Here is a 56431-nt window from a genome sequence, read left to right on the forward strand (position 1 = left end):
GGCCTCCGCGCGTCACGGCCGGGCAAAGACTCCGCCGCGCCGGCCCCATGATCGGCCGCTCCGGGCGCGCGGCCGCCCGCAGCCGGGTAGGCCATGATCACTACCGGCTCGGGGAGGACCCATGGAAACGGCGCGCCTTCTGGCCGCGGCGGACGGCCCTTTGAAGATCAACTGGGCGGAGATGCCGACCTACAACACCATCATGGCGGTCGCGGCGGGCGCCGGGCTGCTCCTGGTGGTCGGCCTCGGCCGCCGCCTGGCCGGACGGGGCACCGTGCTGCACCCGGAGGGCTGGGCGCTGGCCTTCGGCGTGCTCGGCCTGATCCTCACGCTGACCGGCCTGCACATGACGCTGACCTGGCCGCTGGCGGCGGGCGGCTTCCCGTTCGACAACATCATCTTCGGTGAGCCCTCGCTGGCGTTCGGCGTGCTGATGCTCGCCGCGGCGCTGTTCCTGTGGCGGCGCGGCACGATCCTGGAGGAGCACCCCGACCGTCCCGGCTACGTCGCCGGGATCGCCGGGCCGATGTCGATCTTCATCGTCGGGATGGGCCTGGCCTGCTTCGGCATCGCCGCCGCGGGCATCTGGTACGAGCTGTTCGCCGCGCCCGAACAGGAGCCCATCTCGGGCCTGCTGGCCGACCATCCGATGATCGAGGCGACCTTCATCTCGGTGCTCTACGCCCTGGTCGGCGTGGGCGCCGTGCTGTTCCCGGCCGCCCTCGGCGCCCCGCGCGGGCCGCTCGGGCGGGTGGTCGGGTTCTGCTGGGCGCTGGCCGGGCTGCTCTTCCTGATCTTCGGCGCGCTCAACTACTTCACCCACATCGGGCTCATCGTCAACACGATGTGAGCGCCCCGGGCGCCGGCCGGCGCAGGCACCGGCCCGGCCGCACCCGGGGACGCAACGGCGGCAGCGCCGGATCAGGCTCTCTCCGCGGTCAGGCGGCCTTCCGGTCGGACACCGCGTAGGCGGCGCCGGCCGACAGCGCGGACACTCCGAGCACCGCCGGCCAGGGGCCGATCTTCTTGGCCAGCGGATGCGAGCCGCCGAAACCGCCGACGTAGACGGCCAGCAGGCCCGCCGCGCCCTTGGGGCCGGAGGTGCGCGCCCATTCCCGGGCGCAGTAGGCCCCGGCCGCGGCCAGGACCGCGCCGCCGAGCTCGCGGCGGCGGGTGAAGCGGGCCGTGGCGTAGCCGCCGACGAGCCCTGCGGCGGCGACCGCCGCACTCGGGATCTTTACCATGATCGTGAGGCTATCGAACCGTAAGGTGAACCCATGAAGGTGACGCTCACCGGCTCGTCCGGGCTCATCGGAACGGCTCTGGTCCGCGCCCTGCGCGCGGACGGGCACGAGGTCGTGCGGCTGGTCCGGCGCGACCCCGCCGGGCCGGACGAGGCGCGCTGGGACCCGTCCGGCGACGTCGACCCCGCCGCCCTCGACGGCGCCGACGCGGTGGTGCACCTCGCCGGGGCGGGCATCGGCGACAAGCGGTGGACGCCCGAGTACAAGCGGCGCATCCGCGACAGCCGGGTGCGGGGCACCCGGACCCTGGCCGCGGCGATCGCCGCGGCCGGCCGCCCGCCCGGCGTGCTGGTGTCGGGGTCGGCGGTCGGGTTCTACGGCGACACCGGCGACCGGGAGACCGACGAGGGCGCCCCGATGGGCGGCGGCTTCCTCGCCGGGCTGACCCGCGACTGGGAGGCCGCCGCCGCGCCCGCGGCCGAGGCGGGCGTCCGGGTCGTCCACCCGCGCACGGGCATCGTGCTCGCCGCGGGCGGCGGGATGCTCGGCAAGGTACTGCCGCTGTTCCGGCTGGGCCTCGGCGGCAGGCTCGGCGACGGGCGGCAGTGGATGAGCTGGATCTCCCTCGCCGACCATGTCGCCGCGCTGCGCCACCTCATCGCGCACGATGTCGCGGGCCCGGTGAACCTGACCGCTCCCGAGCCGGTGACCAACCGGGACTTCACCCGCGCGATCGGACGGGCCGTGCACCGTCCCGCCGCGCTCGCCGTCCCGGGCTTCGCGCTCCGGGCCGCCCTGGGCGGCTTCGCCGATGAGGGCGCGCTGGTCAGCCAGCGGATCGTCCCGCGGCGGCTGGTCGAGGCCGGATTCACCTTCGCCCACCCCACGCTCGGCGCAGCGCTGGCGGCCGAGCTCGGCACGCCGCGGCAGGGCTGAGCCAAGAATCACCAAAACGGCGCCCGTCCGCGAACGGTGCCCGTACGGTGACGTTGCGACATCGGACCAAAGCCGGGAACCGCGCAGGAGGAGGACGAAGTGAGCACCGACGGACAGCCGCACATCCTCGCCATCGGCGGGGGGGCCTTCCTTCCGGACGACCGGTATGGCTTCTCGCCGAGCCCCCTGGTCCGGTACGCGCTCGACCTGACCGGCCAGGACCGGCCCCGGATCTGCTTCCTGACCACGGCGGTGGGCGACGGCACCGAGCACATCGCCCGCGGCTACTCGGTGTTCTCGCAGCTCGACGCCGAGGTCAGCCACCTCGCGCTGTTCCCGATGCCGAACCACGCCGACATGCGGGCGCACCTGCTCTCCCAGGACCTGATCTATGTGGCCGGCGGCAGCGTCGCCAACCTGCTCGCGCTGTGGCGGCTGCACGGCCTCGACGTGATCCTGCGCGAGGCGTGGCAGGAGGGCGTGGTGCTGTCGGGGCAGAGCGCCGGCGCGCTGTGCTGGCACGTGGGCGGCACCACCGACTCCTACGGCCCGGAGCTGCGCCCGCTGGGCGACGGCCTCGGCTTCCTGCCGTACTCGTGCGGGGTGCACTACGACAGCGACCCGCAGCGCCGCCCGCTGCTCCAGCGGCTGGTCGGCGAGGGCGCGCTGCCCGGCGGGTATGCCGCCGACGAGTCGGCCGCCCTGCACTACGTGGGCACCGAGTTCGTGCAGGCCGTCGCCTACCGCAGGGAGGCCGGCGCCTACCGGGTCGAGCCGGACGGCCCCGGCACCGCCAAGGAGAACCGGATCGACCCCAGGCTGCTCGCCGCGCTGTGAGGCATAGGCTGGCGGCGTGAGCGAACTGGACGTACGCGAAGCCGACGCGACCACCGAGCGCCCCCCCGGCCAGAGCATCGAGCAACTCGTCGTCGTGCACGCCGGCTTCGGCGCCGCGGCCGTGCCCTACGAGGCCGGCTGGGAGCTCCAGCGGCGCACCCACGCGCGCCGGGCGGACGACGAGATCCCCGACACCGTGCTGCTGATGGAGCACGAGGCGGTCTACAGCGCGGGCAAGCGCACCGGGGCCCAGGACCGGCCGTTCGGCGACCCGGGCGCGCCGGTGATCGACGTGGACCGCGGCGGGAAGATCACCTGGCACGGTCCCGGGCAGCTGACCGGCTACCCCATCGTGCGGCTGCCGGACCCGGTGGACGTGGTCGCCTACGTCCGGCTGCTGGAGCGCATGATGATGGAGGTCTGCGCCGGGTTCGGGCTGGAGACCACCCTGGTCGAGGGGCACAGCGGCCTCTGGGTGGCCGGGTCCCCCGACCGCAAGATCGGCTCGATCGGGATCCGGGTCTCGCGCGGCGTGACGATGCACGGCTTCCAGCTCAACTGCGACTGCGACCTGGGATGGTTCGACCGGATCGTGCCCTGCGGGATCCCGGACGTCGGCTCGACCAGCCTGTCCGCCGAGCTGGGCCGTCCGGTCACCGTCGCCGAGGTCACGCCCCTGGTCGAGCAGGGTCTGGCCACGGTGCTGGGCGGACGCGAGATGTTCCACCGCACCATCGCGCAGCTCGGCGTCTGACCGGACGGCCGCGACGCGGAACATTCCGGGCGTACGCCCCGTACAGGACTGTTCGGGGCGTACGGGCTGCACGGGACGTCGGGGCCGCACGGGACTGTACGGGGCGCCAGGGGACGCTCAGCGCACCTCGGCCATCACCTTGTAGATGGCCTGCCCCTCGGTGGCGGCGTCGGCGAACAGCCTCGTCAGGGCCGCGTAGGCGGGCGCCAGGACCCGGTCGAGCGCCCCGCCGCCGAGGCCGCCGACGCCCTCGACTCCGGCGGCGTCCATCGCCGCCGGGTCGAACCTCCCGGCGATCCCCCCGAACGGGGTGCCGGCCAGATGGTCGGCCGCGGGCTTGACCCGGTCGGGCGCCAGGTAGATCACGTCCATGCCGAGCTCGTCGGCGCCGTCCTCGGTGAGCAGCCGCCCGCCGCAGACCACGTCGGCCTCGGGCTGCCGCCCGTCCCACGGGTCGCCGGTGATCAGGAAGTGCAGCGGCTGCCACGCGCCGCCGAGGTCCAGGACCTCGCCGGCGGGCCGCCGCCGCCAGCCGCCGTCGCCGAAGACCCGGCGGGCGATCCGGCCCGGATCCGCCTCCCCCTCCAGCACGGACGGCACCCTGAGGTACGACATTGCCAGACCCACGGTGGTCCTCCTGCACAAAAAAACGGGTGATGCGCGACGACAGGGAGTCACCTTAAGAGATCTCCTGCGTCAGAAGGTGGAAATGCGGGAAACGGCACGCCGGACGCCGTTCCGTCCCCGGCCGTGCCCGGCCGTACCCGGCCGTCCCGGGCCGTCCTGGGCGCGGTTCCGACACCGATGATCGGGACGTACCCTGGACTCGTGACTACGGTGACACCTGAGGGGCGCAAGCTCCTGCGCGTTGAGGCCCGCAACAGCCAGACCCCGATCGAGCGCAAGCCCGAATGGATCAAGACCCGGCTGAAGATGGGCCCGCAGTACCGCGAGCTCGTCCAGCTGGTCAAGACCGAGGGCCTGCACACGGTGTGCCAGGAGGCCGGCTGTCCCAACATCTACGAATGTTGGGAGGACCGCGAGGCGACCTTCCTCATCGGCGGCGACCAGTGCACCCGGCGCTGCGACTTCTGCCAGATCGACACCGGCAAGCCCGCGGCGCTCGACCGCGACGAGCCGCGCCGGGTGGCCGAGTCGGTCACCACGATGGGGCTGAAGTACGCCACGATCACCGGCGTCGCGCGCGACGACCTCGAGGACGGCGGCGCGTGGCTGTACGCCGAGACCGTCCGGCAGATCCACGCGGCGGTGCCCGGCTGCGGCGTCGAGCTGCTGATCCCCGACTTCAACGCGGTGCCCGCGCAGCTCGCCGAGGTGTTCGGGTCGCGTCCCGAGGTGCTGGCGCACAACGTGGAGACGGTGCCGCGGATCTTCAAGCGGATCCGCCCCGGGTTCCGGTACGAGCGGTCGCTGGAGGTCATCACCCGGGCCCGCGAGGACGGCCTGGTGACCAAGTCCAACCTGATCCTCGGCATGGGCGAGACCCGCGAGGAGGTCTCCCAGGCGCTGCGCGACCTGCACGGGGCCGGCTGCGAGCTGATCACCATCACCCAGTACCTGCGGCCGAGCCCGCGGCACCACCCGGTGGAGCGGTGGGTCAAGCCCGAGGAGTTCGTCGAGCTGTCGGCCGAGGCCGAGGAGATCGGGTTCACCGGCGTCATGTCCGGTCCGCTGGTGCGTTCCAGCTACCGCGCGGGCCGGCTCTACCGGCAGGCGATCGAGGCCCGGCAGGGGTGACCGTTCGAGGGGTGCGGCACGACTATCCTTGAGGGCATGTCGAAAAAGCCCACGGACGGTGCCCAGGAGCGTCCGGGCCGCCTCAAGCAGATCCGCATGGTCGCCCAGGTGCTCCGCCAGGCCGACCCGAAGGCCCTACCGATCGTCTTCGCCTCGGCGCTCGGCACCCTGGTCGTCGTCGTCCTCATCGGGTTCCTCATCGGCCAGCCGTGGTTCTTCATCCCGCTGGGCGTGCTGGCCGCCGCCGCGGTAGGCATGATCATATTCGGTCAGCTGGCGCAGCGCGCGCAGTACAAGGCGATCGCCGGCCAGCCCGGCGCCGCCGCGGCCATCCTGAAGAACATGCGCGGCGGCTGGACGGTCACCGAGGCCGTGAGCGGCAACCGCAACCTCGACATGGTGCACCGCGCCGTGGGCCGCGCCGGGGTGGTGCTGGTCTCGGAGGGTCCGCGCAACCGCGTCGGCCCGCTGCTCGGCGCCGAGAAGAAGCGCATCTCCCGCGCCGCCCAGCAGGTCCCGATCTACGACGTGCAGGTCGGCGAGGACGAGGGCCAGGTCCCGGTCGGCAAGCTTCAGCGGCACCTGATGAAGCTGCCGCGCAACCTCTCCAAGGGGCAGGTCTCCGAGCTGAACGACCGGCTCCAGGCGCTCCCCCGGTCGATGCAGATGCCCAAGGGCCCGATGCCCAAGGGCGCCCGGATGCCCAAGGGCCCCAAGCCCAAGACGCGCTGACCCCGTCCGGCCGAGCGACACGAACGGCCCGGCACGAAAGCACGAAGAGCGCCCCCTCGGGGGCGCTCTCGCGTTTCCGGCGCGGCCGGTCCGGCTAGATGCTCACCACGACCGTGTTGGCGGCCCGGTCGTGCATGCCCCGGTAGTCGCGGTCCCAGATCAGCGCGGGGACGATCACGAGCAGCAGGAGCGTCCGGGCCAGGCTCCAGCCGAGCCCGACCGGGCGGCCGTCCAGCCGGGCCACCCGGATGCCGCTCAGCCGTTTGCCGATGGTGGTGCCGAGAAGCCCGATCAGCAGCCACGCCTGGATCCCGAAGATGATCAGCGTCCACATGCTGCGCTGCGGTGCCGACCAGTCGAAGGAGCGCGCCAGCAGGCTGGCCACCAGCATCGACAGCCCCCAGTCGAGGAACAGCGCGACCAGGCGGCGGCCGTATCCGGCCACCGCGCCGCTGCCCGCGTCGGGAAGGCCGAGACGGCCGCCCGGCTTGCCGAGATCGACTCCCGAGGCGGAGCGGGCCCCGCTCAGCCACGTCTGAGTCCACCGCGTACCGCCGGCCTGCCGCTCTCCGCCACCGCTCATGCCCTCTACGCTATCTCCTCGCCTCAGGGGTTCCGACTCGGCATACCGGGGCAGAAGGGGAGGTGGCACGGGAGCACGCCTCACCCCCGGTCCCAGTCCACTGTGCGTCGCCGATAGTGATGCGTAACACAGGCGAAACACATGGGACATGGCCGGGAAATGGCCGCCCCGTAGCGTTTTTTGCTAAATGCGCCCGAAGGAGGCTGGATGTTCAGCAGCGCCGAAGAGGTCCTGAGCTACATCAGGAACGAAGGTGTGCGATTCGTCGACTGCCGGTTCGTGGACCTGCCCGGGAAGATGCAGCACTTCACGTTCCCCGTCGAGAGCTTCGGCGAGAGCGTCTTCACCGAGGGGCTGATGTTCGACGGTTCGTCGGTCCGCGGGTTCCAGGAGATCCACGAATCGGACATGCTCCTGCTGCCCGACCCGTCGACGGCCGTGCTCGACCCGTTCCGGCAGCACAAGACGCTCAACATGAACTTCTTCGTGCACGACCCGCTGACGGGCGAGCCCTACAGCCGCGATCCCCGCAACGTGGCCAAGAAGGCCCAGGACTACCTGCGCGGCACCGGCATCGCCGACACCGTCTACGTGGGGCCCGAGGCCGAGTTCTACATCTTCGACGACGTGCGCTTCGAGACCAGGCAGAACGCCGGCTACTACTACCTCGACTCGATCGAGGGCGCGTGGAACACCGGGCGCGAGGAGGAGGGCGGCAACCTCGGCGCCAAGCCCCCCTACAAGGGCGGCTACTTCCCCGTCCCCCCGATGGACCACTACACCGACCTGCGCTCGGAGATGGTGTCCCAGCTCCTGGAGTCGGGCATCCACGTCGAGATGCAGCACCACGAGGTCGGCACCGCCGGCCAGGCCGAGATCGACTTCCGCTTCGACACGCTGCTGAAGACGGCCGACCAGCTCCAGCTCTACAAGTACATCGTCAAGAACGTGGCGCGCGCCAACGGCAAGACCGTGACGTTCATGCCCAAGCCGATCTTCGGTGACAACGGCTCGGGCATGCACGTGCACCAGTCCCTGTGGAAGGACGGCTCGCCGCTGTTCTACGACGAGGTCGGCTACGCCGGCCTGTCCGACGACGCCCGCTACTACATCGGCGGCCTGCTCCGGCACGCGCCGTCCCTGCTGGCCTTCACCAACCCGACGGTGAACTCCTACCACCGCCTGGTCCCGGGATACGAGGCGCCGGTCAACCTGGTCTACTCCCAGCGCAACCGGTCGGCCTGCATCCGCATCCCGATCACCGGCTCCAATCCGAAGGCCAAGCGGGTCGAGTTCCGCGTCCCGGACCCGTCCTGCAACCCCTACCTGGCCTTCTCCGCGATGCTGATGGCCGGCCTGGACGGCATCAAGAACAAGATCGAGCCCGCCGAGCCGGTCGACAAGGACCTCTACGAGCTGCCGCCCGAGGAGGCCCGCGCCATCCCGCAGGTGCCCGGCTCCCTGGAGGACGTCCTGGCCGCCCTGGAGGCCGACCACGACTACCTCCTCGAGGGCGGCGTCTTCACGCCCGACCTGATCGAGACGTGGATCGCGATGAAGCGCGAGTTCGAGATCGACCCGATCCGCCTCCGCCCGCACCCCCACGAGTTCGAGCTCTACTACGACATCTGATGTCCGCGATTTCGCGGCCTGGGCGCAGATCACGATCCGCGCTCTGACCAGCAAAAATGCCTCACGCACCATCACGCGGGATCACGCACGTTCACGGGTCGATGTGCCCTCGATGTGCCCCGCGTGATGCTGCGTGAAGGTGGCAAGCGAATTCGGGATGTGGCCGAGCGGCTGCTGCCGCTGATGCGCGCGTCGGGGCTGTTCGGCGTCGGCGACGAGACCGAGTTGCCCAACCTGCGGACGGCGGCCTGCGGATCGTGGTGGAGGTGACTGCGGCGGGGCCGACCACCCGCGTGACCGCCGAGCCGCAGGTCCCGGGAGCGGCTCGCCCGGTGCCGCATGGCAGGAGACGCCCCCGCCTGACCCCGTAGGTGACACCGACGCCCCACCCTTCACGTGCAATGAGGAGGCGTGTTTGCTGCCAGTTGTGATTCCCCGCTGGCGGCCAGTTGGTGGGGAGGCATTCTGGCCGTAGCTCATCACTCTGTGTCATTGTCTTGGAGTCCGCGAGGGGCTCCTGCTTGCTGGAGTAGTAGCTGCTCGGCCGAGGCCCCGGCCGAGGTGTCAGCGTGCGACGGGGCGGTGACCATAGAGGAGACCCGATGGCCGAGTTGGACGTAGGCGCGGAGACTCGTCAGGTGCCCCGGCGGTCCCTGGCCTGGATCTCAGTGGCGGATGGGGCAGCAGCTGGCCGCCTCCGGTGACCTGGCAGAACGTCGCCCTGGGCGTGGTGGCCAGAGGCCGGGCGGGGCGGGTCGGACAGGAACGCGTGTGCGATCAGTAGGTGACCTTGAACTCGCGCTGGACCTGGATGTCGATGGTCCCGGAAGTGGAGGTATCGTAGGCCGCTGACTTCAGCGTCAGCGATACCGACAGGGTCCATTCGCCATAGCGGCACAGCCCCGAGGTCGTGCTCCAGGAACGCGCCCCGCCCTCACCTTTCCCCGAGGCCTCGGGGAAGGAGCCCTCGGTCACCCTGCCTTCGGGGTCGGTCATGACGAAGGTGCCCACCACGACCGCGCGGCGGGTGTAGGGCCACTCCCCCAGCATGGTCTTGCCCTTGGTCCACTTCAGCACCACGCCGGGCCAGGTCTTGTCGCTGGGATCCTCACCGCGCAGCGTGACCGCCCACAGGTACTCGTGCTGGCGGTATCCGCTGCCAATCAGGTCACCGCTGTAGCTCCACTGATCCGCACTGCTGACGTCCATGCGCATGCCCTCCCCGTCGGCGCCGGAACGCGATCCGGTGCTCGGCCTCCCGCTCGACTCTGTGCCAAGAACTCCCGTTTGTCACCGTCCGGATCCGGCCGACCGCCCTCCCCTCACGCCGTCCAGGGCGGGCACGACCGCCGATACATCAGCGATCACCCAACACCTCACAGTTCATCCAACTGCAACCATGTCCCAGCTCCGCGCCGAGCAAGGGGTGACCGCGTTCCGGTTCGTCGACGATCTCTTCCTGGGCGCCCGCCGCATCATCTTCCAGATGATGAGCGCGTTCACCGCAGCCGGCATCGGGGACTGGGCGCACTGGGACGCCACCGGCCGTATCAACGTCCTGGACCGCCTCACCGACCAGGCCCTGGACGTCCTAGCGGGCAACGGGCTGCGCGAGGTCGCGCTCGGGATCGAATCGGGCTCCGAGCGGATGCTGGCCCACATCGACAAGCGCATCACGCCCGCCATGATCCGCAGCGTGGTGCGACGCCTCACCGCGCACGGCATAGCGGTGAAGGGCTACTTCATTCTCGGGCTGCCCACCGAGACGCGCGCCGAGCTCGCCGAGACCGTCGCGCTGGTGCGCGAACTCTGGGACCTCACCGAACCGGCGCCAGGCCGGTTCCGCGCCAGCGTGTTCGAATTCCGCCCCTACCCGGGCACCCCCGAATGGGACCGGCTCATCGCCACCGGCCGATACACCCCCGCCCAGCTCATGGACTACACGGCCGTCGACCTCACCACCGCCGGCGTCGACGAAGCCATGCGCGCACGCGACGAGTTCAACTTCTCCGTGGGCCTCCAGTTCGGAGAACCCACCGTCGCCGAGATCCGAGCCGCGCTGGTCGAGCTGACCCACCAGCAGCACGCCCGTTCCCAGGAGGCGGCGTGACCCGCGGACTGCTGGTCACCCTGGACGGACCCGGCGGCGCGGGCAAGACCACCCTGGCCCGCCGAGCCGCCGCCCTGCTCGACAGAGCGGGCGTCCCGGCCGACCTCACCACCCAACCCTCACCAGGCCCGATCGGCGCGCTGGCCCGTGCCGGCACCCACCAGTTCCACGGCCACGCACTGGCGTGCCTGGTCGCCGCCGACCGGTACCACCACCTCGACACCCACATCCGCCCCGCCCTGGCCGCCGGCACCACGGTGATCTGCGACCGGTACATCGCCTCATCGCTGGTCTTCCAGGCGCTCGACGGCGTGGACCAGCAGTTCGTGACGCAGTTGAACCGCCATGCCGACAGCCCGGACCTGGCCGTGTTCCTGACCTGCGGGCAGGCCGAGCTCCTTCGCCGCCTGTCCGTCCGCGGCTCCCACGGCCGCTTCGAAGATGACCCCGGCAACTCGGCCAAGGAGATCGTCCGCTACCGGGCCGTGGCCGCGGCGTTCGCCTCACAGGGGATCAGCGTCCTCGAACTCGACTCCACCACCAGTGATATCGACTCACTCGCATCACGCATCGTCACCGCAGTCCGCGCGCTACCCTCGGCCCCGACCTGACCACCACACACCCGCGAGGGGAAGCATGACCGTCGAGCGCTACCGGTCCATCATCGACGTCCACGTCATCCTGGAGCGCGACGAGGAGATCCTGCTCCTGGAACGGCAGGGCACCGGGTACTGCGACGGAATGCTCCACCTCCCCTCCGGACACCTGGACGAAGGCGAACCGGTCACCCACGGCGCAGCCCGCGAAGCCCGCGAGGAGGTCGGCGTCCACATCGACCCCGCCGACCTGACCCTCGCCACAGTCGTCCATCACCACCAACGACCCGGCCTCGCCCGCATCGGCATGTTCTTCACCACCACCCGATGGGACGGCGAACCCCACAACGCCGAACCCCACAAATGCGGCAAGCTCCAATGGTGCGACCCGCGGATCCTGCCCTCCACCACGATCCCCTACCCCGCCGCCGGCATCCGCGCCTACCTCACCGGCACCCCGCTGATCACGCACGGCTGGCGCGAGGAGGAAGCGACGGTCTGACCCCGGGGACGGAGACGGGAGGACCTCCAGGCATCAGAGAGGTAGCACCTCCAGATATGACGAAGACGCCCCGCCCTCCCGCCGAAGCGGAGAGGACGGGGCGTCCGTGCCGGCTGGGCTTCCCCACCCGCCGACGACGATCAGGCTACCGGGGCAGCTCCGACGCCTTGACCGCAGACCGGCGCCCGACGCGCCCCGCCATCCCAGCGACAGCAGCACTCGCCGGGATGGCGGGGCGAGTCCCAAGGTCCGGCGGTCCGCAGGGCGAGGCCGCGGTGACCCTGCAAACGAGCTGCGCAAGGACGGGATCCTCGTCAACGCCGCCGACCCTGGCTACGTCGACACCGACATCTACGGCTCCGGTGGGCACTTCACCCCCGCGTGCGGCGCCGCGGTCGTGGTGTGCCTGGCGACGCTCGGCGCGGAAGGGTCGACCGGCGGGTTCTTCTGCGAGACCGGCACGGTCCCCTGATAGCGGTTCGGGTCAGGGCAGGAGGAGCACGCGGCCGAGGTTGGTGCGCTCTTCCAGCAGACGGTGCGCCGTGGCCGCCTCGGTGAGGGGGAGGCGGGCGTGGACGGCGGTGCACAGCCGTCCGGCCACCGCGTGCTCGGTGGCCTCGGCGACGTCCCGGCGGGCCTGCTCTGGGGCGGACTTCCGCCAGCCCATGATGGTGAACCCGGTCAGCGTCCGCAGTCCGAAGACGCTGGTGAGGGGGACGCCGGTGAGGTCGCCGCTCGCGGCGCCGTAGGTCACGGCGCGGCCGAGGGGGGCCAGCAGGTCGACACTGTGGCGCAGGACGTCGCCGCCGACGGCGTCCAGGACGACGTCCACACCGTGCGGGGCGGCGTCGCGGACCCGGTCGGGCCAGTCGCCGCGGGTGTGGTCGACGGCGGCGTCGGCGCCGTGCTCGCGGGTGAAGGCGAGTTTGTCCGGTGCGCTGGCGGTGGCGATGACCGTCCCGGCGCCGAGGAGTTTGGCCAGCTGTACGGCCAGGTGGCCGATGCCGCCGGCGGCGGAGTGGACGAGGACGGTCTCGCCGGGCGCGGTCCGGGCGATGCGCAGCGCGCCCAGGGCGACGGGGGCGGCCATGGGCAGCACGGTGGCGGTGGCGGTGTCGAGGCCGTCGGGGACGAGGACGAGCCAGGAGGTGTCGGCGGTGACGTAGTCGGCGTACGCGTCTTCGCCCACCAGTGCTGCGACGCGTGCTCCGATCAGGGCGGGGTCGGCGCCGTCGCCGACGGCCTCGACGGTGCCGACGACGTCGCCGCCGGGCTTGCCGGGCAGCGGGCGCTGGAAGAGCGCGCCGCTGGTCGGGCCCTGCCGCGACTTGGTGTCGACGAAGTGCGCGCCGATCGCCTCGACGCGGACGAGCACCTGGCCGGGGCCCGGTTCGGGGACGTCCGCCTCTTCGATCTTCAGGACCTCGGGGTCCCCGTATTCGTGGTAGCGGATCCGTCGCATGATGATGTCCTCCACAAAGGCGACATGGATAAACTTGACCGATAGTCCAGTTAGCCGGAACTGTACTGGACCGACGGTCAAGTTGTCGACGCGGAACGAGAGAAGGGCACCCGATGGCCGAGGGCCGACGCGAACGCGCCGACGCGGTACGCAACCGCCAGGCGATCCTGCGGGCGACCGAGGAGCTCCTGACCCGGCACGGCCCCGAGGAGATCTCTATGGAGCGGATCGCCGCCGCCGCCGGCGTCGGCAAGGGCACCCTGTTCCACCGCTTCGGCAGCCGCATGGGCCTCATGCGGGCGCTGATGGAGGAACGGGCGCTCACCCTTGGCGAGGCCGTCGCGGCAGGACCCCCGCCCCTGGGCCCCGGCGCCCCGCCGAGCGAACGCCTCCTGGCCTTCCTCGACGGTCTCGTCGACCTGGTCGCCCGCAACAAGGGCCTCTTGGCCGCGCTCGGCCACGCCGCCACCACCGCGCACAAGGACGACAAACCGCACCCCCTCCACGCGCGCTGGCACGACCACATCCGCGCGCTGATCGCCGAAGCGCGCCCCGACCTGGACGCCGACCTGCTGGCCCACATCCTCATCGGCAGCGTGCAGGGCAACGCCGTCCGGCGCCTGTTGGAGCAGGGCGGCGAGGCGCGCGTCGCCCGCTCCCTGCACACCCTGGTCACCGCCCTGCTGGCCGCCGCACCGCAAGCCCCCGCGCCGGGCGGCGCCGACTCAGGAGCCGGGGCCCGACCAGCGCGGGCCTGAGCGGCGCGGACCTGAGCGGCGCGCACCTGAGCGGCGCGCACCTGAGCGGCGCGCACCGCGAGCGCCTCACCGTACTGCGCCAGCCTCTGCGAGCGGTTCCCCTGCCGGTGGATGTTCCAGGCCGATACGACGCCACGCACACGCGTGAACTGGCCCTGTACCTCTTGGCTGGTCATGGCTCTGGCTCGATTACCCCATTCCCGGTGATCCGGGCGGATACCGCAATGGCATCATGTGCGCGGACGGGGAGGCGGCATGACGACGCGGGAATCCGTGCGCGATCGCACGGGTCTCGGGCCCAAGGGCCTGGTGCGGGAGGCGCGCGCCCTCCTGGACTCCGCCGCCACCTTGCTGGACGACCACCGCCGCGCGCTGGACGAGGTGCTCGGCGCGCTCGCCCCGCTGCGCGCGCAGGCGGTCAAGGACGCGCTCGTCGAGGTGCCGGTGGCGCGGCTCAGGGACGTCAGCGGCGGGCGGCTGCGGCTCGGCCCGCTCGAAGACGCCGGGATCGGCACGGTGCTCCACGTCCTGGACACCACCCCGTACAGACTCCAGCTACTGCCCGGCGTGGGTCCGCAGACCGCCGCGCAGCTGCACGCCGCCGCGCGGCGGATCGCCGACGCGGCGGAACGGTCCGCGAGCATCCGGCTCGATGTCGACGCGCGTGATCCCGCCACCACCGCGCTGGTCGTCGCGCTGCACCGGCTGGTGAACGCCGGGCCCGAGCTGTCCCGCGCGGAGGCCGCCGCGAGGGAGCTCGGCGGGCGGCTCGGCCCGCCGGTCGCGGACGCGCGTCCGGCACTGTCCTGGTGGCGGCGGTCGTTCGCGGGACGGCGGCGGCGCGGCCGGGCCCGCGAGGCGCTCGGCGAGATCGCCGCGCTGCTCGCCGCGGAGGACGCCCGCGGCACCGCGCTGCTGCTCCCTCAGGCGTCGGTGGACCTGCTGCGCCCGGCGGCGTCCGGCGCCGAGGCGTGGCTCGACTTCGGGGTCCGCGCCGCCGACTACCACACGCTGCTCGCCGAGCTGGCCGCGCTCGAACCCGAGCGCGAGGCGGCCGAGGGGTTCCTGCCCGCCGGCGTCGCCGAGCGGGTGAAGGCGCAGCCGCTCGACGACGCCCACCGCACCGTCTCGCTGCGCGGCTACCAGGCGTTCGGCGCCCGCTTCGCGCTCGCCCAGGAACGGGTGATCCTCGGCGACGAGATGGGCCTGGGCAAGACCGTGCAGGCCATCGCGGCGATCGCGCACCTGCGGGCCGGGGGCGGGACGCACTTCCTGGTGGCCTGCCCGGCCAGCGTCCTGGTCAACTGGCTGCGCGAGATCGAGGCGCGCTGCACGCTCGCCGCGCACCCGGTGCACGGCCCCGGGCGGGCGGCGGCGCTCGCCGCGTGGATCGGCTCGGGGGGCATCGCGGTCACGACCCTGGACAGCCTGTACGCGCTGGACGTCCCGTCCGGCGTGCCGGTCGCGATGTTCGTCGTGGACGAGGCGCACTACGCCAAGAACCCCGAGGCGCGCAGGTCCAGAACCGTCGCGGCCTGGTGCGGGCGGACCGCGCGGGTGCTGCTCCTCACCGGTACCCCGATGGAGAACCGGGTGGCCGAGTTCCGCGTCCTCGTCGGGTACCTGCGGCCGGAGCTGCTGACCGAGATCGGGCCGGACGAGGCGGCCGTGGGGCCCCGGGCGTTCCGGTCCGCCATCGCCCGCGTCTACCTGCGCCGCAACCAGCGGGACGTGCTCGCTGAGCTGCCCGAGGTCGTGCACGTGGACGAGTGGGAGGAGTTCAGCCCGTCCGACGAGGCGGCCTACCGGCGGGCGGTGGCCGAGGGGAACTTCATGGCCATGCGCCGTGCCGCCTACGCCGTACCGGCCGGGTCGGCCAAGCTGCGGCGGGTGGCGGAGCTGGCCGGCGAGGCCGCCGAGAACGGGCTGAAGGTGGTGGTGTTCTCCTACTTCCGCGACGTGCTCGCCGCCGTGCACGGCGTCCTCGGCCCGGACGCGCACGGGCCGGTCACCGGCGCGGTGCCGGCCGCCCGGCGGCAGGCGCTGGTCGACGCGTTCACCGCCGCGCCGGGGCACGCGGTGCTGCTCGCGCAGATCCAGGCGGGCGCCAGCGGCCTCAACCTCCAGGCCGCGTCCGTGGTGATCCTCTGCGAGCCGCAGGTCAAGCCGGCCCTGGAGGCGCAGGCGGTGGGCCGGACGCACCGGATGGGCCAGGTCCGCCGCGTCCAGGTGCACCGGCTCCTCACCCCGGCGGGCGTCGACCGGCGGATGCTGGAGATCCTCGGCGTCAAGGCGCGGCTGTTCGACGACTACGCGCGGCGCAGCGACCTGGCCGAGGCGGCGCCGGAGGCGGTGGACGTCGCCGAGCAGTCGCTGGCTCGCCGGATCGTCGAGGAGGAGCGGGTGCGCCTGGAGACCGGCCCCGGCGCGGTGGCGGACCCTGAGGACACCGGTGGCGGACCCTGAGGAAGCGGACGGCGGACCCTGAGGAAGTACGCGCGGGGTCCCCGTGTTTCGATGGTGCAAGTTCCACGACGATCAAGGGGATGTCATGCCAGAGGTGAGGGTGGAGCGCACCGGCGACGGCTTCGAGGCCACCAACGACCGCGGCGCGCGCGTGGCGATCGGCGATTCCGCCACCGACGGCGTGTTCACGCCGGTCGAGCTGCTCCTGGCCGCGCTCGGCGGCTGCGAGCTGGTGACCGTCGAGCCGCTGACCGCGCAGCGCGGGCACCGGATGGTCCGGCTCGCCGCGACGGTGGCGGCCGACAAGATCGCCACCAGCAGGCTGGGCACCATCACGCTCACCTACGACGTGGAGCTCCCGGAGGGGGACGACGAGGCCGCCGGCGTGCTGGCCGCGGTCGCCGGACGGGTGCACGACAAGTACTGCACCGTCGGCAACGCGCTCCGGGACCCCATGCAGGTCGACCAGGTCGTCCCCGAGACCACGGCCTGACCGTCAGGTGCAGGTGGTGCCGTTGGCGGGGACCTTCCCGTCCAGCAGGTAGCCGTCGACGGCGGCGCGCACGCACGCGTTGCCGGTGTCGTAGGCGCCGTGCCCCTGGCCCCGGAGGGTGACCAGCGTGGCGGCGCCGCCGAGCTCCTTGGTCAGCGCGGGCGCCCAGGCGTACGGGGTGGCCGGGTCGCCGGTATTGCCGACCACGACGACGGGTGCGGCGTGCGGCGCGGAGACGTTCTGGGCCGCGTCGTCGCCCTTGACCGGCCAGCCCGTGCACTGGAGCAGTCCCCATGCCATCGACGGCCCGAACACCGGCGAGGCGTTGCTGAACCGCGGCAGCAGCCGCCGGACGTCCTGGACGGTGTACCGGTCGGTGGTGTCGGCGCAGGTGATCGCGGTGTTGGCGGCGATGAGGTTGCTGTAGTGCCCGTCCTCCTGCCGGCCGAGCTGGAGGTCGGCGAGCGAGAGCAGAGTGGTGCCGTCCTGGCGCTCGACGGCCTCGGTGACGCCCTGCGCGAGCATCGGCCACGCCTGCTCGGAGTAGAGCGCGGCGGTGACGCCGGTGACGCCGAGGCTCTGGGTCAGCGTCCGGCCGCTCGCGGTCTTCAGCGGCGCGGCGTCCAGGCCGTTCAGCAGCCGGCCGATCGACGCGACGACCTGGGTGGAGTCGCGGCCGAGGGGGCAGGCGGCCGGGCCGAGGCGGGCGCAGGCCGTGCCGAAGCTGCCGAGCGCCCGCTGGAACGCCGCCGCCTGCTGGAGGCCGAGGTCGGCGGTGCTGATCTTGGTGTCGACGGCGCCGTCGAACACCGCCCGGTCCACGTTCTTCGGGAGCTGGTGGGCGTAGCTGCCGCCGAGCCAGGTGCCGTAGGAGATGCCGAAGTAGTGCAGCCGGGCGTCGCCGAGCGCGGTGCGGATCACGTCCATGTCGCGGGCCGCGCTGATCGTCCCGACGAACGGGAGGAGCTTTCCGGAGCGCGCCCTGCACCCCTGGTTGTAGGACAGCTCGGACGCGGCGTAGGCGCGCTCCTCCGCCGGGTCGTCGGGCGAGTCGTCCTCGGCGGTGATCTGGTCCATCCGCTTGTCGTCGACGCAGGAGACCGGGTCGCTCTCGCCCACCCCGCGGGGGTCGAAGCCGACCAGGTCGTACCGGGTACCGAGCGAGGCGTAGTCGCCGGCCGCCTGCGCGAGGGTGCGGACCCCGTCCCCGCCCGGCCCGCCGAAGTTGAACAGCAGCGACCCGATCCGACGCTGCGGCTGGGTCGCCCGGGTCCGGATGACGGCGAGCTCGATCGTCTCCCCCGTGGGCTTGGCGTAGTCGAGGGGCACCCTGACCTTGGCGCATCGGAACACCGGCGAGGTCGGCCCGGCCTCGGACGGGCCGCCGGACGGCGCCTCGGACCGGCTCTGCGTCGCCTCGGGCGGCAGTCCCTCGCACTTCTTCCACTCGGGTCTCTGGCCGGTGAGCGCGGACGGGAGCGCGGCCAGGCCGCCGGTGGCGGCCGCACCGTCGGCGGTCTCGGCACCGCCACCGCACGCGGCGAGCCCGGTGAGGCCGATTGCGGCCACGGCACCCGCCGCCACAATGACCGACTTCGACGCCTTGTGCGCCATTTGTCCCCTCCGTTCCGATCATGAGGGGGCGGTCAGGACCTACCCACGGTCTCCCGCGCTGATTCCTGATCGCGTCCGGCAGCCTCCCGACCGGCGGTTCCCCCGCCGAACCCCGGGCGCCCTCCCCCGGAAGACCGGATGTCGGGTCAGGGTCGTACTACTCAGGTCTGAGATGAAGACCATTCGCCGCGGTGATCTCAACGAAGGGCCCCGGAGCAAAGATAGGTAACATGGCCCAAACCGCCCCCCCTACAACTCGCCGAGGCCACGCCGAAGCGGCCGGCGGCCAGGTCCCGCGCCACCACCCCCGGTCCCTGACGGCACGGATCAGCGCCCCTCCGGTGTGGCGCGAACTCCTGCTGATCGCACTCTTCTACAGCGGGTACATGCTCACCCGCATCGTGCTGGTCCAGGACGGGACGACCCCCGCCTTCAACCACGCCGACCAGATCCTGCGCGCCGAGCGGTTCCTCGGGCTGGACGTGGAACTGGGGCTCAACCAGATGCTGCTCCAAGTGCCCTGGCTGGCGCGGGCGGCCAACATCTTCTACGCCACCGCGCACTTCACCGTGACGCTCGGAGTGGTCGTCTGGATCTACCGGTACCGCGCCCGGGAGTACCGCTGGCTGCGCACGTCGATCATGGTGGCGACCGGCGTCGCGCTGCTCGGCTTCTGGCTCTACCCGCTCGCCCCGCCGCGGTTCCTGCACAGCGAGGGGTTCGTCGACCCGGTGACCGTGCTGCACTCGTTCGGCCTGTACGCCAGCGACGCCTCCGGCAGCCTCACCAACCAGTACGCCGCGATGCCGTCGATGCACGCGGGATGGGCGCTGTGGTGCGGGTACGTGCTGTTCCGGCTGGCCTCGCAGCGGTGGGCCAAGGTGCTCGGGGTGCTCTACCCCGCCACCACGGTGTTCGTCATCCTGTCCACCGCCAACCACTACGTGCTGGACGCGGTGGTCGGGGTCGCGGTGATCGCCGGGTCGCTCGGGCTGGCCTGGGCGCTGTACCACCGCTGCCCGGCATGGCTGCTACTGCTGCGGGGGCGCACGGCGCACCTGGTCCTGCGGGCCGCAGGGCGGCCGGACCGTCCGCGTGGCGACTCGGTGACGGTCGGTGGCGGGGGCCGGGCCGGCGTTTGAGACCCTGGAGTGCATGGCCAGACCGGCGGGCGCCCCGGAGACCGGCCCGGACCCGGCCGGCGGCGCGGCCGGGCCCGACGGGCGGCACGCGTCCGGCCGGCCGCGGCTGTGGTCCGAGCTGCTGCTCGTGCTGGTGTGCTACGGCGTGTACGAGGCGGTCCGCAACCTGGTGCCGCCCGACCCGGCGCTGGCGGTGCACCACGCGTACGAACTGCTCCACCTCGAATACCTGACGCACCTCGACGTCGAGTACCGCCTCAACCGCCTGTTCATGGCGCATCAGCCGCTCGCCGTGGCGGGCGACTACTTCTACGCCACGATGCACTTCGCCATGACGATCGGGGTGCTGGTCTGGCTCTACATCCAGCGGCCCGAGCTCTATCGCTCCCGCCGGACGCTCCTGTTCGCCACCACGGTGCTCGGGCTGGCCGGGTTCTGGCTCTACCCGCTCGCCCCGCCGCGGATGCTGCCCGGGTTCACCGACACGGTGGCCAGCTTCGGCACCTGGGGCGTCTACGCCTCGGCGCCCGCCGCCTCCTCGGTGTCCAACCAGTACGCGGCGATGCCCTCGATGCACGTCTCCTGGGCACTGTGGTGCGCGGTGGTGATCATCGGCGTCGCCCGGCGGCCGGCGGTGAAGGCGCTCGCCGCGCTGTACCCGGCGCTGACCACCGTGGCGATCATGGGGACGGGCAACCACTACCTGCTCGACGCCGTCGCGGGTGCCGGCGCCCTGGCCTGCGGGTACGCGCTCGGCCTGGGGCTAGGCGCCGCGCGCGCCGTCCTCCCCGGACGGTCGGCGGCGGGCCGGGCCGCGGCGCGGCGTCAGTCGGCCGCGCCGTAGAAGACGCGGTCGACGACCGCGCGGGCGTGCCGCGCGTGCCGCCGGTAGTCCTCCAGCAGGTCGCCCGTGCCGGGGTAGCCGAGGATGCGGGTGGTCGAGCTGCGCTCCCTGTGGTGGTCGGTCGGCAGCAGGTCGGACGCGCGGCCCCGGACCAGCATGATCGAGCCGCGGATCCGGGTGGCCAGCCGCCACGCGTCCGCCAGCACCTCGGCGTCGCCGGCGGCCAGCAGCCGGGCGCCCACCGCCGCGTCGAGCGCGGCCAGCGTGCGGGTGGTGCGCAGCGCGGGCACCTCGTGGGCGTGCCTGAGCTGGAAGAGCTGCGCGACCCACTCCACGTCGGCCAGCCCGCCGGGTCCGAGCTTGATGTGCAGCCGCCGCTCGACGCCGCGCGGCAGCCGCTCGGACTCCATCCGCGCCTTGAGCCGCCTGATCTGCCGGACGGCGTCGTCGCCGATGCCGTCCTCGGGCCAGCGCAGCGGGTCGATCAGCGCGCGGAACCGCTCGCACAGCCCGGGGTCGCCGATCATCGGGTCGGCGCGCAGCAGTGCCTGCGCCTCCCACGGCTCGGACCAGCGCGCGTAGTAGGCCGCGTACGAGGCGAGCGTGCGCACCAGTGGGCCCTGCCGGCCCTCGGGCCGCAGGTTGGGGTCGATCTCCAGGGGCGGGTCCGGGGCGGGCAGCGACAGCAGCCGGCGCAGCTCCTCGGCGACCGCGTGCGCGGCGCGGCTCGCCTCGCGCTCGTCGGCGCCGGGCAGCGGGTCGTGCACGAACATCACATCGGCGTCGCTGCCGTAGCCGAGCTCGTGGCCGCCGAAGCGGCCCATCGCCACCACCGCCATCCGGGTCGGCAGCGGCGCGCCGCCGGCCCGCTCGACCTTGCCGGCCGCCGCCCGCAGCGCGGCCTCCAGGGTGACGGTGGCGATGTCGGTGAGCGCCTCCCCCACCGTCGCGACGTCGACCATGCCGAGCAGGTCGGCGACCGACACCCGGAACAGCTCGCGGCGGCGCAGCGCGCGGACCACCGCGACCGCGTCCTCGGCCGGGACGGCCCCGTCGCCCGCGCCCGAGTCGTCGCGGCGGCGGACGGCGGCCAGCGCCTCGGTCCGCAGCGCCTCGAACGGGCGCGGCGCGAGCGCCCCGTCCGGCCCGCGGATGGACGAGGTCGGCGCGGGCGACACCGGCACCACCGTCAGGCCCGGCACGGGCGCCGGCGGCGCGGGCGGGCCCGGCGGCGGCTCCGGCGCCGGGAAGACCGGCTCGGCCGGCGGGACGGGCGGGAACAGCGGCGCGGGCGGCATACCCGCGCTGTCGCCGCCCGCGCCGGACGGGGGCGTGCCGGGGCCGCCGCGCGGGCGCGGGGCCGAGCCGGGGTTCAGCGCGCCGCCGAGCATCGCGACCGCCTCGGGCGCGCGCAGCAGCAGGTCGGTGGCGTAGCGGCTGGACCCGAGGATCCACGCCATCCGCTCGGCCACCGTCACCTCGTCGCGCAGCAGCCGCAGGTACCACGGTGTCGCGCCGAGCGCCTCGCTGACCCGGCGGAAGCCGAGCAGGCCCGCGTCGGGGTCGGGGGCGTCGGCGAACCAGCCGAGCATGACCGGCAGCAGCGTCCGCTGGATCGCCGCGCGCCGGGAGACGCCCGCCGTAAGCGCCTCGATGTGCCGCAGCGCGCCCGCCGGGTCGTCGTAGCCGAGCGCCTCCAGCCGGGCGCGGGCCGCCTCCGGGGTGAGCCGGGCCTCGTCGCCGGGCAGCCGCGCCACCGCGCGCAGCAGGGGCCGGTAGAACAGCTTCTCGTGGATCCGGCGGACCTCGCGGGCGTGCCGCCGCCACAGCGCGGTGAACTCCCCGACCGGGTCGGTGCGCAGCCCGAGGGCGCGGCCGAGGCGGCGCAGGTCGGCGGGGTCGTCCGGCACCACGTGGGTGCGGCGCAGCCGGTGCAGCTGGATCAGGTGCTCGACCCGGCGCAGGAACCGGTAGGCCGAGGCGAGCGCCGCCGCGTCGTCGCGGCCGACGTAGCCGCCCTGGGATAGGGCGGCCAGCGCGTCGAGCGTGGTCGGGCTGCGCAGCTTCTCGTCACCGCGTCCGTGCACGAGCTGGAGGAGCTGGACGGCGAACTCCACGTCGCGCAGCCCGCCCGGCCCGAGCTTGAGCTGGCGCTCGGCCTCGGCGGTGCGCTGGTTGAGGTCGGCCTCGACCCGCCGCCGCATGGCCTGGACGTCCTCGACGAACCGCTCGCCCTCGGCGGCGTCCCACACGATCTCGGTGACGGCGTCCAGGTAGCGGCGGCCGAGCTCGGCGTCGCCGGCGACCGGCCGCGCCTTCAGCAGGGCCTGGAACTCCCACGTCTTGGCCCAGCGCTCGTAGTAGGCGCGGTGGCTGGCCAGGGTGCGCACGAGCGGCCCGGACCTGCCCTCAGGCCGCAGCGCCGCGTCCACCTCCCACAGCGGGCCCTCGACGGTGCTGTCGGAGCAGGCCCGCATCATCGCCGAGGCCAGCCGGGTGGCGGTGCGCAGCGCCCCGTCCTCGGGGCACCCCGCGCGCACCTCGGCCACGAAGATCACATCGACGTCGCTGACGTAGTTGAGCTCCCGGCCGCCGCACTTGCCCATGCCGATCACCGCGAGCCGGCAGGAGCCGTGCCCCGGGACCTCGGCGCGGGCGATGGCCAGGCCCGCCTCCAGCGCGGCGGCGGCCAGGTCGGCCAGCTCGCCCGCCACTTCCTCCACCTCGGCGGCGCCGGTCAGGTCGCGGCCCGCCAGTGCGAGCAGACGCCGCCGGTAGGCGACGCGGAGCGCCACCAGGGTCACCGGCAGCGCGTCGCGCGCCACCGGCTCGTCCCGCGCCGGATCGGCCCCCACCGCGCGGAGCAGGTCGACCCGCAGCTCGGCGGCGGAGGGCCGTCCGCGCGACTCGTACGCGTCCACCACGTGATCGTCCGGGGCCGGAGGGGTCGGAGCCGGGCTGTCCCGGGCGGAGGCGTCCCGGGCAGGGGCGTCCGGGCCGGGGGCGTCCGGGCCGGCGGGGTGGATCGGGTCGGCGGGTCTCAGCACCTGCCAGTGCGCGGGATGGCGGGCCAGGTGATCACCCAGGGCGGCGCTGACGCCGAGCACCGCCAGCAGCCGCTCGCGGGTGCCGGGATCGTCGGCGAGCATGGCGCGCAGGCCCGCGCCGACGTCGCGTTCGCGGGCGTCGCCGGGACCGCCCGCGCCCGCCGGCCGTTCGCCCGCATCCTGCTCGTCGGCGGCGGCCAGCAGGCGCAGCAGCCCGTCGAGCGCGAGGTCGGGGTCGGGCGCGGCACCGAGCGCCTCCAGCACCTCGTCGCCGAGGGCGGCGCCCGACCCGTCCAGCAGCCGGCCCGCCCGCCCGGCGTCGGTGAAACCCAGCCGGGCCAGGCGTCCGGCCAGGGTACGACGGCGATCAGGAGTCCGCGGCTCGCTCACGACCTCTACCGTAATCGGCCCGCCCGCCGCCGGTGCCGCGAGCACGCCACCGGCATGATCTCGATTCCATCACCGCGCGGGTGAACCTGCGGTGACCCCCCGGCGTCATCTTCACATTGAAGACCGAATGGCGCCCCGCCGAGCCTCGGTCACGTCGCAGTCCCTCCACAACGGGAGCTCCCTTGAAAAGACGGACCCTCACCGCCGCGTGCGCGGCACTCACGGCGACGCTCGGCACGGTGACAGCAGTCGCCCTGACCCAGGACGGCGGGCAGGTGGAGGCGGCCCCCGTCGCCGCCGCCGGCAAGACGACCGCCGTGTCCGGCGACTTCAACGGCGACGGCCTGCGCGACAGCGCCAACGCCAGCCAGCAGGGCAAGATCGACGGCCAGGACCTCGCCGGGTTCGTCACCGTCGTGTACAGCAAGCCCGGCGGCCCGGACGCCGCGTCGCGCCAGATCATCAGCGCCAAGAGCCTCGGGCTCCCCGCCGGAACCCACTTCGGCACCATGGAGCTGGTGTCGGCGGACTTCGACGGGGACGGCTACGCCGACCTGGTCGCCACGTCCGGGATCGCCGCCAAGACCAAGGTCGTCATCGTCTACGGCGGCGCGAAGGGGCTCACCACCCGCAAGGCCGTCCTCACGGTGCCGGACGCCCGCGAGGCCCGGACCGGCGACTTCAACGGCAACGGCAGGCCCGACCTGCTCGTCCGGTCCGGGCCCCGGGCCTACCTGACCTATCTGGACGTCGGCGCCAAGCCGGGCGCCGGCGTCCGGACCGCGGTCGAGGGCCCGGCGGTCACCGGGCTGCTCCAGCCGGTCGTCGGCGACTTCAACGGCGACCGCCGCGACGACTTCGCGGTCGTGGTGGCCAAGGACGACGGCGACAGCGACGACGTCCCGTACTGGGCCGAGCTGCGCCTCGGCACGGCCAAGGGCCTCGGGGCGCGCAAGGTGTACGCCCCCAAGGGCGGCAAGGGGATGGGCTACGAGGCCGCCTCCGGCGACGTCAACGGCGACGGCAAGGCCGACCTGGTGACCGTCGACGTCCGCGCGCCGAAGCGGGTCGCCGTGCGGCTCGGCACCGCCACGGGCCTCGCCGCCCCGGCGTACGTGGGCTTCGGCGGGCACTCGTTCAACAGGGGCATCTCCGTCGGCGACATCAACGGCGACGGCAAGGCGGACGTGTCGGTGAGCGTCCCCACCATGGGGGACGGGAACGGGCCGCTCGACTCGGCGGCGGTGCTGTACGGCAGCGCCTCCGGCCTCACCAACAAGGGCGCCCAGCTCTTCGACCAGAACACCCCCGGAGTGCCGAGCGAGCCCGGCGACCACGACGGGTTCGGCTGGCAGACCCGGCTGGCCGATCTCGACGGCGACGGGCTGGCCGAGTTCACCACCGGCGCGCAGAACAACGAGGACGAGGGCCGGATCTTCTTCTTCAAGGGCACCCGGTCGGGCGTCGCGACCAAGGGCGTCATCTCGTTCAGCACCCGTGACCTGCGCATCTTCGGCCGGACCGCCGAGCTGGGCGGCAGCCTGCTGCACTGATCCGCTCGCCGGGAAGCCGGGCGCCGTCTCGTTCGACACCCGTGACCTGAACCTCCACGGGCAGGGCGCGGAACTCGGCAGCGGCGGCCTGCTGGACTGACCGGCGCGCCAGGAGGAACGTGAGAGGGGGCACTCCCGCATGGGCGTGCCCCCTCGTCCGCTCGTGCCGTGCCCTCGTCAGAGGACGGCGAGCAGGCGCTTGCGCTCGAACTCGGTGACCTGGCGGCGGTACTCCTCCCACTCCTGGCGCTTGTTGCGCAGGAAGAAGTCGTAGACGTGCTCGCCGAGCACGTCGGCCATCAGCTCGCTGCGCTCCATGTAGTGGATCGCCTCGTCGAGGCTCTGCGGCAGCGGCTCGATGCCGAGTGCGCGCCGCTCGGCCGAGGTCAGCGCCCAGACGTCGTCCTCGGCGCCCTGCGGCAGCTCGTACCCCTCCTCGATCCCCTTCAGGCCCGCGCCGAGGATGGCTGCGAAGGCCAGGTAGGGGTTGGCGGCAGTGTCGAGCGAGCGGAACTCGATGCGGGTCGCGTGCCCCTTGTGCGGCTTGTACATCGGGACGCGGACCAGCGCGGACCGGTTGTTGTGCCCCCAGCAGATGTAGGAGGGGGCCTCGCCGCCGGCGCCGGCGGCGGAGCCGACGCCGCCCCACAGCCGCTTGTAGGAGTTGACGAACTGGTTGCAGACCGCGGTGATCTCGGCGGAGTGCCGCAGCACGCCCGCGATGAACGCGCGGCCGACCTTGGAGAGCTGGAACTCCGAGCCGGGCTCGTAGAAGGCGTTGCGGTCGCCCTCGAACAGCGACATGTGGGTGTGCATGCCCGAGCCGGGGTGCTCGGTGAACGGCTTGGGCATGAACGAGGCGAACACCCCCTGTTCGAGCGCGACCTCCTTCATCACCAGCCGGAACGTCATGATGTTGTCGGCGGTGGTGAGCGCGTCGGCGTAGCGCAGGTCGATCTCCTGCTGGCCGGGGGCGCCCTCGTGGTGGCTGAACTCCACCGAGATGCCCATCGACTCCAGCATCATGATCGCGTTGCGCCGGAAGTCGTGCGCGGCGCTGTGCGGGGTGTGGTCGAAGTAGCCGCCGGCGTCGGCCGGCACCGGCTCGCGGCCGTCCTCCGGCTTGTCGTTGAACAGGAAGAACTCGATCTCGGGATGGGTGTAGAAGGTGAATCCGAGATCGGCGGCGCGGGCCAGCGACCGCTTGAGCACGTACCGGGGGTCGGCGAAGCTGGGCGTGCCGTCGGGCATCAGGATGTCGCAGAACATCCGGGCGACGCCCGGGGCCTCGCTGCGCCAGGGCAGCACCTGGAAGGTGGCCGGGTCGGGTTTGGCGATCATGTCGGCCTCGTACACGCGGGCGAAGCCCTCGATCGCGGAGCCGTCGAAGCCGATGCCCTCACCGAAGGCGCCTTCGAGCTCGGCGGGCGCGACCGCCACGGACTTCAGGAACCCGAGCACGTCGGTGAACCACAGCCGGATGAAGCGGATGTCGCGCTCCTCCAGCGTGCGGAGCACGAACTCCTGCTGACGGTCCAAAGCCTTCTCCCTCATGGTGCGGTGCCGATACCTCGACGGGTGCCCGTGGCGGGCCCCGTCAAACGGTGTTTCCGCAGGTACCGGCTGGCCTGGCTGTTCGAAGTATGCCTCGTCGCTGTTACCGCGACGTTACGGTTCGGGGTACGCCTCCCGGCGGACCCCGCCGCACCCCCACGGACCAGGGCGAAACACACATACCAGCACCTCAACTGTGCCATACGGGCCCCGTCCCGGCACAGTCGCGACCCCTTCGGTGACGCCTTACCCGGGAACGTCCCCCGCGGGCCCGTGAGCCGGGGCCGCGGCGGGGTCGAGCACCCGGGACAGGAACGAGCGGGTGCGCTCGTGCCGGGGGTCGCTGACGACCCGGGCCGCCGGGCCCTCCTCGACCACCACGCCGCCGTCCATGAACACCACCCGGTCGGCGACCTCGCGGGCGAAGCTCATCTCGTGCGTGACCACCAGCATGGTCATGCCCTCCTCGGCCAGGCCGCGCATGACCCCGAGCACGTCGCCGACCAGCTCCGGGTCCAGGGCCGAGGTCGGCTCGTCGAAGAGCATCACCTCGGGCCCCATCGCCAGCGCGCGGGCGATCGCCACCCGCTGCTGCTGGCCGCCCGACAGCTTGCCCGGATAGGCGTCGATCTTGTCGGCCAGGCCCACCCGCTCCAGGTTCGCGCGGCCGATCCGCTCGGCCTCGTCCCGGGCCCGCTTGAGCACCTTGCGCTGCGCGATGGTCACGTTGCCGAGCGCGGTCAGGTGCGGGAACAGGTTGAACGACTGGAAGACCATGCCGATCCGGCGGCGCACCGCGTCGAGGTCGACCTCCGGATCGGTGATCTCGGCGCCCGCGACGCGCACCGTCCCGGCGCTCGGCAGCTCCAGCAGGTTGACGCAGCGCAGCAGCGTCGACTTCCCCGACCCGGACGGGCCGATGACGCACACCACCTCGCCCGGGTCGACGTGGAAGTCGATGCCGCGCAGCACCTCGTTCGTCCCGAACGACTTGTACAGGTCGCGGATCTCGATGGCGCTCGCGCCGTCCTTCATCGCTGCCCCCTCCGCTGCCGTGCCTCCAGCCACCGGGCCAGCAGGCTCAGCGGGATGGTGATGATCAGATAGCACAGGCCGGCCACCACGATCGGCGTGGTGTTGCCGAGCTGGCCGGCCAGGTCCCGGCCGAACTTGGTCAGGTCGCGCTGCTCCAGCGAGATGCCGAGGAACAGCACCAGTGAGGAGTCCTTGCACAGCAGCACCAGCTCGTTGGTGAGCGGCGGGATGATGATCCGGAACGCCTGCGGGATGATGATCGAGACCATCGCCCGGCCGTGCGGCATGCCGAGCGAGCGGGCCGCCTCGAGCTGCCCCTTCGGCACCGCCTCGATGCCCGCCCGGATCGTCTCGGCCATATAGGCCGCCGCGGCCAGCCCGAGCGCCAGCCCGGCCTGCCCGGCCGCGCCGCCGGGGATGTTGGTGCCGGGGAAGGCCAGCGGCACCCCGACGCCGACGAAGATGAAGATCAGCAGCAGCGGCAGGCCGCGGAACATCTCGATGTAGGCGGTGGCGAACCAGCGGTACGGCAGCACCGAGGACAGCCGCATCAGCGCGATGACCAGCCCGAGCACCAGCCCGATGCCGAACCCGAGGCCGGTGTAGGCCGCGGTGTTGCGCAGCCCGATCGTGAGGATCTCGGGGAACAGGTCCCTGGCCTTGCCGAAGTTGGCGAAGTTCTCCTGGAGCTGCGACCAGTTGGCCAGCAGCGCGACCGCCAGCACGACGGCCCCGAGCAGCCCGTACTGGCCACCGAGCGCGAACTGGCGGCGGCGCCGGCGGGACATCCCGGCCGGCGCCGCCGCCTTGACGGGCTCAGCCGTCACGACGCGCCGCCGGTCCTGGGCATCGGGCCGACCCACTTCTCGTACAGCTTCTTGTAGGTGCCGTCGGCCTTGGTCTCGGCGATGACCTGATTGGTGAGCTCGATCAGCTTGGGGTTGTAGCCCTTGCGGGTCCAGAACCCGTACTGCTCGCCGGTGTTGAGGTTGGCGACGATCTCGTACTTGGCGTTGGCCGGGTCCTTCAGCCAGTTCTGGACGACCGGGTAGTCCTGCACGATGACGTCGACCTGACCGGTGCGCAGCCCGTCCAGCTCGGCCAGGGAGTTGTCGAACGAGCGCGGGTCGAGCTTCTTCCCCTTGACGTAGTCCTCGCCGGTGGTGCCCGCCTGCGAGCCCAGCTTGGCCTTCTTGGCGGTGACGTCGTCCAGCGAGGCGAGCCCCGAACCCTTCTTGGCCAGCAGCGTCTGGGCGGCGTCGAAGTACGGCTTGGTCACGTCCATCGTCTGCACGCGCTCGGGCTTGATCGTCATGCCGCCCATGACGATGTCGCACTTGTTGGCGTTCAGGGCCGAACCGGTCTTCATCGTCTCGAACTGGGTGTCGACCACCTTCTGGGTGACGCCGAGCTTCTTGGCGACGAGGTCGACCAGGTCCACGTCGAAGCCCACCACCTTCCCGCCCTTCTCCTCCTGGAAGGGCGGATAGGGCAGGTGGGTGCACGAGGTGAGCGCGCCCGCCTTGAGGAGCTTCACGCCCTGCACGGTGGCGCCGTCGCTGCCGCCGCAAGCCGCCGCGGCAAGGGCCAGCACGGCGAGGCCGGCGACGAGTGCCGGACGCCGGGGGGTTCGTCTGGGCACGCTTTCCTCCTGTTGATCTCGATGATCACCGAACTATGCCACGCCGGATGCCCGCTGTGGCAGGCCGATACGTTCGCTTGTCCTCTTCCCTGTTTCCGTCCCGTTTCCCGAAACTTGACGTGGCGGTCACCGGCCCGGATCACAAGTGATCATTAGCGTGGACGGACCGTGGACGTCTCTCTGCTGCACGCACTGACCGACCGGGTGGCCGCCCTGGCCGCCCCTTCGGCGATGCGCCCGGACGCCTGGCCGCTCGGCGAGCGGGTGGACGCCTGGGCGCGCGGGCGCGGCCTGGTCCTCGGCGAGCCCGACACCACCCCGCTCGGCCGGGCCCGGTGCGAGCGGCTGGCCGCGCGCGCCTTCCCGACCGCCGACCTGGACCGGGTGGACCTGTTCGCCCGCTGGCTGACCTGGACCTTCGCGCTGGACGACACCGTCGACCACGCGCCGTTCGCGGGCAGCGCCACCGCCGTGCACGGCCTGTACGACGACCTGCTGCGCGGCGTCCGGTGCGGCCACGCCCGGCCGGGCGCGCGGCCCCTGGAGTCGACGCTGGTCGAGCTGTGGCAGGCCACCTCCGCCGGGACGAGCCGCGACTGGCGCCGCCGCTTCCTCGCGCATATGGAGGAGAACCGGGACGGCTGCGCCGAGGAGGCCGTCAACCGCCGGGTCGGGCGCGTCCCGTCGCTGAAGGCGTACGCGGCGCTGCGCAGGCGGGCGTGCGGCCCGTTCATGTACGACCTGATCGAACCGGTCCTCGGCGTGGAGGTGCCGGTGCGGCTGCTGGCCACGCCCGACTGGCGGACCGTCACCGAGGGCACCGCCGACATCGTCGCCTGGACCAACGACCTCGTCTCCCACGTGTGCGAGGCGGCCCGCGACGACGCGCACAACATGCCGAGCGTCCTCGCCGCCGCCTACGGCATCGACCCCGGCAAGGCCGGCGAGTGGGTCGTGGAGCGGATCGCGATCCGGATCGGCGACGTGGCGGCCGCGGCGCGGACGCTGCCCGGGATGCTCGACCTGCTGCGGCCGACCGACGAGCAGCGCGACGCCGCCGTCCAGGTCGTCCGGGTGCTGCTGGACACGCCCCGCGCCCACGTGGAGTGGCTCATCGAGTCGGGCCGGTACGGTCCGGAGGCGGGCCTGTCCTCCCCCGCACCCGGCCGCCGCCCTGCCGCCCGCCTCGACGGCCTCGCCTCCCTGCGCTGACGCCGCGGGCCGTTCAGTCGGACGGGGCCGCCACCAGGGCGTCGCCCGCCTTCGTGCGCATGTAGAGGACGCGGCGTCCGAGGCGGTGCCCGGTGACGAGTCCGCAGGCGCGCAGCACGCCGAGGTGCTGGCTGACCGCGCCGGGCGTCACCCCCATCCGGCGGGCCAGCTCGGTGGTCGCGGCCGGGGTGCCGAGGGCGGTGAGCAGCCCGGCGCGGCGGCGCCCGATCAGCCCGGCGAGCGCGTCCGGCGGCGCGGCGGGGCTGGTCTCCCACAGCGTCGCCACGCCGAGCGGCGGGTAGCTGAGCATCGGCTGGTAGGGCGGCACCATCACCGACACGTCCGGCCACACGAACACGCTGGGGACCAGTAGCAGGCCGCGCCCGCCGAGCTCTCCGTGGAACGCCCAGCGCCGGTCGATCGCCAGCGTGCCGGTGCGCCAGGACACCGCGTCGTGCAGGTCGCCGAACACGCCCTCGGCGCCCTGCGCCGCGAGCGCCCGGGTGCGGCGCAGCACATCGCCCTCCAGCAGGTCGCGGATCCGCGGCCAGTGCGGCTCGACGGCGGCGGTCCAGTAGCGTTCGAGCAGGTCCGAGACGTGCCGCAGGGTGTGTTCGGCGTCGGCCGCCATCGCCAGCCGGCGCGGTCCGGTCCGGTTCCCCCGCTCCGTCCAGCGCAGCTCCTCGGCGACCACCTCGGGCCGGGTGGCCCGGACGATGTCCAGCTCGGCGGCGAAGTCGGGCAGCGGAGAGGCCGGGGGCGGCGTCAGGAAGTCGGGGATGTACCCCCACGGCCGCACCAGCTCGGTGAGCGGTTCCAGGTCGAGGCCGCGCAGCCGCGGCCGGACGGCGCGCACCCACGGCAGGTGCAGCGCGTGCCCGGACGGGTCGGCGAGCACGCGGAGGCTGCGCACCAGCTCCCACAGCGGGGAGAAGGCGAACCGGACGCGGGCCACATCGTCCGCCGCGAACACGAACTCGATCACCACCGCACCCCGTCTGACCTCGATCTTTCAGCCCAGCCTAAATGATTGTCGCGGCACCGGGTCGGCGGGTGAGGATCGGTGCGTGAGCACACTGGACGACCCGGCCGTCATCCCCCCACGGGGCCGCCTCTCCGCCTTCATGGCCCCCCGCGTCGGCGGGCTCCCGCGCCCGTTCTGGGTGCTGTGGGCGGGCACCCTGCTGAACCGGCTCGGCACGATGGTCGAGCCCTTCCTCGGCCTCTACCTGACCGGCGCGCGGGGCCTGTCGCTGGCCCAGGCCGGCATCGTGATGGCCGTCATGGGCGCGGGCTCGCTCGTCGGCCAGCTCGTCGGCGGCGTCCTCGCCGACCGGATCGGCCGCCGCGCCACGCTCACCTTCGCCACCGTCGCCACCGGCGCCGCGATGCTCGCGGTCGGGTACGCGCAGGGCATCGTGGCGATCACCGCGGCGGCGCTGCTGCTCGGCCTGGTGCTGGACATGTACCGGCCCGCCTCGCAGGCGCTGGTCGCCGACCTGGTCTCCCCCGCCGAGCGGCCGCGCGCGTTCGGCCTGCTGTTCTGGGGGATCAACCTCGGCTGGGCGGTCGCGATGGTGCTCGGCGGCACGCTGGCCGAGCAGGGGTTCATGTGGCTGTTCTGGATCGACGCGGTCACCTGCGCGGCCTTCGGGGTGCTGGTCTGGCGGGCGATCCCCGAGACCCGCCCGGCCCGCGACCCGGGGGCCGGGCGCGAGCGGGGCGGGTTCACCGACGTGCTGCGCGACCGGGTCATGGTCGCCTACGTGCTGCTCACCCTCGTCTACACGTTCGTGCTGATGCAGGGCATGACCACGATGCCGCTCGCGATGAAGGAGAACGGCCTCGGCCCGCAGGCGTACGGGCTGGCCTTCGCGGCCAACGGGGTGCTGATCGTCACGGTGCAGCCGCTGGTGAGCGCCTGGCTGAGCCGGCTGGACCACAGCCGGGTGATGTCCACCGGATTCGTCCTGGTCGCGCTCGGGTACGGGCTCACCGCGCCGGCCACCGCGCTGTGGGCCTACACCGCCGCGATCGTGGTCTGGACGCTCGGCGAGATCATCGCCGCGGCGGTGATCCAGGCGGTCGTGGCCGACCTGGCCCCCCTCCACCTGCGCGGGCGCTACAGCGGCATGTACGGGATCGCGTGGTCGGGCGGCTTCCTGCTGGCACCGCTCGGCGGCACCCAGCTCCTCCGCCTCGGCGCGCCCGTGCTCTGGCTGAGCTGCGCGGCGCTGGGGCTGGCCGCGGCGGCGGGGCAGATGGCGCTCGGGCCCGCGATCCGGCGCCGCCGGGCCCTCGCCACCTGACCCTTCTTTTCGTCAGAGTGACGAAACAAGGCCCGGGGAACTAAGCTGACCTCGTGGCACAGCTCCGGATCGCGCTCGCACAGGTGAACCCGACCGTCGGCGACCTCGACGGCAACGCCGACCTCATCGTGGAATGGACCAGGCGGGCCGCGGGCGCCGGCGCGCACCTGGTCGCCTTCCCCGAGATGATGCTCACCGGGTATCCGGTGGAGGACCTCGCGCTGCGGACCTCGTTCGTCCAGGCGTCGCTGCGGGCGCTGGAGCGCACCGCGCGGCGGCTCGCGGACGAGGGCCTCGGCGGCCTGCCGGTGGTGACCGGGCATCTCGACCGGCGCGCGGTCAGCCTGGTCCGCTCGGGCCAGCCCGCCGGGTCGCCCCTCGACGGGGCGGCCTGGCTGCACGGCGGCGAGGTGCTGGTCCGCTCGGCCAAGCACCACCTGCCCAACTACGGCGTCTTCGACGAGAACCGCATCTTCGTGCGCGGCGACCGGCTCCCGGTCGTCCGGCTGCACGGCGTCGACGTCGCCACCGTCATCTGCGAGGACCTCTGGCAGGACGGCGGCCCGGTCGCCGCCACCGGCGCGGCCGGCGCGGGCCTGCTGCTGTCGATCAACGCCTCGCCGTACGAGCGCAACAAGGACGACGTCCGGCTCGACCTGTGCGCCCGGCGCGCCCGCGAGGCCGGCTGCGCCCTCGCCTACGTCAACCTGGTCGGCGGCCAGGACGAGCTGGTCTTCGACGGCGACTCCCTCGTGGTCGGCGCCGACGGCGACCTGCTGGCCCGCGCTCCGCAGTTCACCGAGGACCTCCTCGTCGTCGACCTCGCGCTCCCCGCCGCGGACGCGGCGCCCGCCGCCCGCCCCGACCCGGCCCCGGTGGACGCGGGCGACGGCACGTCCATCGCCATCGACCGGTACACCCTCTCGGCCGACCCGCTGCCGCCCTACCCGGTGGCGCCGCAGCCGCTCGCCGAGCCGCTGGACGACCTGGCCGAGGTGTACGGCGCGCTCGTCCTCGGCACCCGCGACTACGTCCGCAAGAACGGCTTCCGCTCGGTCCTGCTCGGCCTGTCCGGCGGCATCGACTCGGCGCTGGTCGCCACCATCGCCGCCGACGCCATCGGGCCCGGCAACGTGCACGCGGTGCTGCTGCCGAGCCGCTACTCCTCCGAGGGGTCGGTCACCGACGCCGAGGAACTGGTCAAGCGGCAGGGCCTCAACTCCCGCCTGGTGCCGATCGGCGCCATGGTCGACGCGTTCGAGTCCGAGCTCGAGCTGACCGGCCTGGCCGCCGAGAACCTCCAGGCCCGGATCCGCGCCAACGTCTGGATGGGCCTGTCCAACCAGGACGGGCACCTGGTCCTGACCGGCGGCAACAAGAGCGAGCTGGCGACCGGGTACTCCACCCTCTACGGCGACTCGGCGGGCGGCTTCGGTCCGATCAAGGACCTCACCAAGACCATGGTGTGGGCGCTGGCCCGCTGGCGCGACACCCGGCGCGGCACCCCGGGCCACCCGTTCCTGCACCCGTTCGAGCACGAGCCGATCCCCGAGGCGATCATCGTCAAGGAGCCCTCGGCCGAGCTGCGGCCCGGCCAGAAGGACCGCGACTCCCTGCCCGACTACTCCGTCCTGGACCCGCTGCTGGTCGACTACGTCGAGCGCGACCTCGGCCGCGACGCGCTGGTCGCCGCGGGCCACGACGCCGCGCTGGTCGAACGGGTCATCCGGCTGGTCGACCTGGCCGAGTACAAGCGCCGCCAGTACCCGCCCGGCCCGAAGATCACCCCGAAGAACTTCGGCCGCGACCGGCGCCTGCCCATCACCAGCCGCTGGCGCGAGCCCTCCGCCGGCTGACGCCCGCCACGGGCCGGTCACCGCAGGCCGGTCACCGCAGGCCGGTCACCGCAGGGCCAGTCACCATGGGCAGATCACCGCAGGCCGGTCGCCCGTCGCGGCGCCCGGCCCGGGAGCCGCTACTCGCGGTGGTGGTTCTCGCCCGGCCACGAGGACGCGGGCTCGGTCGCGCTGGGGTCGATGCCCGGCACGGTCTGCTCGCACCACACGACCTTGCCCGCGGCGGTGCGGCGGGTGCCCCAGCGGTGCGCGAGCTGGCTGACCACCAGCAGCCCGCGGCCGTTCTCGTCGTCGTCGCCGGCGTGCCGCAGCCGCGGCAGCGCCGCCGACCTGTCGAGCACCTCGCACACCAGGGTGCGCTCGTACAGCAGGCGCAGCTCGATCGGGCCGCCGGGCGCGTAGCGCTGGGCGTTGGTGATCAGCTCGGAGGCGAGCAGCTCGGTGGTGTAGGTCAGCTCGCCCAGGCCCCACCCGTCGAGGCAGGAGCGGACCAGGCCGCGGGCGCGGCGCACCGCGGCCGGGTCGACGGGCAGCGTCCAGGTCGCGCGGCGGTCCTCGGGCATCCGGCGCAGCCGGGCGATCAGCACCGCGATGTCGTCGCGGTGGTGGTCGGCGTACACCCCGGCGAGCGTCGCCTTGGCCAGGTCCTCCATCGGGCGGTGCGCGCTGCCGGGGCCGAAGATGCCGCGCAGCCGGGCCAGCCCGTCGTCGATGTCACGGCCGCGGTTCTCGACCAGGCCGTCGGTGTAGATGACGAAGACGCTGCCGTCCTCGACGGTGAACACGCGGCTCTCGATCGCGGCGCCGCCGGCCACGCCGAGCGGCGGCGCGGGCGGGACGTCGAGGAACTCGTTGGTGCCGTCCGGGCCGACCAGCAGCGGCGGCAGGTGCCCGGCCGAGGCGATCTCGATGGTGCCGCTGGTGGCGTCGTAGACCGCGTAGACGCAGGTGGCGAAGTGCGGCTCCTGCTCGCCGAGCTCGATCATCAGCTCGTGCATGACGTGCAGCGCGTCGGCGGGCGGCAGCTCCAGGTTGGCCAGGGTGTGCAGCGCGGTGCGCAGCCGTCCCATGGTGACCGCGGCGCCCACCCCGTGCCCGGCGACGTCGCCGACGATGAGGGCGACGCGCGCGCCGGGCAGCGCGATCGACTCGTACCAGTCGCCGCCGACCTCGACCAGTTTGCTGCCGGGCAGGTAGCGGTGCCGGACCTCGACCGAGGTCGGCGCCGACAGCCGGTTCGGCAGCAGGCTGCGCTGGAGCGTCAGCGCCGTCGCGCGCTCGCGGCTGAACAGCCGGGCGTTGTCGATGACGATGGCGGCGCGGGTGGCGAACTCCATCCCGATCTCGACGTCGTAGGCGTCGAACTTGCGGAAGCCGGGCACCCGGGTGCAGGCGATGAAGCCGAGCAGGGTGTCGCGGGCGATCAGCGGCAGCAGCACCATCGACACGTCGCCGAGCAGCTCGCTCACCGGGGTGCGGCGCCACCGCTTGGCGATGTCGCCGGCCGCGTCGGCGTCGATGTGCGGCAGGTGGACGGGCCGCGCGGTGTCGAGCACCTCCCGGTACGGGGTGCCCTCGGGGAAGACCAGCACCTCGCCCGCCGGGAACGTCGCGGTCCACATCGGATTGCCGTCGTCGGAGGTGACCGCGAGCCGGCGCAGCACCGCCGAGCCCGACTCGGCGTGCACCTCGTCGGCCGCGACCAGGCTCTCCAGCACCAGCACCGACGCGGCGGTGCAGTAGTGCGGGACGATGACGTCGACGAGGCCGCGCGCGCTCTGGTCGAGGTCGAGGGACGCGCCGAAGCGGGTGAGCGGGTCGTCCAGCAGCGCCCGCCGCATCAGCGCCGGGTCCTGGTAGCGCTCGCTCGGTGGCAGCGCCACCCGGACGAACAGCAGCCCGGCGGCGCCCTGGCCGTCCTCGCCCAGCATCGGCTGCGCGGTAACCACGGCGTCGGCCGCCGCGCCCTCGCCGCGCAGGACGGTCAGCACCGCGGTGCGCTCCTGGCCGGAGCCGATCGCCTCCAGCAGGGCCTCCAGCTCGGCCTTGCCCTCCTCGCCCACCAGGTCTGCGGCCGGACGGCCGATCAGCTCCTTCGGGGTTCGCCCGAGCACCGCCGCCACGTTCGGCCCGCACTGGGCGATCCGCCGGGCGCCGTCGATGCCGACGAACACCGTGCGGGATGCCGAATCACTGGCGGGCGCGTCGCCTCGCGGCGCCATCACGGATCTCACCTGACGCGCTCCAGACAGCCGGTTTTACCACTCCCGAGCGCCAGTATGGTGCATGACGCGTGATCAGGGGAGAAGATCACGTTTACCACCCGGAAAACAGTGGCCGGAGGATCACTCCGCGTCCACCCCGATGCCTCTCATCAGGGTGTTGACGACCGCCTCGGGGAAGCCCTGGGGCAGCCCCTCCTGCGGCGTCCGGATGGTGAGCGGGCCGACCAGCAGCGCGACCACGACCTCGAGGTCGAGGCCCGCCCGCAGCTCACCGGTCGCCATCCCGCGCCGCAGCACCCGCCGGATGACCTCGCGGCGGGGCTCGATCACGTCCTGCCGGTAGCGGGCGTACAGCTCGGGGTGCTTCTCGGCGCTGCCGACCACGTTCCAGAAGCACTTTCCGTGCTTGCGGCGGCGCTCGGCGACGAGGGCGCGCGCGAGGGCGGTCAGGTCCTCGTGCACCGAGATCCCGGCCGGCTCGGGCAGCGGCGCCTTGGCCTGGCCGAGCGCGTCCACGATCAGCGCCTCCTTGTTGGGCCAGCGCCGGTAGATCGTGGTCTTGCCGACGCCGGCCCGCGCCGCCACCGCCTCGATCGAGACGCCCGCCACGCCGCCCTCGGCGGCCAGCAGGTCCAGCGTCGCCTCGGTTATCGCCTTCTCGGCGCGCTCGCTGCGCGGCCGGCCGGGGGCCCGTGCCGCCGCGCGGTCTGTCGTCTCAGGCATCACCGGTCACGCTCTCATACCTGGACCCCTCCCGCCCCGGCACGACCGGGACCGGGACTGCCGCGTCGCCGGGGCCGGGGCCCGCGCCACGGCCGGGCATCCACCTCAGCACGACCATCGCACCGAGGAAGGCGATGACGGCCCCGGCGAGCGCCGCGGCGTGCATGGCGTGCACGAACGCGGCGTTGGCGGGGTCGATCAGGCTCTGCCCGGCGGCGCCCATCCGTCCGGCCACCGCGTGCGCTCCCCCGATCGACTCGCCGGCCGCCTCGCGGGCGCCGGGCGGCAGCGCGGCCAGCCGGCCGGACAGGTCGTCGCGGTACACCGAGGCGACCACCGAGCCGAGCACGGCCACGCCGAGCGCCACCGCGACCTGCCGCGCGGTGTTGTTGATCGCCGATCCGGCGCCGGCCTTCTCGCGGGGCAGCGCCGACATGACCGACTCGGTCGCGGGCGGCATCACGTTGGCCATGCCCGCGCCCTGGACGAAGAAGACCACGCCGAGCACCCAGAGCGGGGTGCCGGTACCGATGAGCTGGTAGCCCGCCAGGGCGCCGGTGACCAGCAGCAGCCCGCCCGTGCAGACCGCCTTGGCGCCGAACCGCCGCACCATCGCGGCGCTGGACGGGGAGAAGACGAGTTGGGCCGCGGCGAACGGCAGCACCATCGCGCCGGACTGCAACGGGCTGAGCCCACGCACCGACTGCATGTAGAAGTTGGAGAAGAAGAACACCCCGGACGCGGCGAAGAAGCACAGCGCGATGGACGCGACAGCGGCCGACATCCGCGGGTCCTTGAACAGCCTGACGTCGAAGGCCGGCTGCTCGGCGCGGGCCTCGAACCAGACGAACAGCGCGAGCAGCGCCACGCCGCCGAGGATCGGGCCGAGCACGGCGGGCTCCAGCCAGGCGCCGCTCTCGCCGCCCTGGATGATCCCGTACGACAGCACGACCAGCCCGGCGATGGACAGCAGCACGCCGGCCGGGTCCAGCCGGCCGGGGCTCGGGTTGCGCGACTCGGGCACCAGGAACGCGGTCAGCAGCACCCCCGCGGCGATCACCGGGACGTTGATCAGGAAGACCGAGCCCCACCAGAAGTGCGCGAGCAGCAGTCCGCCGGTCATCGGCCCGATCGCCACGCCCAGCCCGACCGCGCCGGCCCACAGCCCGATCGCGCGGGCACGCTCGTCCGGCTCGAACACGTTGGTAATGATCGACAGCGTCTGCGGCATGACCGCGGCGCCGCCGAGGCCCATCAGCGCGCGGGCCCAGATGAGCTGCCCGGGGCTCTGCGCGTACGCCGACAGCAGCGAGGCGATCGCGAAGACCGCCATGCCGCCGATGAGCACCCGCTTGCGCCCGACGCGGTCGCCGACGACCCCGAAGGTGAACAGCAGGCCGGCGAAGACCAGCGTGTAGGAGTTGATCGACCACTCCAGCTGGCTCTGCGAGGCGCCCAGGCCCTGGTCGGGGTCGGAGATGGTCTTGAGGGCGACGTTCAGGATGGTGTTGTCGAGCACCACCACCAGCAGGCTGACGGTCAGCACGCCGAGGATGTACCAGCGTCGCCGCCGGATGGTCTGGACGTCCACGAGAGAGTGCTCCTCCGGACGGGGCGGCGGCGCCGGGCCGCGCACCGCGCGCCGCGATTCGATACGGGTTCGTTTCGCAATGAGGGTACGCACTCGGGCATCGATACGCAACGGCATCGTTTCGTAATCGGAAATGTGTCGGATGTGACCGAGATCAGGAATGTAAGGGGGTACCCGAATCGTTCCTTGAATGGCACCATCGATCCCGTCCGGGTACGCCACCGTGGCGCCTCGAGACCGGAGGTACTCCATGTCTTCTGCTTCTGCTGCGTCCGCAGCCTGGCCGGGGGACGCCCCCCGGCCCACCGCCGAGCAGCCGACCGCACAGCCGACCGCGCTCTACGGCGGCAAGGGCGGGCGGCGGGTCACCGTACGCGACATCGCGGCCGCCAAGGAGCGGCACGAGAAGTGGCCCATGCTCACCGCCTACGACGCGCTCACCGCGCGGATCTTCGACGAGGCCGGCATCCCGGTGCTGCTCGTCGGCGACTCCGCCGCGATGGTCGTCTACGGCTACGACTCCACCATCCCCGTCACGGTGGACGACCTGATCCCGCTCACCGCGGCCGTGGTCCGCGGCTCCAAGCGCGCGATGGTCGTGGCCGACCTCCCCTTCGGGTCGTACCAGACCGGCGTCCCCGAGGCGCTCGCCGCCGCCACCCGGTTCCTCAAGGAGACCGGCGCGCACGCGATCAAGCTGGAGGGCGGCCGGCGGATCCTGCCGCAGGTCGAGGCGATGGTCGCCGCCGGCATCCCGGTGATGGGCCACCTCGGCCTCACCCCGCAGTCGGTGAACGCCTTCGGCGGCTACCGGGTGCAGGGGCGCGGCGAGTCGGGCCACGACCTGGTCACCGACGCCAAGGCCCTCGAGGCCGCCGGCGCGTTCTCGGTGGTGCTGGAGTGCGTCCCGGAGGACCTGGCCGGACGCGTCACCTCGTCCCTGGCCATCCCCACCATCGGCATCGGCGGCGGCAACCGGACCGACGCGCAGGTGCTGGTCTGGCAGGACATGGCCGGGCTCACCCCGCACACCGCCAAGTTCGTCAAGAAGTACGCCGACCTCGGGGCCGCGCTCGGCGAGGCCGCGCGCGCGTACGCCGACGAGGTCGTCAGCGGCGCCTACCCCGCCGCCGAGCACACCTACCACTGACAGCGGCTCGCCGCCGCCCGCCCGCGTCGCGGGTGGACGGCGGCGGCATGTCAGGGGCGGGGCCCGCTCCGGGGATCAGGGCGCGTCGGGGTTCGAGCGGGACGGCTCCGCCCGTCCCTCGTGGACGTCGCCCCCGTTGCGCGGAGGGGGCACCGGCGCCCGCCGGGGATCGCCCGAGATCTCGTCGCGGAGCGTGTCGACGGCCGCGCTCAGCACGTCCGGCCCCGCCACGTTCATCAGCAGCAGCCCGAGGTTGAGCGCCATCTGCCCGTCGGTCATCTCGCTGCCCGCCAGGGCGTCGACGGCGGTCCGCAGGTCGGCCTGGTCCTCGGCCGAGACGTTCTGGAGCAGCCCGAGGCAGTAGGCGGGCAGCGCGAGCTTGGCCCGGGCGAACGACACCCCGCGCATGATCTCGCCCGCCTCGTGCGCGCGGGTCTTGGCCTGCATCCGGTCCACCCCGCGGTCGGCGGCGGCCAGCAGCGAGGTGAGCAGGGTGCTCGGGCCGACCGCGACGTCCTCGTCGCCGACCCGCACGGTGAACACCGCGCTGCGGAACACCATCATCGAGCCGAGGCTGGCGACCAGTACCTGGGTGGCCCCGACGACGTGCGCCGACTGCACCCCGAACCGCCAGTCGAAGGTGTGCAGCAGGAGCAGCGAGCCGGCCCCGGCGCCGCCGTTGATCAGCACGTACGCCCAGGTGCTGGGCACCCGCAGCAGCGTGGCCGGACGGTCCCGGTACCGGGAGATGAGCTCGGCGACCCCGACCAGGCAGCTCAGCGAGACCGCGACGAGGTACCCGATCACGCCCGGCGTCCGCTCATGCGGCGGGCCCGGCGCCGCCCGTCAGCCTGACCACCTCGTCGAGCTCGTGCTCGACCGAGACCAGCCCCCGGTCGCGCAGCGTCTCGACCGCGTCGGCGACCACCAGCAGCCCGAGCCGGGTGGCGCGGTGGATCTGCTCCAGCGTCAGCGGCCCGCGCGCGGCGTTCAGCCGGTCGAGCACCCGGCGGCACGCGTCGTCGGAGTCGAGGTCGTCGCCGCGGCCCGGCGGGTGCCCCGGCGCGGCCGGGGGCGGGGACGCGAAGGGGGCCGCCATGCGGGGGGCGGTCGCGCCGCCGCGTCCCGACGGGGACAGGAACGTGCTCCACGGGTCGGCCGACCGGTTCTGCCTCATCTTCACCTGCCATGTCGCCTACGAATCGTATGACGCCGCGAGGCCGGCGCGAAGGCCCGGCCGCAAGAATCCCGGGGACGGCCGGCGGCGGCGTGCGCCGCGGCCGGACCTCTTCGCTTCTCCCCTGCACCGACATCTGCACTTGGACGCGCGCGGGACGGCTCCCGCTCCGGCCATTATTCCCCGAACTCGCGCGATTCGCCGGATTCGGTGGTCAGCGGGTCGGGCCCGTCCCGGCGGGCGATCGGCGAGGAGCGCGCCACGATGAGGCGGTCGCCGGTCCGGAGCTCGGCGCAGGCGGAGTCGTCGTAGGGGAGGGTGCGGCCGTCGCGGACCAGCGCGAGCGCGGGCTGCCGGGTCGCCCCGATCGGCCCGCCGACCTCGCCGGGCAGGATGTCGCGCTCGACCAGGTCGAGGCCGCTGCCCTGGTCGAGCAGGTCCTCGATGACCTGGCTGATGTGCGGCTGGCTGGTGGACACCCCGAGCAGCCGGCCGGCGGCCTCCGAGGAGGTCACCACGTGGTCGGCGCCGCTCTGCCGCAGCAGCGGCACGTTCTCCGACTCGCGCACCGACGCCTGGATGCCCGCCCGCGGGTTCAGCTGCCGCGCGGTGAGGGTGATCAGCACCGCGGTGTCGTCCCGGTTGCTCGCCACCACGATCTCGCGGGCCCGCTGCACCGCGGCCTGCTTCAGCACCGCGCTGCGGGTGGCGTCGCCGACGATGCCGACGAACCCGGCCTCGGCGGCGTCGGCGACGGCGCGCGGGTCGGGGTCGACGACCACGATCGACTCGCGCTCGACGCCGGTGCTCAGCAGCGTCTTGATGGCGCTGCGGCCCTTCGTGCCGTAGCCGGCCACCACGATGTGGTCGCGCACCCTGGTCCTCCAACGGGACTTGCGCCAGTCGTCACGGGTGCGCTCGGCCAGCACTTCCAGCGTCGTGCCGACCAGGACGATGAGGAACAGCACCCGGACCGGCGTGATGAACACGGTGTTGACCAGCCGCGCGCTCGCGCTGACCGGCGTGATGTCGCCGTAGCCGGTCGTCGAGACGCTCACGGTGGCGTAGTAGAAGCAGTCGAGCAGCGACAGCGTCCCGCCCGCGGTGTCGCGGTAGCCGTCGCGGTCGAGGTAGACGGCGGCGACCACGGCGATCAGGAGCACCAGCGCGACGCCGACCCGCCTGAGCACCGCCCGCATCGGCCCCCTGCGGGTGGACGGAAGCAGGACCCTCGGCCGACCGGTGGCCGGCCCCTCCTCGATCACGGTCAGCCACCGTACCAGCGGCCGACCGGGGACGGCCGGACGCGCCGCCCGGCGCCCGTCCGCGGCCGGCCGCCCGGCGAGACGCGCCGGGCGGGGAGGCTCAGACGTCGGTGATGCGGAGGCCGGCGTGGGCCTTGTAGCGGCGGTTCATCGAGATCAGGTTGGCGGTGAACGCCTCGACCTGGTGGGCGTTGTGCAGCTTGCCCCCGTAGACGCCGCGCATCCCGGGGATGCGGCCGGCCAGCGCCTGCACCAGGTCGGTGGCCTCGCGGTCGTCGCCGAGCACCAGGACGTCGAGCGCCATCTCGTCCACCCCGGGGTCGAGCAGCAGCTTGGCCGACACGTGGTGGAACGCGGCGACCACCCGGCTGCCGGGGAGCACGGCGGCGGCCTGCTGGGCGGCGCTGCCCTCCTCGACCGGGAGCGCGAAGGCGCCCTTGCCCTTCTCGAAACCGAGCGGGTTCACGCAGTCGACCACGATCTTGCCGGTGAGCTCGGCGCGCAGCGACTCCAGGGTGGCCTTGTGCCCGTCCCACGGCACCGCGACGACCACCACGTCGGACTCGCCCGCCGCCACCGTGTTCTCGGCGCCGCGCACCGGGAGGCCGGCGCCGAGGTCGTCCGCCGCCTGCTGGGCGCGCTCGGCCTTGCGCGAGCCGATGGTCACCTGGTGCCCGGCGAGCGCGAACCGCCGCGCCAGGCCCTTGCCCTGGTCGCCGGTGCCGCCCAGGATGCCGATCTTCAAGCCGGCCGCGTCGGGCAGGTCGTGCGGGGTCTTCTGCTGCTCAGTCATGCCGCCGAGTCTGCCAGGTGGCCCGGCGGCGGGACCGGACCGGCCTCGGCATCGGCGAAACCGCGTGCGCGGGCGGTCCGGTGCGGCACCATGGGCTGCGTGGACGCCGAGCAGGTCACGATGCTGCGCGAAGTACTGGCGGCCAGCGGATGGCTGGACCGCACCCGGGAGTTCGGACGGGCACTGCGCGTGACCTCGCGCACCCCCGGCGGGCTGCTGCTGGTGGGCACCCCGGCCGAGGACCCCTGGCACCTGGCCGCGCACCTGGACGACGAGAGCAGGCTCGGCGAACTGCCCGGCCTGTCGCCCACGCTGGTGCGCTGGTCGCCGCCGCCGGGCGCGCCCGCGCATCTGCGGGTCGGGCTGGAGCGGCTGGAGGCGGCCCGGCGCGGCGAGACGCTGTTCGTGGTCGCCGGGGAGAACGCGCCGGTACCGCTGCTCGAACGGGTCGACGACGCGCGCCGCACCGGCGCGACCGTGCTGGCGCTGGAGAGCGGCGACCGGGAACTGCGCGGGCTGGCGCACGAGGCGCTGACCGTCCCGGCCGACGAGACGCTGGTCTCGTTCGAGGGCGCGCAGCACCTGGTCAGCGCGGCGGCCGGCGAGGAGCCGGCCGCCCGGCAGGGCCGCGGCCTGCGCCGCCGGCTGGCCCGGCTGCTGGAGACCGTCAGCGGCCCCACCCTGGACTGACCGACGCCGCCGGCCGGGGGGCCGGCCGGCGCCGGGGCCGGCGGATCAGGCGGTCAGTCGTCGTCCTGCCTGCGCCACTGCTCGTTGCGCTCGCCGGCCCGCTTCAACGCGCCCGCGGCGGCCGTCTCCGACTCGTACGGGCCCATCCGGTCCTTGTCGGGGCAGCCCGGCCCGTGCTCGACCTTCAGGTGCTTCAGGCAGAACCACCAGTCCCCCTCACCCTCGCCCATCGGATCCCTCCGCTCTCACCGGTCGTCTCCGGGTCGTGCCCCGGGACGGCTGACTACACTCCATCACTATGACGACCCAGCTCCTCCGGCCCGGCCAGGTGTCCCCCATGCGGAAGGTCCCCGCGCACATTCCGCGCCCGGAGTACGTCGGCAAGAAGCATCCGAGGACCGGGGAACCCGACGTCAAGACGCCCGAGATCATCGAGAGGATGCGGGTGGCCGGGCGGATCGCCGCGCAGGCGCTGGCCGAGGTCGGCCGGAACGTGCGGCCCGGCGTCACCACCGACGAACTCGACGTCATCGGGCACGAGTTCATGCTCGACCACGGCGCCTACCCGTCCACCCTCGGCTACCGGGGCTTCCCGAAGTCGCTGTGCACCTCGGTCAACGAGGTGATCTGCCACGGCATCCCCGACGACACGGTGCTGCGCGACGGCGACATCGTCAACGTCGACATCACCGCGTTCATCGACGGCGTGCACGGCGACACCGACGCGACCTACCTGTGCGGCGACGTCGCCGAGGAGTCGCGGCTGCTGGTCGAGCGGACCCACGAGGCGACCCTGCGCGGCATCCGCGCGGCCAAGCCGGGGCGCGCGCTCAACGTGATCGGCCGGGTCATCGAGTCGTACGCCAAGCGGTTCGGGTACGGGGTGGTGCGCGACTTCACCGGGCACGGCATCGGCACCACGTTCCACTCGGGACTGGTGGTGCCGCACTACGACGATCCGGCCGCCACCAGGATCATCGAGCCGGGGATGACGTTCACCGTCGAGCCGATGCTCACCCTCGGCACGCACGACTACGACCTGTGGCCGGACGGTTGGACGGTGGTCACCAAGGACCGCAGGCGGACGGCCCAGTTCGAGCATACGATCCTGGTGACCGAGGACGGCCACGAGATCCTGACCCTGCCGTGACCCCATCCTGACCGACATTCCGCGTACAAAAAGGATCTAGAGTCCAAATCACCCATACCGGCCGGGAGATCTCTAGATGAACGCTCCAGCGCCGTACGAACCGCGAGTCCCTTCCGACAGCATGCCGCCCGGACGGGCCGCGATGAGCGTGACCTGGGCGGCGCTGCCGTTCCTGACGCTCGGATACGCCACTCCGTTCACCTTCCTCGCCGCGGCGCTCTGGCGCCGCAGCGCGCACCTGCTGGTGTCCTCGGTGGCCTATGTCGGACTGTTCGCCCTGCTGCTGACCCTGCTCGGCAGGGACGGCGCCCAGGGCGCGGCGGGGGTCGTCGCGTTCCTGCTGGCGGTGGTGGGCTGCGGGCACGCGTTCCTGATCAGGCGCCGCGTGTTCGACCCGCACGGGCTGTCCGGGCTGGGCAACGAGGCGGTCATCGAGCGGGTCCGGCGGCAGCGGCTGCTGCGCGAGAAGGCCCGCCGGCTCGCGGCCGACGACCCGGGCCTCGCCCGCGAGCTGCGGATCGGCCGGCCCGACCTGCGGCGCCAGTACAACGACGGCGGGCTGGTCGACGTCAACCACGCGCCCGCCGAGGCCCTGACGCTGCTGCCGGGCATCACGCCGGCGCTGGCGGTCCAGATCGAGCGGGTCCGCGCCGAGACCGGCGGCTTCATGTCCGCCGAGGAGATGTCGGCCATGGCGGGCCTCCCGCCGGGCATCACGGGAGACCTGGCCGACTACGCCGTCTTCATCCGCTGACCGCGGGCAGGAGCCGGGCGTGGGCGCGGGCAGGCGACGGGGCCAGGGGCAGGACGAGGGCGAGCCGGTCGGATCCGACCGGCTCGCCCGCTATCGCGGCCGGCGCGACGCGGACCGGACCCCCGAGCCCGTCCCGGACTTCCCCGGCGACGCGGGGCCACAAGCGGACGGCGGGCCACAAGCGGACGGCGCCCGGTTCGTCGTGCAGGAGCACCACGCCAGCAGCCTGCACTGGGACCTCCGGCTGGAGCGCGACGGCGTGCTGGTCTCCTGGGCGGTGCCCAAGGGGATCCCGCTCGACCCCGCGACCGACCGCCTCGCGGTGCACACTGAAGATCATCCGCTGGAGTACGCGGCGTTCGAGGGCCGGATCCCCAAGGGCGAGTACGGCGCCGGGCAAATGATGATCTGGGATCAGGGGTGTTACGAGACCGAGAAATGGTCGGACCGTGAGGTCAAAGTGGTACTCCACGGTTCCCGGGTCTCCGGGCTGTACGTACTGTTCAGAACCGGCGGCCCGGGCGGCCGGAACTGGATGATCCACCGGATGGATCCGCCGGCCGATCCGGACGCCGAGCCACTGCCCCGGGGGCTGCGGCCGATGCTCCCCGAGCGGCGCGCGCGGCTCCCCCGCGACCAGGGCGGCCACGGGTTCGAGTTCGCCTGGGGCGGGCGCCGGCTGCTCGCCGCGATCGAGGGCGGACGGGCCCGCTTCACCGACGGCCGGGGCCGCGCGGCCGAGCCCCCGGCCGGGCTGGCCGCCCCGCTCGGCGCGGCGCTCGGCGCCCGTCCGGCACTGCTCGACGGCGAGCTCGCGGAGGTGGACGGGCGGCCGGTCTACATGGTCTTCGACCTGCTGCACCTCGACGGCCGCCCGCTCCTCTCCGCCCCGTACGAGGAGCGGCGGCGCCGCCTCGACGGGCTGGAGCTGGACGGCCCGCACCGGCGGACCGCGCCGTGGTTCCCCGGGGAGGGCACCGCCGTCCGCGACACCGCGCGCGAGCAGGGGCTCCCCGGCATCGTCGCCAAGCGGCTCGGCTCGCCCTACGAGCCGGGCGAACGGTCTGGCGCCTGGCGCTACCTCCCCCTTTGAGCACCCTCGTCCGCGCCGGTGTCGACGCTCGCGCCCGCGTCGTCGTCGTCGGCGCCCGCGCCGACGGCCGAGTCGGTCTCGGTATCGGTATCGGTATCGGCGGGAGCGGTGTCGGCGGGGACGGCGTACGAGCCGAGCGGGATGACCAAGGGCGCGCCGGTCACCGGGTCCTCGATCACCTTGGCGGGCAGCCCGAACACCGCGTCCAGCAGCTCCTCGGTCAGCACCTCGGCCGGCGCGCCCTGCGCGACCACCGCGCCGTCGCGCATCGCGACGAGGCGGCGGGCGTAGCGGGCCGCGAGGTTGAGGTCGTGCAGCACCATCACGACGGTGCGGCCGTCGTCGCGCTGGAGCCGGGTGACCAGTTCGAGGACCTCGACCTGGTGGGCGAGGTCGAGGTAGGTGGTCGGCTCGTCCAGGAGCAGCAGGCCGGTGTCCTGGGCCAGCGCCATGGAGATCCACACGCGCTGCCGCTGGCCGCCCGACAGCTCGTCCAGCGGGCTGGCCGCGTGCTCCAGCATGCCGGTGCGGGCGAGCGCGGCGTCCACCGCCGCCTCGTCGCCGGGCGACCACTGCCGGTACCACGCCTGGTGGGGGTGCCGGCCGCGCGCGACGAGGTCGGCGACGGTGAGGCCCTCGGGTGCCTGCGGCGCCTGCGGCAGCACCGCCATCCGGCGGGCCACCTCCTTGGTCGGCATCCGGGCGATGTCGGCGCCGTCCAGGACCACCTGGCCGCCGCGCGGCTTGAGCAGCCGGCCGAGGCCGCGCAGCAGGGTCGACTTGCCGCAGCCGTTCGGGCCGATGATCGCGGTGGTGCCGGCGCCGGACAGGTCGAGCGAGAGCCCGTCCACGACGACCCGGTCGCCGTAGCCGAGCCGCAGGCCGCGGGCCGCGAGGCCGGACGGCGCGGGCGTGGAGGAGCTGGCCGGGAGGGTCACAGGGCCGCCTTTCGCCGGGACCGGACGAGCAGGTAGAGCAGGAAGGGGGCGCCGAGCACCGCGGTGACCACGCCCACGGGCAGCTCGACGGCGCCGAACGCGGTGCGCGCGATGAGGTCGGCGCCGACGGTGAGCACGGCGCCGATCACCAGCGAGCCGACCAACGGCGGACGGGCCGTGCCGGACAGCCGCAGCGCGATCTGCGGCGCGGCCAGCCCGACGAACTCGACCGGCCCGGCCGCGGCGGTGGCGATGGAGGCGAGCGCGATGGCGGCCAGGATCAGCAGCGAGCGGTCGCGGTCGACGCGCAGCCCGAGCGCCCTGGCCGGGTCGTCGCCCAAGCGCAGCGCGCCGAGGGTGAACGCGCCGATCAGCACGAGCGGGACGAGCACCGCGAGCGCCAGCGCGAGCGGCCGGACGTGCTCCCAGCCGCGCGCGTTGAGGCTGCCGGTGATCCAGGCCATCGCGCGTCCGGCGTCGTTGACGTCGCCGAGGGTGAACAGCCACCACTTGACGTTGGCGGCGACACCGGTGACGCCGATGCCGACCAGGATCAGCCGGTAGCCGTCCAGGCCGTTCCGCCAGGCGAGCAGGTAGACGGCCAGGCCGCCGACCAGGCCGCCGGCGAGCGCGGCGAGCGGGATCCCGATCGAGGCGAGGGCACCGCCCGCGCCGCCGGCCGCGCTGCCGGTGGCGACCATCGCGGCGACCACGGTGACGCTGGCGCCCGCGGTGATGCCGAGGGTGTCGGGGCTGGCCAGCGCGTTGCGGGAGATCGCCTGGGTGAGCGCGCCGGCCAGGCCGAGCGCGGCGCCGACCAGCGCGCCGGTGAGCGCGCGGGGCAGCCGCAGCTCCATCACGACGAAGTGGTTCTCGGGGGCGCCGAGCAGGGCGCGGAACACCTCGCCGACGCCGATCGGGAAGTCGCCGCGGCCGATGTCGAGCGCCATGAACAGCGCGAGCAGGACGAGGCCGGCGAGCACCACCAGCACCGAGCGCGGACGGACCCGGAACGACACGTGCGCCGTCCGCAGCGTGCGGGCGCCCGCCGGGCCCGCCGCCGCCTTCGGAGCGGTCGACCCCGCCGAACCTCCCAGCAGTCTCACAGCCGGACCACCTTCCTGCGCCGGACCAGCGCGACGAAGAAGGGCCCGCCGATCAGCGCGAGCATGATGCCGACCTCCAGTTCGCCGGGGCGGGCCACGATCCGTCCGACGACGTCGGCGGCGAGCAGCAGCGCGGCGCCGAGCAGCCCCGCGAAGGGCAGCAGCCAGCGGTGGTCGGGGCCCGACAGGGCGCGGGCCAGGTGCGGGACGATCAGGCCGAGGAAGGCCAGCGCCCCGCAGGCGGCGACAGCGGCGCCGGTCAGCAGCGTGATCGCGGTGATGCCGATCGCGCGGGTGAGCCGGATCCGGTGCCCGAGGGACCGGGCGACGTCCTCGCCGAGGGCCAGCGCGTTCAGGCCGGGCGCGTTCACCATCGCCAGCACCAGCCCGGCGAGGACGAACGGCAGGAGCTGCGGCAGCAGGCCGGCGTCGCGTCCGGCGAGCGCCCCGGCCTGCCAGAACCGGTAGGTGTCCATGGCCTGCTGGTCGATCAGCACCAGGCCGGAGATCAGCCCGTGCAGCAGCGCGGTCACCGCGGCCCCGGCGAGGGCGAGGGTGAGCGGCGTGGCGCCGCCCCGGCCCGCGCCGCCGAGCGCGAAGACCAGCAGGCTGGCGAGCAGCGCGCCGGCGAACCCGAACCAGATGTAGGTGTTCAGGCCGGTGACGCCGAGGGTGAAGATGCCGAGCACCATCGCGAACGCGGCGCCCTGGGTGACGCCGAGCAGGCCGGGGTCGGCGAGCGGGTTGCGGGTGTGGCCCTGGGCGAGCGCGCCCGCGACGCCGAGCGCGACGCCGGCCAGCAGCCCGAATCCGGTGCGCGGGAGGCGCAGGGACCGGACGACGATGTCCTCCTCGCTGCCCGAGGGGTGGAACAGCGCGCCCCACACGTCGGTGACGGGCACCTGCTTGGCGCCGACGACGACGCTCGCCAGGGCGGCGAGCGCGGCCAGCAAGACGAGCGCGAGCAGCACCGGCGTCCGGTGCCGGCGCAGGACGGGGAGCACGGCGACGCTCACCCTGACCCCCTCTTCATGTGCAGGTCGCAATATGCTTAGGTAAGCCTTACTTTTAACAGGCAAGGCTTACCTAATCGATAAGGAATACTAGATGAGGATCTCCCCGCTCCGGCGCACCGCCGTCGGCGTCGCCCTCACCGCCCTCACCGCGCTCGGCCTGGGCGCCTGCGGCTCGTCCGGAGACGGGGACGGCGGCGGCGCCCCGCTGCGCACCGTCCAGCACGCGATGGGCACCACCAAGATCTTCAAGGAGCCGAAGCGGGTCGTCGCGCTCGACCAGGCGTTCGTCGACGCGGCGGTGACGCTGGACGCCGACGTGTACGGGTACACCTCCTACCGTTCGATCGAGGAGAAGCTGCCCGACTACCTCGGCGAGGCCGGGCGCGCGCACGGCGCGCAGGCGCAGTCGGTCGGCACCCTCACCGAGCCGAGCCTGGAGAAGATCAGCGCGCTCAAGCCCGACCTGATCCTGTCGGCGAAGGTGCGGCACGAGGCGCTGTACGGCAAGCTCGCGCAGATCGCCCCGACGGTCTTCAGCGAGACCACCGGCGGGACATGGAAGGACAACATCCGGCTGACCGCCAAGGCGCTCGGCCGGGAGCCGCTGGCCGAGCAGCGCATCAAGGAGTACGAGACGCGCGCCGGGGCCATCGGCGCCGAGATCGCGAAGAAGAACGACGGGAAGCTGCCGACCATCGCGGTCGCGCGCTTCACCGACGAGCCGACGGTCCGGCTCTACACCGAGAACTCCTACTCGGGCATCGTGCTCAAGGATGTCGGGTTCCCCCGGCCGGAGGGCCAGCCGACCAGCAAGGAGATCGCGGTCGACCTGAGCGAGGAGCGGATCAAGGACCTGGACGCCGACCGGATCTTCATCGCCACCTACACGGGTGGCGAGGGCAAGTCCACCCAGGTCCAGGCCAAGTTCAAGAACAACCCGCTGTGGGGGAAGCTCAAGGGCGGCACGCAGGAGGTCCCCGACGTCACCTGGATGAGCGCGGTCGGCCTCCAGGGCGCGCACGCCATGCTCGACGACGTGGCCAAGACCTTCGGCGTCGACCCGGTGCGCAAGGCGGCCTGACCGATGACCGCCGGCACCATCGCGGAGACCGTCCCGTTCGGCGAGCTGCGGGCGGGCGCCGGGCCCGGTTGGCGGCCGGTCACCGACCCGGGCGTCCTGGACGGCCTGAGGGCCTCCATCGCGGCCCGCTACGGGGCGCCCCCGCACGTCGCCGCCGCGCTCGCCTGGAAGGCGTACTCGTGGCAGGCGGCGTTCCCCGTGGCGCTCGGCTGGGTGCGCGGGCGCCGGGTGCCGCTGATGACGGCCGGGCACACCGTGGTCCGCATGCTGGACGACGGCTCCGGCGTCGCCGTCGGCCTGCGCGAGGTGGCCGTGGGCGTCACCGCGGCCGACCCGTGGGCGGGACGGCCCGGCACCGTGGTCGTCCCGGACGAGGCGGCGCTGGCCGGCCTCGTCCGCGACACCCTGCTGCACGGCCACCTCGCCCCAATGGTCCGCGCGCTGCGCGCGCGCACGCGGGTGGGCGAGCGTCCGCTGTGGGGGTCGGTGGCCGAGGCGCTCGCCGCGCCCATGTCCGGACGGCACGCGGGCGAGGTCCCCGGCGCCGCGGCGGACGCGGCGGCGCTGCTCGCCCGGCTCGGCGCCCCGGTGGCCGGGCTCGTCGAACCGTCCGCCGAGCCGGTCGGCGTACGCCGCCGGACGTGCTGCCTGTGGGCCTCGCTCCCCGGCCGCTCCCCCTGCGGGACCTGCTGCCTCAAACGGGACGGCGAGGGCGGCTAGGACTCCCGCCGAGCCCCGCCGCCCGCGCCCTTCCGAGGAACCGGACCGGCCCGCACCACATCTAAAGGTGCACATCGCCTGCTTCCGGCGCGTCGCCACTGATATTGATCGGTAGCGGGTTAGAGTCCGGCCGGGCCGGGCGAAACGGGCGGAAGGCGGGGGAACGGCGCAATGATGGGGAAGACGCACGCCTTGAGCGGCGCGCTGGCATGGCTGGCGGTCGTTCCGGCGCTCGGCCAGGACCAGTGGCTCGGCGAGCATGCGATCCACCTGTCCCCCGAGCAGCTCGCCGCCGGCACCGTGGTGTGCGCGGGCGCGGCGCTGCTGCCCGACGTCGACCACCACAACGGCCGCATCGCCAACACCTTCGGGCCGATCACCCAGAAGTTCTGCAAGTACGTCGGCAAGATCTCCGGCGGGCACCGGCACGCCACCCACTCGATCCTGTTCGCGGTCCTGGTCGGCTTCGCGATGGACTGGCTGGCGACCAACTTCGTGTACGGCTGGTGGGCGGCGCTGTTCGTCACCGTCGGGTTCGGGCTGCGCGGCATCGGCCTGGACTTCGAGGGCAAGGAGCCGCAGTCGGCGCTGGCCGACTGCGCGCTGGCGGCCTTCGCGGTGTGGCTGATGCACGACCTGGACATGAGCTTCGTCGGCTTCGCGGTCACGCTCGGCTGCCTGGCGCACGTGGTCGGCGACTGCCTCACGCCGCGCGGCTGCCCGGTGCTCTGGCCGATCCCGTGGCGGATCGACATCCCGCTGGTCCCGCGCACCGACGGCAAGGTCGAGCGCTGGGTGGTCGCACCGCTGCTGATCCTCGGCATCGCGGTGCTGGCGATCCGGTCCGTGCTCGGCGAGATCACCACCCGCTGGCTCACCAAGAGCTGACGCCCGCCGGCTACCGCTCGCACTTCAGGTCGGCCCAGCGCCCGCCGTCCAGGGTGAGCACTCCGGTGACCAGGACCACGCCGGTCCCGGGGCCGGAGAGCAGACCGGCCAGCCGCACCCTCCGGACGCCCGGGATCGCCGCCGCCGTGCAGGCGACCTGGGCCTTGGCGACGCTGGACCACAGCACCCGCCCCAGCTCGACGTCGCGGCGCGTCAGGTGCACCTGGACGGTCAGCACGCCCGGGGAGTCGTCCGCCTTCGGGGGCTCCTGGGGCTCGAGCCTGAGCGTCGGCCGCACCTTCGTGGTGAGCCCGCGGCGCCGCTCCTCCATGGTGGGGGGCACCGACAGCTGGGCCAGGGCCGAGTAGGGGTGGCCCGGCAGCCCGGGGCGCAGCACCGGGACGAGCCGTCCGTCCCGGTCCACCAGGTACACCGTGACGGCCTCCGCCCGCCCGTCGGCGGCCGGCAGGGCACCGGCGGCGACGATGCCGGTCGGCCGGACCCCGCAGCCCGGCACCACGGAGCCGACGGCGATCGCGCCCGCGATCGCGAGCGCCGTCCTGGCCCACCGGGCGGTCATGACGTCAGATCCGTGAAGTCGGCGCAGTTCAGGCGGAACGGGCCGCCCCATTCGGGGATCTGCGGCCGCACCTCCTTGACGCCCGGGACGGCGTTGGCCGTGCAGACGACCTGCGCCATGGCCAGCCGCGTCCACCTGGTGCGCCGTCCGGGTCCCGCCCCGTCGGTCTCCCACACCTGCGCCACGTCTCCGGTCACGCTCGTGGACAGCTGCCGCCCGATCAACGTCCGGAACCCGTCCCGGCGCTCCTGGACCGGGACGTCGATCGACAGCTGCTTCATCCCGAGGTCGGGATGGCCCGGCAGCCCCGGACGAACCCTCGGCCACGCCCGGTCTCCCTGCACCAGGTACACGGTGATCGACACCGCGGCCCCGGCCGCCTGCGGTCCCGTTCCGGCGCCGACGACCCCGGTCGGCCGGATGCCGCACCCGGTCCCCGCCGCGAGAGCCGCGACCGTGACCGTGAAGGCAGCCCCGACGCGTCCGCGTCCCCTCATCCGGACTCCTCCTGCTCGATGGGCAGCCACAGCGTGAACTCGGCGCCGCCGCCGGGGGCGTCGCCCGCCTCCAGTGCGCCGCCGTGCAGGACGGCGTTCTCCTTGGCGATCGACAGGCCGAGGCCGCTCCCCTCACTGCGCGTCCGCGCGGCCTCCGCCTTCACGAACCGGTCGAACACGACCGCGCGCAGGTCGGCCGGCATCCCGGGCCCGCGGTCGGTCACGGTGAGCGCGAAGCCGGGCGCGTCCTCCCGGGCCGTGGGGGCGAACACCGCCCGGACGGGCGGGCGGCCGTGCTTGAGGGCGTTGCCGACCAGGTTGGCGACGATGACGTCGAACCGGCGCGGGTCCAGGCGGACGACCAGGTCCCGCGGGCCGTCCACCGTCACCGCGTCCGACCAGCCACGGGCCAACAGCGTCGCCTCGACCGCCGCGGCGACCACGACGTCGTCCAGGACGAGCGCGGCGGCCCCGGCGTCGAACCGGCTGATCTCGATCAGGTGCTCGACCAGCAGGGTGAGCCGCCGCGTCTCGGCCACCACGAGCCGGGCCGCGGTGCCGCCCGCCTCGGACGCGGCGGCCTCCTCGGCCAGCACGTCGGTGACCGCGATCATCGAGGTGAGCGGGGTGCGCAGCTCGTGCGACACGTCGGCGACGAACCGGCGGGACGCCGCCTCCATCGCGCGCAGCTCGTTCACGGTCCGTTCAAGCGCCTCGGCCGTGCCGTTGAAGGTGCGGGCGAGGTCGGCCAGCTCGTCCCGGCCGCGCACGGTCACCCTGGTGTTCAGCTCGCCGTCGCCGAGGGCGCGCGCCGCCGCGCCGAGCCGCCGCACCGGGCGCAGCACCCCGCGCGTGGCCAGCAGCGCCAGCGCGAGCGCCGCGGCCAGCGCCAGCGAGTCGGCGATCACGATCGCGCCGGTGAAGGAGCGCAGGTCCGCGGCCTCCTGACTGAGGCTCGCGCTGACGAAGACCATGGGCGGGGTGGTGCGCTCGGGCTCCTCCGTGGTGGTGACGTACTGGGTCACATGGGTGCCGACCAGCAGGAACGGCTTCCCGCCCCGGGTGATCCGCTGGAACACCATCTGCCTGCGGGCCTGCATGGCGAACGCCCGGCTGACCCGGACGTCCAGCGTGCCCGGGGCCGGCAGCGCGCCCCGCCCGTCGAACAGCATCGGCACGGCGGCCACCTTGCGCCCGGGTTCGCGGAGCGCGACCTCAAGCTCCGCCGACAGGGTGCCGGCGGAGTCCGGGGGGAGCTCCGGCGGGCTCATCCGGGACAGCGTCTGGCGCACCTCGTTGAGCACGGTGTCCTGGGCGCGCTGGAGCATCGCCCTCCGCAGCAGGATGTAGGAGATCCCGGACGCCATGACCGAGGCGAGCAGCGCTACCGCGGTGAACGCGGCGGTCAGCCGGAGGCGCAGCCCGCTGAACCAGCGCCGCCGGTACCGGTCCCCACCCGGGGGGCGCGCCCCGGCCCGCCGCCGGGACGGCCACCGGCGGATCGCGGCGGGGACTCCCCTCACGGTGACACGAACCGGTAGCCGAAACCGCGGATGGTCTCGATCAGCCGCGGCTCCGCCGGCTCGTCCTCGATCTTGGCGCGGACCCGCTGCACGCACGCGTCCACCAGCCGGGAGTCGCCCGGGTAGGTGTGCTCCCAGACCTCCGACAGCAGGTACTGGCGGGTCAGCGCCTGGCCGGGGCGGCGGGTCAGCTCCAGCAGCAGCCGCAGCTCGGTCGGGGTGAGCCGGATGTCCCGTCCGTCCTTGGTCACCCTGAGCGCCGCCCGGTCGACCACCAGGTCCCCGTACGCCGACCGGTCCGTCACCGGCTGCTCGGCGCGGCGCAGCACCGCGCGGATCCGGGCGTCCAGCACCCGGGGCTCGACCGGCTTGACCACGTAGTCGTCGGCCCCGGCCTCCAGGCCGAGCAC

The 56431-nt window shown here is 73.4% G+C and carries 56 protein-coding genes (1 of these 56 cut by a window edge); 29 read left to right on the forward strand and 27 right to left on the reverse strand.

All coding sequences use genetic code 11. The annotated features are described in order from the left end of the window. The first annotated feature begins 121 nt into the window (after positions 1-121). Complete coding sequence (locus QP090_RS03495) at positions 122-850, forward strand: DUF981 family protein (protein ID WP_285936979.1); 729 nt, start codon at positions 122-124, stop codon at positions 848-850. An 88-nt stretch (positions 851-938) separates the two neighbouring features. Here QP090_RS03495 and QP090_RS03500 read toward each other — a convergent pair whose 3' ends face one another. Continuing rightward, positions 939-1244 carry a hypothetical protein gene (locus QP090_RS03500; RefSeq protein WP_285936980.1) on the reverse strand — a complete coding sequence of 102 codons (306 nt, stop codon included), beginning with the start codon at positions 1242-1244 and terminating at the stop codon, positions 939-941. Between the two features lie 33 nt (positions 1245-1277). On the opposite strand from QP090_RS03500, the gene QP090_RS03505 reads away from it, so the two are divergent. From QP090_RS03505 to lipB, 3 genes are all read left to right on the forward strand, one after another. After that, the gene (locus QP090_RS03505; protein WP_285936981.1) at positions 1278-2180 is read left to right on the forward strand and encodes a TIGR01777 family oxidoreductase; all 903 of its coding nucleotides are present in this window, start codon (positions 1278-1280) and stop codon (positions 2178-2180) included. A gap of 99 nt (positions 2181-2279) precedes the next feature. After that, positions 2280-3017, forward strand: a complete 738-nt coding sequence (locus QP090_RS03510; protein ID WP_285936982.1) for a Type 1 glutamine amidotransferase-like domain-containing protein — start codon at positions 2280-2282, stop codon at positions 3015-3017. A 76-nt stretch (positions 3018-3093) separates the two neighbouring features. Then, on the forward strand, positions 3094-3771 hold the full coding sequence (gene lipB, locus QP090_RS03515) for a lipoyl(octanoyl) transferase LipB (protein WP_285938558.1): 678 nt from the start codon (positions 3094-3096) through the stop codon (positions 3769-3771). 117 nt (positions 3772-3888) lie between these two features. Here the strand turns inward: lipB and QP090_RS03520 are convergent, their stop codons facing one another. Then, on the reverse strand, positions 3889-4398 hold the full coding sequence (locus QP090_RS03520) for a DUF1877 family protein (protein WP_285936983.1): 510 nt from the start codon (positions 4396-4398) through the stop codon (positions 3889-3891). A 201-nt stretch (positions 4399-4599) separates the two neighbouring features. Between QP090_RS03520 and lipA the strand changes: the two genes are divergently transcribed. Both lipA and QP090_RS03530 read left to right on the forward strand, forming a co-directional pair. Then, on the forward strand, positions 4600-5529 hold the full coding sequence (gene lipA, locus QP090_RS03525) for a lipoyl synthase (protein WP_285936984.1): 930 nt from the start codon (positions 4600-4602) through the stop codon (positions 5527-5529). 36 nt (positions 5530-5565) lie between these two features. Next, the gene (locus QP090_RS03530; RefSeq protein ID WP_285936985.1) at positions 5566-6261 is read left to right on the forward strand and encodes a DUF4191 domain-containing protein; all 696 of its coding nucleotides are present in this window, start codon (positions 5566-5568) and stop codon (positions 6259-6261) included. 94 nt (positions 6262-6355) lie between these two features. On the opposite strand, the gene QP090_RS03535 is transcribed toward QP090_RS03530, so the two are convergent. Beyond that, positions 6356-6844, reverse strand: a complete 489-nt coding sequence (locus QP090_RS03535; protein ID WP_285936986.1) for an RDD family protein — start codon at positions 6842-6844, stop codon at positions 6356-6358. Between the two features lie 207 nt (positions 6845-7051). Here QP090_RS03535 and glnA point away from each other — a divergent pair, with 207 nt between their 5' ends. Then, complete coding sequence (glnA, locus tag QP090_RS03540; RefSeq protein ID WP_285936987.1) at positions 7052-8476, forward strand: type I glutamate--ammonia ligase; 1425 nt, start codon at positions 7052-7054, stop codon at positions 8474-8476. A 123-nt stretch (positions 8477-8599) separates the two neighbouring features. After that, positions 8600-8746, forward strand: a complete 147-nt coding sequence (locus tag QP090_RS03545) for a hypothetical protein (protein ID WP_285936988.1) — start codon at positions 8600-8602, stop codon at positions 8744-8746. A gap of 507 nt (positions 8747-9253) precedes the next feature. Here the strand turns inward: QP090_RS03545 and QP090_RS03550 are convergent. Further along, entirely contained in the window at positions 9254-9685 is a 432-nt protein-coding gene (locus QP090_RS03550; RefSeq protein WP_285936989.1) for a hypothetical protein, read from the reverse strand. Positions 9686-9875: 190 nt separating this feature from the next. On the opposite strand from QP090_RS03550, the gene QP090_RS03555 reads away from it, so the two are divergent. From QP090_RS03555 to QP090_RS03570, 4 genes are all read left to right on the forward strand, one after another. Next, positions 9876-10586 (forward strand): B12-binding domain-containing radical SAM protein, encoded by a 711-nt coding sequence (locus QP090_RS03555; protein ID WP_285936990.1) that lies wholly within the window; start codon positions 9876-9878, stop codon positions 10584-10586. Next, entirely contained in the window at positions 10583-11197 is a 615-nt protein-coding gene (gene tmk, locus QP090_RS03560; RefSeq protein WP_285936991.1) for a dTMP kinase, read from the forward strand. The genes QP090_RS03555 and tmk overlap by 4 nt, the downstream gene beginning before the upstream one ends. Positions 11198-11222: 25 nt before the next feature. Further along, positions 11223-11684 (forward strand): NUDIX hydrolase, encoded by a 462-nt coding sequence (locus QP090_RS03565; RefSeq protein WP_285936992.1) that lies wholly within the window; start codon positions 11223-11225, stop codon positions 11682-11684. A 106-nt stretch (positions 11685-11790) separates the two neighbouring features. Next, positions 11791-12156, forward strand: coding sequence for a Rossmann-fold NAD(P)-binding domain-containing protein (locus QP090_RS03570; RefSeq protein ID WP_285936993.1), 366 nt, complete (start codon positions 11791-11793; stop codon positions 12154-12156). Between the two features lie 12 nt (positions 12157-12168). Here the strand turns inward: QP090_RS03570 and QP090_RS03575 are convergent, their stop codons facing one another. Continuing rightward, complete coding sequence (locus tag QP090_RS03575; protein WP_285936994.1) at positions 12169-13146, reverse strand: quinone oxidoreductase family protein; 978 nt, start codon at positions 13144-13146, stop codon at positions 12169-12171. 113 nt (positions 13147-13259) lie between these two features. Between QP090_RS03575 and QP090_RS03580 the strand changes: the two genes are divergently transcribed. The 3 genes from QP090_RS03580 to QP090_RS03590 all read left to right on the forward strand — a co-directional run bounded on the left by QP090_RS03580 (position 13260) and on the right by QP090_RS03590 (position 16863). After that, positions 13260-13904 carry a TetR/AcrR family transcriptional regulator gene (locus tag QP090_RS03580; RefSeq protein ID WP_285936995.1) on the forward strand — a complete coding sequence of 215 codons (645 nt, stop codon included), beginning with the start codon at positions 13260-13262 and terminating at the stop codon, positions 13902-13904. Positions 13905-14159: 255 nt separating this feature from the next. After that, positions 14160-16370 (forward strand): DEAD/DEAH box helicase, encoded by a 2211-nt coding sequence (locus QP090_RS03585; RefSeq protein WP_285936996.1) that lies wholly within the window; start codon positions 14160-14162, stop codon positions 16368-16370. Positions 16371-16455: 85 nt separating this feature from the next. Continuing rightward, the gene (locus QP090_RS03590) at positions 16456-16863 is read left to right on the forward strand and encodes an OsmC family protein (protein ID WP_285936997.1); all 408 of its coding nucleotides are present in this window, start codon (positions 16456-16458) and stop codon (positions 16861-16863) included. A 3-nt stretch (positions 16864-16866) separates the two neighbouring features. Here QP090_RS03590 and QP090_RS03595 read toward each other — a convergent pair whose 3' ends face one another. Further along, positions 16867-18477 (reverse strand): alpha/beta hydrolase, encoded by a 1611-nt coding sequence (locus QP090_RS03595; RefSeq protein WP_285936998.1) that lies wholly within the window; start codon positions 18475-18477, stop codon positions 16867-16869. Positions 18478-18818: 341 nt separating this feature from the next. On the opposite strand from QP090_RS03595, the gene QP090_RS03600 reads away from it, so the two are divergent. Together QP090_RS03600 and QP090_RS03605 are read left to right on the forward strand one after the other, a co-directional pair. Further along, positions 18819-19619 (forward strand): phosphatase PAP2 family protein, encoded by an 801-nt coding sequence (locus QP090_RS03600; RefSeq protein WP_285936999.1) that lies wholly within the window; start codon positions 18819-18821, stop codon positions 19617-19619. A 13-nt stretch (positions 19620-19632) separates the two neighbouring features. Beyond that, on the forward strand, positions 19633-20463 hold the full coding sequence (locus QP090_RS03605) for a phosphatase PAP2 family protein (RefSeq protein ID WP_285937000.1): 831 nt from the start codon (positions 19633-19635) through the stop codon (positions 20461-20463). Here QP090_RS03605 and QP090_RS03610 read toward each other — a convergent pair. Next, a complete protein-coding gene (locus tag QP090_RS03610) occupies positions 20445-23900 on the reverse strand; it encodes a bifunctional [glutamine synthetase] adenylyltransferase/[glutamine synthetase]-adenylyl-L-tyrosine phosphorylase (RefSeq protein WP_285937001.1) in 3456 nt (1151 codons plus the stop codon). The two genes, QP090_RS03605 and QP090_RS03610, sit on opposite strands and share 19 nt — an antisense overlap. 239 nt (positions 23901-24139) lie before the next feature. Between QP090_RS03610 and QP090_RS03615 the strand changes: the two genes are divergently transcribed. After that, positions 24140-25453, forward strand: coding sequence for an FG-GAP repeat domain-containing protein (locus QP090_RS03615; protein WP_285937002.1), 1314 nt, complete (start codon positions 24140-24142; stop codon positions 25451-25453). A gap of 177 nt (positions 25454-25630) precedes the next feature. Here QP090_RS03615 and QP090_RS03620 read toward each other — a convergent pair whose 3' ends face one another. From QP090_RS03620 to QP090_RS03635, 4 genes are all read right to left on the reverse strand, one after another. Continuing rightward, complete coding sequence (locus QP090_RS03620; protein ID WP_285937003.1) at positions 25631-26992, reverse strand: glutamine synthetase family protein; 1362 nt, start codon at positions 26990-26992, stop codon at positions 25631-25633. A gap of 261 nt (positions 26993-27253) precedes the next feature. Then, entirely contained in the window at positions 27254-28042 is a 789-nt protein-coding gene (locus QP090_RS03625; RefSeq protein ID WP_285937004.1) for an amino acid ABC transporter ATP-binding protein, read from the reverse strand. Further along, on the reverse strand, positions 28039-28869 hold the full coding sequence (locus QP090_RS03630) for an amino acid ABC transporter permease (RefSeq protein ID WP_285937005.1): 831 nt from the start codon (positions 28867-28869) through the stop codon (positions 28039-28041). The genes QP090_RS03625 and QP090_RS03630 overlap by 4 nt, the downstream gene beginning before the upstream one ends. After that, positions 28866-29684, reverse strand: a complete 819-nt coding sequence (locus QP090_RS03635; protein WP_285937006.1) for an ABC transporter substrate-binding protein — start codon at positions 29682-29684, stop codon at positions 28866-28868. Before QP090_RS03635 ends, QP090_RS03630 begins: the two co-directional genes overlap by 4 nt. Positions 29685-29852: 168 nt before the next feature. On the opposite strand from QP090_RS03635, the gene QP090_RS03640 reads away from it, so the two are divergent. After that, positions 29853-30896 (forward strand): terpene synthase family protein, encoded by a 1044-nt coding sequence (locus QP090_RS03640; protein WP_285937007.1) that lies wholly within the window; start codon positions 29853-29855, stop codon positions 30894-30896. A 13-nt stretch (positions 30897-30909) separates the two neighbouring features. On the opposite strand, the gene QP090_RS03645 is transcribed toward QP090_RS03640, so the two are convergent. Beyond that, positions 30910-31881: an ArsR/SmtB family transcription factor gene (locus QP090_RS03645; protein WP_285937008.1), complete on the reverse strand. Its 972-nt coding sequence runs from the start codon at positions 31879-31881 to the stop codon at positions 30910-30912. An 82-nt stretch (positions 31882-31963) separates the two neighbouring features. Here QP090_RS03645 and QP090_RS03650 point away from each other — a divergent pair, with 82 nt between their 5' ends. Next, the gene (locus QP090_RS03650; protein WP_329520051.1) at positions 31964-33205 is read left to right on the forward strand and encodes an MDR family MFS transporter; all 1242 of its coding nucleotides are present in this window, start codon (positions 31964-31966) and stop codon (positions 33203-33205) included. A gap of 53 nt (positions 33206-33258) precedes the next feature. Further along, positions 33259-35061, forward strand: coding sequence for an NAD+ synthase (locus QP090_RS03655; protein ID WP_285937009.1), 1803 nt, complete (start codon positions 33259-33261; stop codon positions 35059-35061). Between the two features lie 119 nt (positions 35062-35180). Here the strand turns inward: QP090_RS03655 and QP090_RS03660 are convergent, their stop codons facing one another. From QP090_RS03660 to QP090_RS03670, 3 genes are all read right to left on the reverse strand, one after another. After that, a complete protein-coding gene (locus QP090_RS03660; RefSeq protein WP_285938560.1) occupies positions 35181-37283 on the reverse strand; it encodes a SpoIIE family protein phosphatase in 2103 nt (700 codons plus the stop codon). A gap of 123 nt (positions 37284-37406) precedes the next feature. Next, positions 37407-38009 carry a TetR/AcrR family transcriptional regulator gene (locus tag QP090_RS03665; RefSeq protein ID WP_285937010.1) on the reverse strand — a complete coding sequence of 201 codons (603 nt, stop codon included), beginning with the start codon at positions 38007-38009 and terminating at the stop codon, positions 37407-37409. Further along, positions 38002-39600: an MFS transporter gene (locus tag QP090_RS03670; RefSeq protein ID WP_285937011.1), complete on the reverse strand. Its 1599-nt coding sequence runs from the start codon at positions 39598-39600 to the stop codon at positions 38002-38004. The genes QP090_RS03665 and QP090_RS03670 overlap by 8 nt, the downstream gene beginning before the upstream one ends. Positions 39601-39850: 250 nt before the next feature. Here QP090_RS03670 and panB point away from each other — a divergent pair, with 250 nt between their 5' ends. Then, entirely contained in the window at positions 39851-40750 is a 900-nt protein-coding gene (gene panB / locus QP090_RS03675) for a 3-methyl-2-oxobutanoate hydroxymethyltransferase (RefSeq protein ID WP_285937012.1), read from the forward strand. A 75-nt stretch (positions 40751-40825) separates the two neighbouring features. Here the strand turns inward: panB and QP090_RS03680 are convergent, their stop codons facing one another. The 4 genes from QP090_RS03680 to npdG all read right to left on the reverse strand — a co-directional run bounded on the left by QP090_RS03680 (position 40826) and on the right by npdG (position 43985). Next, positions 40826-41557 (reverse strand): hypothetical protein, encoded by a 732-nt coding sequence (locus QP090_RS03680; RefSeq protein WP_285937013.1) that lies wholly within the window; start codon positions 41555-41557, stop codon positions 40826-40828. Between the two features lie 13 nt (positions 41558-41570). After that, positions 41571-41927, reverse strand: a complete 357-nt coding sequence (locus QP090_RS03685; protein ID WP_285937014.1) for a hypothetical protein — start codon at positions 41925-41927, stop codon at positions 41571-41573. A 176-nt stretch (positions 41928-42103) separates the two neighbouring features. Beyond that, positions 42104-43192 carry a potassium channel family protein gene (locus QP090_RS03690; protein WP_285937015.1) on the reverse strand — a complete coding sequence of 363 codons (1089 nt, stop codon included), beginning with the start codon at positions 43190-43192 and terminating at the stop codon, positions 42104-42106. A gap of 100 nt (positions 43193-43292) precedes the next feature. Beyond that, a complete protein-coding gene (npdG, locus tag QP090_RS03695) occupies positions 43293-43985 on the reverse strand; it encodes an NADPH-dependent F420 reductase (protein ID WP_285937016.1) in 693 nt (230 codons plus the stop codon). 90 nt (positions 43986-44075) lie between these two features. On the opposite strand from npdG, the gene QP090_RS03700 reads away from it, so the two are divergent. Then, positions 44076-44675 carry a hypothetical protein gene (locus QP090_RS03700; RefSeq protein WP_285937017.1) on the forward strand — a complete coding sequence of 200 codons (600 nt, stop codon included), beginning with the start codon at positions 44076-44078 and terminating at the stop codon, positions 44673-44675. A 53-nt stretch (positions 44676-44728) separates the two neighbouring features. Here the strand turns inward: QP090_RS03700 and QP090_RS03705 are convergent, their stop codons facing one another. Then, positions 44729-44905 carry a hypothetical protein gene (locus QP090_RS03705; RefSeq protein WP_285937018.1) on the reverse strand — a complete coding sequence of 59 codons (177 nt, stop codon included), beginning with the start codon at positions 44903-44905 and terminating at the stop codon, positions 44729-44731. Between the two features lie 68 nt (positions 44906-44973). On the opposite strand from QP090_RS03705, the gene map reads away from it, so the two are divergent. The 3 genes from map (at position 44974) to QP090_RS03720 (ending at position 47672) form a co-directional block, all read left to right on the forward strand. Beyond that, positions 44974-45825 carry a type I methionyl aminopeptidase gene (gene map / locus QP090_RS03710; protein WP_285937019.1) on the forward strand — a complete coding sequence of 284 codons (852 nt, stop codon included), beginning with the start codon at positions 44974-44976 and terminating at the stop codon, positions 45823-45825. Between the two features lie 121 nt (positions 45826-45946). Next, the gene (locus QP090_RS03715) at positions 45947-46579 is read left to right on the forward strand and encodes a ComEA family DNA-binding protein (RefSeq protein WP_285937020.1); all 633 of its coding nucleotides are present in this window, start codon (positions 45947-45949) and stop codon (positions 46577-46579) included. A 19-nt stretch (positions 46580-46598) separates the two neighbouring features. Further along, on the forward strand, positions 46599-47672 hold the full coding sequence (locus tag QP090_RS03720; RefSeq protein ID WP_285937021.1) for a DNA polymerase ligase N-terminal domain-containing protein: 1074 nt from the start codon (positions 46599-46601) through the stop codon (positions 47670-47672). Here QP090_RS03720 and QP090_RS03725 read toward each other — a convergent pair. From QP090_RS03725 to QP090_RS03735, 3 genes are read right to left on the reverse strand one after another with little or no spacing between them, the layout of a single operon-like run. Further along, positions 47657-48610, reverse strand: coding sequence for an ABC transporter ATP-binding protein (locus tag QP090_RS03725; protein WP_285937022.1), 954 nt, complete (start codon positions 48608-48610; stop codon positions 47657-47659). The two genes, QP090_RS03720 and QP090_RS03725, sit on opposite strands and share 16 nt — an antisense overlap. Then, positions 48607-49716, reverse strand: coding sequence for a FecCD family ABC transporter permease (locus QP090_RS03730; protein ID WP_285937023.1), 1110 nt, complete (start codon positions 49714-49716; stop codon positions 48607-48609). The genes QP090_RS03725 and QP090_RS03730 overlap by 4 nt, the downstream gene beginning before the upstream one ends. Further along, entirely contained in the window at positions 49713-50732 is a 1020-nt protein-coding gene (locus tag QP090_RS03735) for a FecCD family ABC transporter permease (RefSeq protein WP_285937024.1), read from the reverse strand. The genes QP090_RS03730 and QP090_RS03735 overlap by 4 nt, the downstream gene beginning before the upstream one ends. 91 nt (positions 50733-50823) lie before the next feature. On the opposite strand from QP090_RS03735, the gene QP090_RS03740 reads away from it, so the two are divergent. From QP090_RS03740 to QP090_RS03750, 3 genes are all read left to right on the forward strand, one after another. After that, complete coding sequence (locus QP090_RS03740; RefSeq protein WP_285937025.1) at positions 50824-51813, forward strand: ABC transporter substrate-binding protein; 990 nt, start codon at positions 50824-50826, stop codon at positions 51811-51813. 3 nt (positions 51814-51816) lie between these two features. Then, on the forward strand, positions 51817-52533 hold the full coding sequence (locus tag QP090_RS03745) for a ferric iron reductase (protein ID WP_285937026.1): 717 nt from the start codon (positions 51817-51819) through the stop codon (positions 52531-52533). A gap of 171 nt (positions 52534-52704) precedes the next feature. After that, positions 52705-53421, forward strand: coding sequence for a metal-dependent hydrolase (locus QP090_RS03750; protein ID WP_285937027.1), 717 nt, complete (start codon positions 52705-52707; stop codon positions 53419-53421). A 10-nt stretch (positions 53422-53431) separates the two neighbouring features. Here QP090_RS03750 and QP090_RS03755 read toward each other — a convergent pair whose 3' ends face one another. The 4 genes in view from QP090_RS03755 to QP090_RS03770 are tightly spaced (each overlapping or abutting the next) and all read right to left on the reverse strand, a layout consistent with a single transcriptional unit that may run on beyond the window. Beyond that, positions 53432-54001 (reverse strand): hypothetical protein, encoded by a 570-nt coding sequence (locus QP090_RS03755; protein ID WP_285937028.1) that lies wholly within the window; start codon positions 53999-54001, stop codon positions 53432-53434. After that, on the reverse strand, positions 53998-54498 hold the full coding sequence (locus tag QP090_RS03760) for a hypothetical protein (RefSeq protein ID WP_285937029.1): 501 nt from the start codon (positions 54496-54498) through the stop codon (positions 53998-54000). Before QP090_RS03760 ends, QP090_RS03755 begins: the two co-directional genes overlap by 4 nt. Beyond that, on the reverse strand, positions 54495-56021 hold the full coding sequence (locus QP090_RS03765; protein ID WP_285937030.1) for a sensor histidine kinase: 1527 nt from the start codon (positions 56019-56021) through the stop codon (positions 54495-54497). The genes QP090_RS03760 and QP090_RS03765 overlap by 4 nt, the downstream gene beginning before the upstream one ends. Continuing rightward, positions 56018-56431, reverse strand: the 3' portion of a protein-coding gene (locus QP090_RS03770) for a response regulator transcription factor (RefSeq protein ID WP_285937031.1). 261 nt of this gene lie beyond the right edge of the window; only the last 414 of its 675 coding nucleotides appear in the window; its start codon lies off the right edge, out of view; the stop codon is at positions 56018-56020. Before QP090_RS03770 ends, QP090_RS03765 begins: the two co-directional genes overlap by 4 nt.

It is taken from the genome of Actinomadura xylanilytica (genome assembly GCF_030283145.1).
In the GTDB taxonomy this organism is placed as follows: Bacteria; Actinomycetota; Actinomycetes; order Streptosporangiales; family Streptosporangiaceae; genus Spirillospora; species Spirillospora xylanilytica.

What these genes read in the sequence shown, in the direction of transcription:
- QP090_RS03495 (WP_285936979.1), top strand. Translation starts at nt 122, where the DNA reads ATGGAAACGGCGCGCCTTCTGGCCGCGGCGGACGGCCCTTTGAAGATC.
- QP090_RS03500 (WP_285936980.1), bottom strand. Translation starts at nt 1,244, where the DNA reads ATGGTAAAGATCCCGAGTGCGGCGGTCGCCGCCGCAGGGCTCGTCGGC.
- QP090_RS03505 (WP_285936981.1), top strand. Translation starts at nt 1,278, where the DNA reads ATGAAGGTGACGCTCACCGGCTCGTCCGGGCTCATCGGAACGGCTCTG.
- QP090_RS03530 (WP_285936985.1), top strand. Translation starts at nt 5,566, where the DNA reads ATGTCGAAAAAGCCCACGGACGGTGCCCAGGAGCGTCCGGGCCGCCTC.
- QP090_RS03535 (WP_285936986.1), bottom strand. Translation starts at nt 6,844, where the DNA reads ATGAGCGGTGGCGGAGAGCGGCAGGCCGGCGGTACGCGGTGGACTCAG.
- glnA (WP_285936987.1), top strand. Translation starts at nt 7,052, where the DNA reads ATGTTCAGCAGCGCCGAAGAGGTCCTGAGCTACATCAGGAACGAAGGT.
- QP090_RS03550 (WP_285936989.1), bottom strand. Translation starts at nt 9,685, where the DNA reads ATGGACGTCAGCAGTGCGGATCAGTGGAGCTACAGCGGTGACCTGATT.
- QP090_RS03555 (WP_285936990.1), top strand. Translation starts at nt 9,876, where the DNA reads ATGTCCCAGCTCCGCGCCGAGCAAGGGGTGACCGCGTTCCGGTTCGTC.
- QP090_RS03565 (WP_285936992.1), top strand. Translation starts at nt 11,223, where the DNA reads ATGACCGTCGAGCGCTACCGGTCCATCATCGACGTCCACGTCATCCTG.
- QP090_RS03575 (WP_285936994.1), bottom strand. Translation starts at nt 13,146, where the DNA reads ATGCGACGGATCCGCTACCACGAATACGGGGACCCCGAGGTCCTGAAG.
- QP090_RS03580 (WP_285936995.1), top strand. Translation starts at nt 13,260, where the DNA reads ATGGCCGAGGGCCGACGCGAACGCGCCGACGCGGTACGCAACCGCCAG.
- QP090_RS03585 (WP_285936996.1), top strand. Translation starts at nt 14,160, where the DNA reads ATGACGACGCGGGAATCCGTGCGCGATCGCACGGGTCTCGGGCCCAAG.
- QP090_RS03590 (WP_285936997.1), top strand. Translation starts at nt 16,456, where the DNA reads ATGCCAGAGGTGAGGGTGGAGCGCACCGGCGACGGCTTCGAGGCCACC.
- QP090_RS03595 (WP_285936998.1), bottom strand. Translation starts at nt 18,477, where the DNA reads ATGGCGCACAAGGCGTCGAAGTCGGTCATTGTGGCGGCGGGTGCCGTG.
- QP090_RS03605 (WP_285937000.1), top strand. Translation starts at nt 19,633, where the DNA reads ATGGCCAGACCGGCGGGCGCCCCGGAGACCGGCCCGGACCCGGCCGGC.
- QP090_RS03625 (WP_285937004.1), bottom strand. Translation starts at nt 28,042, where the DNA reads ATGAAGGACGGCGCGAGCGCCATCGAGATCCGCGACCTGTACAAGTCG.
- QP090_RS03660 (WP_285938560.1), bottom strand. Translation starts at nt 37,283, where the DNA reads ATGGCGCCGCGAGGCGACGCGCCCGCCAGTGATTCGGCATCCCGCACG.
- QP090_RS03665 (WP_285937010.1), bottom strand. Translation starts at nt 38,009, where the DNA reads ATGCCTGAGACGACAGACCGCGCGGCGGCACGGGCCCCCGGCCGGCCG.
- panB (WP_285937012.1), top strand. Translation starts at nt 39,851, where the DNA reads ATGTCTTCTGCTTCTGCTGCGTCCGCAGCCTGGCCGGGGGACGCCCCC.
- QP090_RS03685 (WP_285937014.1), bottom strand. Translation starts at nt 41,927, where the DNA reads ATGAGGCAGAACCGGTCGGCCGACCCGTGGAGCACGTTCCTGTCCCCG.
- npdG (WP_285937016.1), bottom strand. Translation starts at nt 43,985, where the DNA reads ATGACTGAGCAGCAGAAGACCCCGCACGACCTGCCCGACGCGGCCGGC.
- QP090_RS03700 (WP_285937017.1), top strand. Translation starts at nt 44,076, where the DNA reads ATGGGCTGCGTGGACGCCGAGCAGGTCACGATGCTGCGCGAAGTACTG.
- QP090_RS03705 (WP_285937018.1), bottom strand. Translation starts at nt 44,905, where the DNA reads ATGGGCGAGGGTGAGGGGGACTGGTGGTTCTGCCTGAAGCACCTGAAG.
- map (WP_285937019.1), top strand. Translation starts at nt 44,974, where the DNA reads ATGACGACCCAGCTCCTCCGGCCCGGCCAGGTGTCCCCCATGCGGAAG.
- QP090_RS03715 (WP_285937020.1), top strand. Translation starts at nt 45,947, where the DNA reads ATGCCGCCCGGACGGGCCGCGATGAGCGTGACCTGGGCGGCGCTGCCG.
- QP090_RS03740 (WP_285937025.1), top strand. Translation starts at nt 50,824, where the DNA reads ATGAGGATCTCCCCGCTCCGGCGCACCGCCGTCGGCGTCGCCCTCACC.
- QP090_RS03745 (WP_285937026.1), top strand. Translation starts at nt 51,817, where the DNA reads ATGACCGCCGGCACCATCGCGGAGACCGTCCCGTTCGGCGAGCTGCGG.
- QP090_RS03750 (WP_285937027.1), top strand. Translation starts at nt 52,705, where the DNA reads ATGATGGGGAAGACGCACGCCTTGAGCGGCGCGCTGGCATGGCTGGCG.
- QP090_RS03755 (WP_285937028.1), bottom strand. Translation starts at nt 54,001, where the DNA reads ATGACCGCCCGGTGGGCCAGGACGGCGCTCGCGATCGCGGGCGCGATC.
- QP090_RS03760 (WP_285937029.1), bottom strand. Translation starts at nt 54,498, where the DNA reads ATGAGGGGACGCGGACGCGTCGGGGCTGCCTTCACGGTCACGGTCGCG.